The organism is Myxococcus sp. RHSTA-1-4 (assembly GCF_020037125.1).
Taxonomy (GTDB): Bacteria; Myxococcota; Myxococcia; order Myxococcales; family Myxococcaceae; genus Myxococcus.
The window spans coordinates 55,643-113,313 of the sequence record NZ_JAIQDG010000015.1; the positions used below are offsets into that span (position 1 = coordinate 55,643).

The following is a 57,671-nucleotide window of genomic DNA, read 5'->3' on the forward strand; positions in this document are numbered from 1 at the left end:
CGGCAGGTGGTGCTCTGGCTGGCGGAGCTGGGCATGACGCACGCGCAGCTCATCGCGGCCATGCCCCGGCGGGGGGAGATTCGCGCGCGGCTGGTGGCCTTCACCTTCATCTGCGTGGTGACGCCCGCGGTGCTGTCCGAGCGGCTGGCGTCGGCGCTGGGCAAGCGCCTCCTCGAACAGCTCCTGGAAGAGGACAACAGGTTCCAGGTGGACACGCTGCGCATGGATGCGCTCACCGAGGGGGGCCTGCTGGTGGTGCTCGTCTTCGGACTGGCGCTGCTCACCGCCTGGCTGGGCGGCACGCTGCTGGGCCGGCCCCTGCGCGAGCTGTCCGGCGAGGCGCGCCGCATCGCCGAGGGCGACCTGGCCAGCCCGCGCGTGGTGCCGGCCGAGGACGAAATCTGGGACGTGTCCGCGGCCTTCACCACCATGCGGGCGCACCTGGCGGACGTCATGTCCCAGCTCCAGCGCGCCGGGGCGCAGATTTCCGCCACCACGGAGGAGATTCTCTCCACCTCCGGGCGCTACGAGGCGGGCGCCACGGAGCAGGCCAGCTCGCTGGACGAGACGAGCGCCACCACGGAGGAGCTGGCGCGCTCGGCGCGGCAGATCGCCGAGAACGCGGGCTCGGTGGCGGAGATTGCCCACCGCACGCTGGGGGCCGCGGAGCAGGGGCAGCGCAGCGCGGAGGACTTCCTCGGCTCCATGGGGCGCATGCGCCAGGACAACGGGGCCATCGCCTCCGCGGTGGTACGCCTCAACAAGCGCGTGCAGCAGATTGGCAAGATTGTCGAGTTCATCAACGGCGTGGCCGACAAGTCGGACCTGCTGGCGCTCAACGCGGAGCTGGAGGGGACGAAGGCGGGCGAGGTGGGGCGGGGCTTCTCGCTGGTGGCCGCGGAGATGCGGCGCCTCGCGGAGAACGTGCTGGAGTCCACCAAGGAGATTGAAGGGCTCATCGAGGAGGTGCGCGAGGCGTCCGCCGCGGCCGTGTCCGCGACGGAGGGCGGCGTGCGCGCGGTGGAGACGGGCACCACGCTGGCCCAGCAGGTGTCCGAGTCGCTGCGGCAGATTGTCGACCTGGCCGGACAGACGTCGGACGCGGTGCGCAGCATCTCCCTGGCCACGCAGCAGCAGCAGACGGGCACGGACCAGCTCGCGGAGACGATGGCGGACATCCTCCGCATCACCCAGCAGAGCCTCAACGCCACCAAGCAGGTGAGCACGGCCAACACGGACCTGCTGGTGCTGGCGAGGGACCTGCGGGGCGTGGTGGAGCGCTTCCAGATTGGCCAGGAGCCGCTCCGGGAGGAGGACAGTTGAACCCGAGCGACCGCCTGCTCAAGCAGTTCCGGGACCTGGTGACGGTGCGCCTGGAGCGCATCAACCGGTCGCTGATGGAACTGGAGTCCGGCGCCAACGCGGAGGCCGGAAGGGGCGTGCTGCGCGAGCTGCACGGCCTCAAGGGCGAGGCCCGGATGATGGGCTTCGACGACATCAACGCGCTCGTCCATGAGATGGAGGAGCTCGTCCGCGCCACCGAGCCCCACCGCTACACGCTCACCCCCGCGTCCGCCGATGCGCTCCTCCTGGCCGCCGACGCGGTGCTCCTCCTGTCCGGGGCGCTTCCCTCGGCGGACTCGCCCCCCCGGGTGGACCAGCTCGTCGCGTCGCTCCAGTCGTGCATCCGCGCGGAGACGGAGCGCGCGCCCGCCTCGGCCTTCAAGCCCATTTCCGCCGCCACGCCCGACACGGCCTCCGTGGCTTCGGGGAGCATGGCTCGTGGTGGGGCGGCGGCACGGGGGCCGACGGCTCCGGGAGCCCCGGCGCGTGGCGAGGCGGGAACCCCGGGTGACGGAGGGCTCGCGACCTCGGGCGCGGAGGGGCTGGCGGGGGCGTCCGGAGCGCCGGCGCGAGGTGGGCCGGTGTCCTCGGGAGCGGGGCGCGCCCTGGTGGCCCCCCCGGTCCGGGGGGCGGAGGAGGCGGTGGCCTCCGGGCTGGAGGTGCCATGGGTGACCTCCCATGAGCCGGCGCGGGGTGGGGCCGTGGCCTCCGGTACGACTGGCGCGGCTCCCGCGCGCGCCGTGCCTCCGTCCGGCTCCGGTGCCCGCTCCCGGGAGTGGCCCTCCGTCCCCAGGAGCGAGGGCGAGCCTTCCGCGGGTACGGCGCGGACTGCCGCCTCCGCCACGGCCACCGCGGCGGCGAACCTGGGCCGCATGCCGGCCCCGGGAGCCGCGGCGGCACGGGGCGCCGCGGGCCCCACGGGGACGGCGCGGCAGCCGGAGGCGCGCTCGGACACGGCGGTGCGCATCGGCGTGGCCAGCCTGGACCTGCTGACCAGCGCCGTCACCAACCTCACCCAGGTGGCGCGGCGGCGCGAGCTGGCCAACGCCCGGCGCCTGGCCCTGGCGCGCGAGCTGAGCCAGCTGGCGCGCGAGGCGGAGGACCTGGGGCCCGCCGGGGCGGCGCTGGCCGCGAGGCTGGGCACGGCCAAGGAGCTGGCCGCCGCCCTCCACCGGGAGTCCAAGCTCCTGTCCAACGCGGAGCTGCGAGATTTGGGCATGGTGGTGGAGGAGGTGCAGACGCTGCGCATGCTCCCGCTGTCCGTCCTCTTCGAGCCCTACCCGCGCATGGTGCGGGACTTGTCGCGCGCGCTGGGCAAGGAGGTGGAGCTCGTCGTCGACGGCGAGGACACCCGCGCGGACCGGGCGGTGGTGGAGGCGCTGCGCGAGCCCCTCATGCACCTGGTGCGCAACGCGCTGGACCACGGGCTGGAGACGCGGGTGGACCGGGTGGCGTCCGACAAGAAGCCCCGGGGCTGCCTCACGCTGCGCGCCGCGCGGGAGGGCAGCCGCATCATCCTCCGCGTGGAGGACGACGGCATGGGGATGGACCCGGCCCAACTGCGGAAGGTGGCCGTGCGCAGGGGCTTCCTGGACGAGGCCGCCGCCAACGCCCTGTCGGACGCCGCGGCCCGCGAGCTCATCTTCCTGCCCGGCTTCACCTCGCGCGAGGTGGTGACGGACCTGTCGGGCCGGGGCGTCGGGCTGGACGCCGTGCGCACCTCCATCCAGGCCCTGGGGGGCGATGTGGGAGTGGAGTCCGCGCCCGGCTGGGGCACCATCTTCGAGCTGAGGGTGCCCGTCTCCCTCACCGTGGCGCCGCTGCTCTTCATCCAGGTGGGGGAGGAGACGCTGGCCCTGAGTGCCACCCACGTCTCCCGGGCCCTCAAGGTGGAGTCGGCGGACCTGTGCGAGGTGGCCGGGCGCCCCTCGCTGCTGGTGGAGGGCCGCGTGTTGCCGCTCGCCCCGCTGGCCACGCTGCTGGGCCTGGCGGCGGAGCGCCCCGCGCTCGAGGGCGAACTGGCGCTGGTGGTGAAGAGCCAGGGCGGGGCCGCCGCGCTGGTGGTGAACCGGGTGCTGGAGGAGCGGGTCCAGGCCATCCTCCCCCTGAAGGGGGTGCTCACCCGCTTCGCCCACCTCTCCGGCGCCACGTCCCTGGCGGATGGGCGCCTGGCCATGGTGTTGTCGGCCGCCTGGCTCACGGCCAGCGCCCACGGCACCGCGCCCCTGCGGCTGCCCCGGCTGGCGGTCCTGGAGCCCCCCTCCCGCCGCCGCCGCATCCTCGTGGTGGACGACTCCCCCCTCACCCGGGAGCTCATCTCCAACCTCCTGGAGGCGGTGGGGTATGACACTGTCATGGCGGGAGACGGGGCCGAGGCACTGGACGTGCTGGCCTCCCACCCGGTGGACCTGGCCGTCACGGACCTGGAGATGCCGGGGATGGACGGCCTGGAGCTGACCCGCCGCCTCAAGGGCCACCCCGTCCACTCCCGCCTGCCCGTCGTCATCCTCACCACGCGTGGTGGGGAGGAGGACCGGCGGCGTGGGTTGGCGGCCGGGGCGGACGGTTACATCACCAAGGGGGACCTGGTGCGCCAGGACCTGGTGGACGTGGTGGGGCGCCTGTTGGGCTGACGGGCTCCGCCCTCAACGTCCTGAGGACAGTCCCTCGCATTGGCTATACTCCCCGACTCGCGCACGGGGTATGGACAGGGCATGGGCAAGAAAGTGTCGGTGCTGGTGGTCGATGACTCACTCATCTGCCGACAGCTCATCTGCGACGCGCTGAGCAAGGACCCCGACATCGACGTCGTGGGCTCCTGCGCGGACGGCAAGCAGGCCATCGAGATGACGAAGGAGCTGCGGCCCCACGTCATCACCATGGACGTGGACATGCCCGTCATGGACGGGCTGACGGCCACCGAGCACATCATGGCCGAGTGTCCCACACCCATCCTGGTGCTGACGGCGGACCCGCGCTCGCAGGCCCCGGAGCTGACCTACCGCGCGCTGGAGCTGGGGGCGCTCGCGCTGCAGATAAAGCCCGCCATCGACGCGGGGCCGGAAGCGTGGAACCTGGTCCGGGAAATCAAGCTGCTGTCCAGTGTGCGCGTCATCCGCCACATCCGTCGGCCCCAGAAGGGGAACATCACCCCGCCCCGGGTGGCCACCTCGGTGCTGCCGGCGGTCTCCATGGGCGTGGTGGCGGTGGCGGCCAGCACGGGCGGACCGCAGGTGCTCTACCGGATGCTGTCGGAGCTGCCGGCGGACTTCCCCGCGCCCATCGTCATCGTCCAGCACATCAACGCGGCCTTCGCCGAGTCCCTGGCGGGGTGGCTGGCCAACACCAGCCGGCTGAAGGTGCGGCTGGCGCAGGACGGCGAGCCGCTGATGCCGGGGCACGTGCTCATCGCCCCGCCGGGGCAGCACCTGGTCATCCCCTTCCGGGGCCGGGTGGGGCTCAAGCCGGGCGTGGAGCGCGACGGGCACATGCCGTCCGGCACGGTGCTGCTGGAGAGCGCGGCGCGGACGTACGGGCGGCGCGCGGTGGGGCTGGTGCTGACGGGCATGGGCGCGGACGGCGCGGACGGGCTTCTGGCCATCAAACAGGCGGGAGGTCTGGCGCTGGCGCAGAACGAGGAGTCCTGCGTGGTCTTCGGCATGCCGGGCGCGGCGGTGGAGCGCAAGGCGGTGGACCACCTCATCCACGGGGACGACGTCGCGGCCACGCTGTCACGGCTGGCGCGCGGTGAGTCCCTCGCCGTGGGGCGCTGACCTCGGGTGGGGGCCACGGGGGCGCAATGGGCGGGCGTACGCGCCTTCCTCACGGCGCGTACGGGCATGGCGCTGAGCGGCCCCCAGGTCCGCCGGCTGGATGAGCGGCTGGACGCGCGCAGCCGCGGGCTGACGCCGCAGCAGTACCTCAACTTCCTCAAGTCCCCCTCCGGCGCGCTCGAGCTGGAGGAGCTCATCAACGCGGTGGTGGTCCACAAGACGGACCTCTTCCGGGACGAGGTGCAGCTCGCGGCGTTCCGCGCCGAGGTGCTCGCGCCGCTGGTGGACGGGGCGCGGCGGCCGCTGCGAGTCTGGAGCGCGGGCTGCGCCACCGGCGAGGAGGTGGCCACGCTGCTGGTGATGCTGGCGGAGCTGGGCGCGGACCCGGGCAGCACGGTGCTGGGCACGGACATCTCCGTGCAGGCGCTGCGGCGGGCCCAGACGCTGGGCTTCACGCCGGAGCAGGTCCGCCGCGTGCCTCCCGCGCTGCGCGAGCGCTACTTCGTCGAGACAGCGGCTCGCGTCGTGCTGGTGCCGGCGCTGCGGGCGCGGGCCAACTTCCAGCTCCACAACCTGATGGACACGCCGTACCCCGTGCCCGCGGGGGGTGGGGGCTTCGACGTCATCTTCTGCCGCAACGTGCTCATCTACTTCACGCCGGAGGCGTTCCAGCGGACGGTGGAGGTGCTGGCCGCGAGCCTGGCGCCGGGGGGCACGCTGGTGCTGTCCTCCTCGGAGCCGCTGCTCCGGTTGCCCCCGTCCCTGCGGGTGCTGCGTGGGGAGCAGGCGTTCTTCTATGTCCGGGCGGAGGACTCCGGGGGCGGGGGGGGGGGCCTGGCGCTCCCCGTGGAAGGGGGGCGCAAGCGTGACTCGGGCCGCTTCGCCGCCGTCAGCACGGAGGCGAAGCCCCCCGAGGCCGAGCCCACTCCCGGACGCACGCGGGACTCCGGGCGCTTCGCCGCCATCGGCGCGGGGATGGAGACTCCCACGGTCGAGCCCGCTCCCGGACGCACGCGGGACTCCGGGCGCTTCGCCGCCATCAACGCGGGGATGGGGACTCCCACGGCCGAGCCCGCTCCCGGACGCACGCGGGACTCCGGACGCTTCGCCGCCATCGGCGCGGGCACGCCCACGGCCGGGGCCATGCCCCCGACGCCCACCGGGCCCGTCGACCCCGCCTCCACGGAGGCGGACCTGCTCTTCGCGTGCGTGCTGGACGGCGCGTCCACGGGGACTCCGGACGACACGGCGGAGCGGGACTTGCGCCGCTGCCTCGCGCTGGACCCGGACCACGCCGCCGCGCGCTACCTGCTGGGCCTCCTGCTGGAACAGGGCGGCCGGCCCGCCGAGGCCGCCGCCGAGTACCGCCGCGCGCTCCAGTCCCTGGAGGCCGGCCGCGCGCGCCCCGTGCCCTTCTTCCTCAACCCCTCCCGGCTCCAGGTCGCCTGCGCCCACGCCGCCGAGCGCCTCGAGGCGGCCGGCCGGAGCCGCTGAAGGGGCAGCCGGGCGGGCTTGCCGGCTCCGGGCATGCGAGAAGTCCGGACGGGCGGGGGATTTGGCCGTAAGATGCCGGCCCCATGCGAAGGCTCGTCCTGCTCGCCCTGCTGGCACTCCCTGGCTGCTTCTACCCCGCCGACCGTGGCCGCGCCCTCGAGGCGAAGGTGGACCGGCTCGGCGCCGACACCGCCCAGATGCAGTCGCAGTTGAAGGAGGCGCGAGAGCAGCTCGCCGCCACGCTGCCCAAGATTGACGAGAAGGTCGCCGAGGTCACCAAGGCCCTCCAGGGCCTGGACACCGCCGCGCGCCGCAAGGACGCGGACATCGGCATCCAGCTCCAGAAGTCCGTGGAGGACCTGGCCCAGCTCCGTGGCCAGGTGGAGACCTACCTCCACAAAATCACCGAGCTGGAGACCGCCCTCGCCGAGCAGGACAAGAAGCTGCTCGCGCTCCAGGGCACGGAGGCGGTGAAGGAGGCCGAGGCGAAGAAGAAGGCCGAGGAGCTCCAGCGCCCCACCGACAAGAAGGAGTTCCTCGCGCTGGCCCAGGAGAAGGCCAAGGCGGGCGAGGTGCTGCTGGCGCGCCAGCTCTACACCGAGTTCCTCAAGAAGTGGTCCAAGGACCCGCTGGTGGGCGACGCCCACTACGGCCTCGGCGAGACGTACTTCAGCGAGTCCCGCTGCCGCGAGGCCCTCTTCGAGTACGGCAAGGTGGTGCAGGAGCACCCGAAGGCGTCGACCGCGCCGGACGCGTACCTGCGTTCCTCGGAGTGCTTCGCCAAGCTGAAGATGAAGGATGAGTCGCGGCTGGCGCTGGAGGAGCTCGTGAAGGGCTACCCGAAGTCCGCCGCGGCGAAGACCGCGAAGGAGCGCCTCGCCGAGCTGGACAAGGCGGCGAAGACTCCCGCGAAGAAGGGGAAGAAATGAACCTGCGTCCGACGCGGCTCGCCGCGCTCGCGCTGCTGCTCCTGCTGCCCCTGGTGGCGGGCGCGGCGCCGAAGCAGCTCGTGCTGCTCTTCACCGGAGACAATGGGGGCGAAATCGCCCCCTGTGGTTGAAGGCACAACCCGTCTGGCGGTCTGGCCAGACGAAAGATGGCGCTTGAGAAGGAGCGCGCGAAGGGCGTGCCGGTGCTCGTGCTGGATGCGGGCAATGCGCTCTTCAAGAGCCGTGACAGCGGCGAGGCGCCGGACGCGAAGGCGCGCGCGGAGCTGCTGCTGTCGCAGATGGACGCGCAGGGCACCGCGGCCATGGCCGTGGGCGCGCGCGACCTCGTGCTCGGCGTGGACTTCCTGAAGAAGGGGACGAAGAAGGCGAAGCTGAAGCTGCTGTCCGCCAACCTGGTGGACGGCGAGGGCAAGCCGTACTTCCCCGCCTCGCTGGTGACGGACGTGGGCGGCGTGAAGGTCGGCGTGGTGGGAGTGTCCCCCGCCACGGACAAGCCGCAGCCCGCGGGGCCGGCCGTGAAAGGGAAGCCTCAGCCGATGATGCAGGGCCTGCCGGTGCAGTCCGCGGTGGCGGCCGAGGCGAAGCGCCTGCGCGAGCAGGAGAAGGTGGACGTCGTCGTGCTGCTGGCGGCGGTGCCCTACGACGAGGCCTTCCGCCTGGCCGAGCGGGTGGAGGGCGTGGACTTCGTGGTGCAGTCTCACGACGGCCGCGGCGTGGGCGTGGCGCAGCGCCAGGCCTTCGCCACCGTGGTTCCGCCGGGAGACCGGGGCCGGCAGCTCGCCCGCCTGGAGCTGGCCCTCGACGGGCCCGGCCGCTTCGCGGACATCTCCGAATTGGAGCGGACGCGGCAGAGCCTGGGCATCGTGGAGACCAACCTCGCCAAGGCGAAGGAGAAGCTCGCCGCCGCGGCGGATGCCACCACCCGGCAGTCCTACGAGCAGGCGGTCGCCAGCCTGGAAGCCCGGCGGACGGCCCTCAAGCAGGTGGCGGAGGGGGGCGCAACCGGCGCCGCCCGCACGCATCTGTTGTCCTACATCCAGCTCGGGAGCGAGGTGCCGGGGGACCCGGCCGTCCAGAAGCTGGTGGAACGCATCGAGCCTCCTGGCTCGGCGGCCCACTGACCCGAGCTGGCCTTGTGCACCGGCCGGCGCGCCGTTATAAGCGCCGGCCACCCTCAGCGCCGGACCTCCCACCCGTCAGCGGGTGGGGGCAAGGCACACTGGAGAGAGACATGAAGCCCGAAGTTCACCCCGTCTATCCGCCGTCCCGCATCACCTGTGCGTGCGGCAACGTCGTGGAGACGAAGTCCACCCGCGGCTCCTTCTCGGTGGAAATCTGCTCGAACTGCCACCCCTTCTTCACGGGCAAGTACAAGCTCGTGGACACGGCCGGCCGCATCGACCGCTTCCGCAAGAAGTACGCCGCCACCCCGGCCAAGGCCGAGGCTGCCCCGGCCGCCGAGGGCGCCGCTGCCCCCGCCGCGAAGCCGGCCGCCAAGAAGGGCAAGAAGGCCGAGGCCTGATTCACGGCCCCAAGCCTGTCTTCACAGCTTGAGTCGTAACCCGTCGAGCAGGGTGCCGGAGGGCCTCCAAGAGAGGCGCTCCCGCCCTGCTCGCGGCGCTTCTACGGCCTGAAGCACGCGTCAAGTTTCAGGGTGCTACAGGCTGGAAATTAGACGTAGCAGTGAAGTGCTTGCACATTCCGCCGCGTCCACGACGAGAGTCCGACGGAGGCGAGATGTCCGCGCACGCTGCTGCCCCTGCCCTCAAGGTTGTCCGCCGCTCCCTGAGCGAGAGCGTCTACGCGAAAGGGGCGGACTACACGCTGCTGCACGGTGACAGCCTGGAGCTGATGGAGCAGTTCGAGCCCCAGACGTTCGACATGATTTTCGCGGACCCGCCGTACTTCCTCTCCAACGGCGGCACCACCTGCAAGGGTGGCAAGCGCGTCTCCGTGGCCAAGGGCAAGTGGGACGAGTCGCGCGGCGTGGAGGAGGACCACAAGTTCACCACCGCGTGGCTGGCGGCCTGCCAGCGGCTCCTGAAGCCCACCGGCACGCTGTGGGTGAGCGGCACCCAGCACGTCATCTTCAACGTGGGCTTCGCCATGCAGAAGCTCGGGTACAAGCTGCTCAACACGATTACGTGGTTCAAGCCCAACGCCAGCCCCAACCTGGCGTGCCGCTACTTCACGCACTCCACCGAGCTGCTCATCTGGGCCTCGCCGAAGTCGGGCGGCAAGCTGCAGCACACGTTCAACTACTCCCGCATGAAGGCGGAGAACGGCGGCAAGCAGATGCGCGACGCGTGGGTGCTGCCGCCCTCCGGCGACGCGGAGCTCACCGCGGACGGCGAGGGCCGGCTGTGGACCCTGACTGTCCCGCGCGGCGGCGAGGAGAAGGCCTTCGGCAGCCACCCCACGCAGAAGCCGGTGGCGCTGCTGGAGCGCATCCTCGAGGCGAGCTGCCCGCCGGACGCGCTGGTGCTGGACCCCTTCAACGGCAGCGGCACCTCCGGCGTGGCGGCCCTCAAGCTGGGCCACCGCTACGTGGGCATCGACATGGACGAGAAGTACCTCGCCCTGTCGCAGAAGCGCCTTCAGGCGGTGTCGTCCCGGTAGTCCGCCGCTCCCCGCGGCCGCTTCAGGCGCGGGAGAGGATGAGCTCCACGCCCTGCCGGGCGATGGGGTGGTAGCGCTCCGCGTACTTCTTGAAGAGCGAGCGCGCCACTCCCCGGTACTCGCGTGACGACGCGAGCACGCCGTACAGCGGCTTGAGGTACTTCATGCGGCCCACCTCACCGAGGAACGCCTCGGCGCGGCCCAGGGCCGGCTCCCACCCGCCGCGCAGCGCCGCCACCAGCCAGGACACCAGCACCTCCGAGTTGCGGCTCTTCGTGAGGCTGAAGCGCTCGTCGAGCTGCCGGAAGACGTCCCTCGGCGTGTCCGACGGCAGCCACTCCAGGTAGAGCTGCCACTCGGTGGGCGTCCAGTCCTTCACCAGGTCCGCGGAGGGCACGGTGCCGCGCGCGCGCACCAGCGCCTCCAGCCGGGCCGAGCGCGGCGAGGGCGCCCCCGGCGGCACTCCCGGCTTGTGGAGGTACGCGTCCGCGTCCACCTTCGCCAGCACCCCGGGCAGCTCCCGCTCCGCGAAGGCGGTGAACTCCTCGGTGGTGAGCGCGCGGAAGCGGTACGTCGCCAGGTAGCGGCGGAGGAACTCGTCGAAGGCGGGGCGCCCGGCGGCGTCCTCCATGGCGCGCAGGAGCAGGTAGCCCTTCTCGTACGGAATCTGGGAGAAGGCCTCGTCCGGGTCCACGCCCGACAGGTGCGTGCGCAGCGCGGTGAGGTTCGGGTGGGAGCGGAAGTGGTGCAGCGCCTCCTCCAGCGCGCGCCGGCCCAGCGCCGCGTGCAGCGCCGAGACTTCGTGCCCGGCCAGCGCCTCCAGGATGCGGCGCTCGGCGAAGACGGTGAAGCCCTCGTTGAGCCAGAAGTGCTCCGCGGACGCGTTCGTCACCAGGTTGCCCGTCCACGAGTGCGCCAGCTCGTGCGCCACCACATTCACCAGGCTCTTGTCACCGGCGATGAGCGTGGGCGTGAGGAAGGTGAGGCGCGGGTTCTCCATGCCGCCATAGGGGAAGGAGGGCGGCATGGTGAGCAAATCGAAGCGCTCCCAGTCGTACGGGCCGAAGAGGGCCTCCGCGGCGCGGAGCATGTCGTCCACGCCGGAGAACTCGTCCGCCGCCTCCTCCAGCAACTCCGGCTCCGCCCACACGCGAGAGCGCGGGCCCAGCTCCTTCGGCGCGAGGCTGCCCACGGCGAAGGCCAGCAGGTACGGAGGCACCGGCTGCGGCATCTCGTAGTGCTCCTCCGCCTCCACGCCGTGCTCCTCGCGGTGCACGAAGCTGGCCGCCATGACGGCCTTCAGCGCCTTGGGCACCCGCAGCGCCGCCCGGTACCGGATGCGGATGCGCGGCGTGTCCTGCAGCGGCACCACGCTGCGCGCGTGGATGGCCTGGCACTGGCTGTACAGGAAGGGGTGCTGCCCGCCGGCCGTCTGCGAGGGCGTCAGCCACTGGAGCGCGCTGGCGCCCGGGGACGTCCGGTAGCGCACCGTGAGTTGCCTCAGCCCGGGCGGCAGCTCCACGCGCAGCCGGCTGCCCAGAATCGGCTCCGGCGGGGCCAGCATGTAGGGCAATGGGCGACCTTGCGCGTCCACCACCCCTCGAATCTCCAAATCCCGGGTATCCAGGTCGAGCGGGCCGGCGGAGGCCTCCTTCAGCGTCAGGGTGGCCTCCGCGTGCAGGCGCTGCGTCCGGAAATCGACGCGTGCCTTCCAGTCCAGGGTTTCCGTCTCAGGCTGCGTGCTGTCGTTGTACGAGTGTGGGTCGAGGCGCGCCATGGAGGTCCGGTTTGTAGTCGGTGTCACGACCCCGTGGCGAGCCATCCGCACATCTGATTCCATTGACTTTCGAGTCAATCGCCTACATTTGTGCAGTCCTCTCCTTCCCACATAGGGAGCCTTTCAAGATGACGACGCGGATCCGCAAAGTGGCTGTGCTGGGCGCCGGAGTCATGGGCAGCGGCATTGCCGCGCACCTGGCCAACTCGGGCGTGCGCGCGCTCCTCCTGGACATCGTTCCCCCCAAGGCGAACCCGGGCGAGGACACCTCGTCCAAGTCCTTCCGCAACAAGTTCGCGACGGGCGCGCTGGCCAACATGCGCAAGCAGAAGCCCAGCCCCATCGTCTCCGAGCAGGTGCTCTCCTACATCGAGGTGGGCAACTTCGAGGACGACCTGGCCCGCATCTCCGAGTGCGACTGGGTGGTGGAGGTGGTGAAGGAGGACCTGGCCGTCAAGCAGGCCCTCTTCGAGCGGGTGGAGAAGCACATCCGCCCGGGCACCATCGTCTCCTCCAACACCTCCGGCATGTCGATTGCCGGCATGACGCAGGGCCGCGGCGCGGACTTCAAGAAGAACTTCCTCGTCACGCACTTCTTCAACCCCGTCCGCTACATGAAGCTGCTGGAGCTGGTGGCCGGCAAGGAGACGGACCCCGCGGTGCTGAAGACGCTGCACCGCTTCGGCGAGGAGGTGCTCGGCAAGGGCATCGTCTACGGCAAGGACACCACCAACTTCATCGCCAACCGCATCGGCGTGTACGGGATGATGCGGACCATCTCCGCCATGGACAAGGCGGAGCTGTCCGTCGAGGAGGTGGACAAGATTTTCGGCCCGGCCATGGGCCGTCCCAAGTCCGCCGTCTTCCGCACCGCGGACATCGTCGGCCTGGACACCTTCGTCCACGTGGCGAAGAACTGCTACGACACGCTCACCCACGACGAGGAGCGTGAGGTCTTCGCCATCCCCGGCTTCCTCCAGAAGATGGTGGAGAAGGGGATGCTGGGCGACAAGAGCGGCGGCGGCTTCTACAAGAAGCAGGGCAAGGACATCCACGCCCTGGACCTGAAGACGCTGGAGTACCGGCCGCAGGCCAAGGTGCGCTTCGAGTCGCTGGGCGCCGCCAAGGACATCGAGGACGTGCGCGAGCGCGTGGCCTCCGTGCTCAACGGCGAGGACAAGGCCGCGAAGTTCGCCGAGGGCGTCACCCTGGACGTGCTGGCCTACACCAGCCGCCGCATCCCGGAGATTGCCGACGACGTGGTCAACGTGGACCGCGGCGTGCGCTGGGGCTTCGGGTGGGATTTGGGGCCCTTCGAGGTGTGGGACGCCTACGGCGTGAAGAAGGGCGTGGAGCGGATGAAGGCGCTGGGCCTGAAGCCGGCCGCGTGGGTGGAGGAGATGCTGGCCGCGGGCCGCACGTCCTTCTACGGCGTGGAGGGCGGCAAGGACACCTACTGGGACATCCCCACGAAGTCCGTGAAGGTGGTGCCGGAGAACGCGCGCACGCAGCGCGTGGAGTACCTCAAGCGCGGCAACAAGAAGATTGCCGGCAACGACTCCGCCACCCTGTGGGACCTGGGCGACGGCGCCACGCTGCTGGAGTTCCACAGCAAGATGAACTCGCTCGATGACCAGATCATCGAGATGATGGGCACCGCGCTGGACGAGACGGAGAAGAACTTCAAGGGCCTGGTCATCGGCAACGACGGGGCCAACTTCTCCGCGGGCGCCAACATCGTGGCGCTGCTGTGGGCGGCGAAGAGCGGCGACTTCGAGTCCATCCGCAAGCTGGTGCAGACGCTGCAGTCCACCGTCCAGCGCATGCGCTACAGCCCGGTGCCGGTGGTGACGGCGCCCTTCAACCTCACCCTGGGCGGCGGCGCCGAGGTGACGATGAGCGGCAACGCCATCCAGGCCAGCGCCGAGCTGTACATGGGCCTGGTGGAGGTGGGCGTGGGCCTCATCCCCGGCGGCGGCGGCAACCTGATGCTCCTGCGCAACGTGTTCGGCCCGTACGCGGCGGACAAGGACTTCGACGCGCTGCCCTTCCTGAAGAAGGTGTTCCTGACCATCGGCACGGCGAAGGTGGCCACCAGCGCCGAGGAGGCCCGGGAGATGGGCTTCCTGTCGCAGCAGGACGGCATCACCTCCAACCGCGACTTCCTCCTATCGGACGCGAAGGCGCGGGTGCTGGGCATGGCGAACGCGGGCTTCAAGCCGCCGCGTCCCACGCGCTTCCGCCTGCCGGGCCCCAACGGCGCGGCCACCATCGACATGATGCTCTACGACATGGAGCTCAACGGCCAGGTGAGCGCGCACGACCGGAAGATCGCCCAGAAGCTGGCGCGGGTGCTCACCGGTGGTGACACCAGCCCGTCCGTCCTCGTCACCGAGGAGCGGCTGCTGGAGCTGGAGGCGGAGGCCTTCCTGAGCCTGTGCGGCGAGGAGAAGACCCAGGACCGCCTGCAGTTCATGATCGAGAAGGGCAAGCCGCTGCGGAACTGACGGCCGGCCGGTATCCATTGACCACTGAATCGAGATTCGCTGAATGCCCGGGTGCTCCCCGGGCGAGGAGACACTGAGATGCCTGGTCGAGTCGTGATTGCCAGCGCGGTGCGCACGCCCTTCACCCGCGCGCACAAGGGAGAGTTCAAGGACACGCGGCCGGACACCCTGGCCGCCATCGCCATCAAGGAGGCCGTCGCCCAGGTCCCCGGCCTGAAGCCGGAGGACATCGAGGACGTCATCCTGGGCTGCGCCATGCCGGAGGCGGAGCAGGGGATGAACGTGGCGCGCATCGCCACCCTGCTGGCCGGCCTGCCGGTCAGCGTGCCGGCGATGACCATCAACCGCTTCTGCTCGTCGGGCTCGCAGTCCATCGCCCAGATTGCGCAGGGCATCCTGTCGGGGACGATTGAAGTGGGCATCGGCGGCGGCACCGAGTCGATGACCATGGTGCCGATGGGCGGCAACAAGGCGAGCGCCAACCCGGACGTCATGGCGAAGCTGCCCGAGGTCTACACCTCCATGGGCGCCACCGCGGAGAACATCGCCTCGCGCTACAACGTCACGCGCGAGGACGCGGACAAGTTCGCCTACGAGAGCCAGCGCCGTGCCGCCACCGCGCGCGAGCAGGGCAGGTTCAAGGAGGAGATCGTCCCCGTCACCACGACGTACTACGACGAGGACGGCACGGCGAAGACGGTGACGGTGACGGTGGACACCATCCTCCGCCCGGACACCACGCTGGAGGGCCTGGCGAAGCTGCGGCCGGCCTTCAACGCCAAGGGCGTGGTGACGGCGGGCAACGCGTCGCCGCTGACGGACGGCGCGGCGGCGGCGGTGGTGATGAGCGAGGCGAAGGCGAAGGAGCTCGGCGTGAAGCCGCTGGGCTACTACGTGGACTCCACGGTGGCGGGCGTCCCCCCGGAAATCATGGGCGTGGGCCCGGTGCCGGCGGTGCGCAAGCTGCTGGCGCGCAACAAGCTCGAGGTGAAGGACATCGACGTCTTCGAGCTGAACGAGGCCTTCGCCGCGCAGGCGCTGCACTGCATCCGCGAGCTGGGCATCCCCCTGGACAAGGTGAACCCGAACGGCGGCGCCACCGCCCTGGGCCACCCGCTGGGCGTGTCCGGCGCGCGCATGACGGCCACGATTCTCCGCGAGCTGAAGCGCCGCAACGGCCGCTACGGCGTCGTCAGCATGTGCATCGGCGGCGGCATGGGCTTCGCGATGCTCGTCGAGGCGGCGAAGTAGTCAGCGCCTCGCGGTGACACCGTGAAGTGAGCGCGGGCCTCGGGGCGACTCCCCGGGGCCCGTGTCGTTTCAGGGCGCCGGAGCCTCCGGGTCGTCCACCGGCACCCCGGCGAGCCGCAGCACGCGCAGGGCATTCGTGGTGTCCACCACGCCCTGGCGCAGCTTGTAGTCGAACACCATCTTCCCGTCCTCCAGGTGGTCCCGGAAGTGGACGTTGACCACGTGAGCGCCGGGCTCGTCCGCGAGCGCCGCCAGGGACAAGTCGTGCGTCGTCACCGCGCCGCACGCCCCGGTGCCCAGCAGCAGCCGCAGCACCTCGCGTGAGGCAATCTGCCGCTCGCGCGTGTTGGTCCCCAGCAGGATTTCGTCGAGCAGGAACAGCGCCTGCCCCTTCGCCGCCTGCGCGGCGTCCAGCACGGCCTTGATGCGCTGCACCTCCGCGTAGAAGTACGACACGCCGCGCTCCAGCGAGTCCTTCACCCGCATGCTCGTGAGCACCTGGAGCGGCGACAGCCGGAACGTCTTCGCGCACACCGGCGCTCCCGCCAGCGCCAGCACCACGTTGCAGCCCAGCGCCCGCATCAGCGTCGTCTTTCCGCTCATGTTGGAGCCGGTGATGAGCAGCGCGTGGCGCGGCCCGGGCAGCGCCACGTCATTGGGCACCGGCGCGTCCAGCAGCGGGTGGCCCAGCGCGGTTGCCTCCACGCGCGGCCCCTGCGCCTCCAGCTCCGGCCAGGCGAACTCGGGCCGGTCATGCGCCAGGCCCGCCACGCACGACAGGGCCTCCAGCTCCGCGAGCGCCTCGAACCAGCGCCGGACGTCCTTCCCGTGCGCCGCGCGCCAGCGCTCCAGCGCGAACATCGCGTGGATGTCCCACAGCGTGAGCCAGTGCACCACCGGGTGGAACTGGTGCCGCTTGAACTCGATGAAGGAGAACAGCCGGCTGAAGCGCGCGAAGTGCGCGGACACGGGCTTCTCACCGGGCCGCTGCAAGCCTGACTGGAGCTGGCGCAGCAGCGGGTGCTCGAAGCGCTGGCCCTCGACGCGCTCGAAGAGGGGCGCATAACGCACGAAGCCGCGCTCGCCCACCTCCACGCCCTCGTCCATGGCCTTCAGCGTGCGCCGGGTGATGACGGCCACCCCGAGCTGCGCCGCGAGCCCCGCCCACACCGACGAGTCCGGCAGCACGCCCGTCTCGCCCAGGACGTACAGGGCCAGCGTCACCAGCGGCAGCACCACCGCCACCGGCCGCGCCCAGCGGATGGAATTCAGCGACGGCCCGGCCTCCACCCACTGGATGAACAGGGCCGGGTCCGCCTTCTCCTTCGCCACCACGCGCGAGTCCACACAGAGGTCCTGCCGGAAGTCCACGCGCGGGGCCAGCTCGCGCGCCGCGCCCTGCCGCGCCTCCACCTCCGCCACGCTGGCGGGCGCGGACAGCCACGCCGCCAGCCGCTCCTCGCCCGCGCGAGTGGCCGTCTCGTTCATGAGCTGGAAGAGGCTGCCCTGGCCGAACACGTCCAGGTCCGGGGTGTAGAGGTGGCCGCCGGAGAGGAAGCGCTCACCGCGCTCGGTGAACTCGTGCCAGCCGCGTCCGAGCCGGGCGAGTCCCCGCTCGTTGAGCAGCACGTACAGCCGCGCCCGGGCCTCGCGGCGGAAGACCTGGTGATGCAGGACGGCGAGCAGCCCGTAGACTCCCAGCACGGCGGCCGCGCCCCACCACCACACCTTGGGCAGCCGTCCCACGAAGGTGAAGCCCGCGATGCCGGCGGCGGCCAGGAAGGCCACGGTGCGCAGGTTGGCGTAGCGGGCGCTCACGCGGTCCAGCGCGGCCAGGTCCGCTTGCGCGGCGGCGTGGCGCTCGGTGTACGTGCGGTGCGGGGAGGGGCTCTCGGGAGTGGCGGACACGATGGCCGCGCATGGTGTGCGTGCACGGGGCCCAGGGCAAGCGGCACCTTCGGCCCCGTGACGGGGAGAGGACGCAAGCCCGTCAGCCCCACAGCTCGCGAGGGGGCCAGTACATCGTGCTCCCCTCGAAGCGGATGCCGGGCTCCCTGTCGCGGGCGAGCAGCAGCGGCCCATCCAGGTCCACCACCGTGGCCTCCTGGGCCACGAGCATCGCGGGCGCCATGGACAGCGAGGTGGCCACCATGCAGCCCACCATGAGCTGGAGCCCCTCCGCCCGGGCGGCCCCGGCCAGGGCCAGCGCCTCCGTCAGCCCCCCGGTCTTGTCCAGCTTGATGTTGATGGCGTCGTACCGGCCCAGGAGCGCCGCGAGCCCATGCCGGTCATGCGCGGACTCGTCGGCGCAGACGGGCACGGACCGCCGCATTCCCAGCAGCGCCCCGTCATTCCCCGCGGGCAGGGGCTGCTCCACCATCACCACGCCCAGCTCCGCGCAGGTGTCGAGCAGCGCGGGCAGCGCCTCCGGCGTCCACCCCTCGTTGGCATCCACGATGAGGCGGCTGGCCGGCGCACCCGCGCGGATGGCCCGCAGCCGCTCGATGTCCTCCACACCGCGTCCGAGCTTCACCTTGAGCAGCGGCCGGTGCGCGGCCTTCTCGGCGGCCTGCCGCATCGCCTCGGTGGTGTCGAGGCTCAGCGTGTACGCCGTGACGAGCGGCCTCGGCTCGGTCATCCCCAGCAGCTTCCAGAGGGGCTGACCGCTCCGCTTCGCCTCCAAATCCCACAGCGCGCAGTCCAGCGCGTTGCGAGCGGCCCTCGGCGCGAGCACCTCCGAGATGCCGTCACGCTCCAGTCCCGCCTCGATGCGCGGACGCGCGGCCTCCAGCGCGGCGATGACGCCTTCGAGCGTCTCGCCATAACGCGCGTAGGGGACGCACTCGCCGCGCCCCACCACGCCGTCCTCCTCCAGCGTGACGACCACGACCTCGGCCGACGTCTTCGAGCCCCGGGAGATGGTGAACTTCCCGGCGATGGGCCAGCTCTCGTGCCTGACGGTGAGCCTGCGCATGGGCGCCTACCTGCCGCCGTGGAAGCGGCGCACCAGCTCGTCGACGAGGGGGCCGACGCCGGTGCGGATGGGGTCCACGCAGGGCAGCCCGTGCTCGCGGCCCGTGCGGGCCAGCAGCTCCAGGGCCTCCTTCTCCTCCAGGTGCTCGGTGTTGATGGCCAGGCCCGTGCACTGGATGCGCGGGTGGGTGAGCTGGCCTTCGAGAATCGTGCGGTCGATGACGGCCTGGATGGAGGGGAGGGGATGCTGGACGCCGCGCATCTTCGTGCGCGTGGGCTCGTGGCAGACGATGAAGGCGTCCGGCTGCGCGCCGTGGAGCAGCCCCAGGGTGACGCCCGCGAAGGAGGGGTGGAAGAGCGAGCCCTGGCCTTCCACCAGGTCCCAGTGGTCGGCGTCGTTGGCGGGGGTGAGCCACTCGGCGGCGCCGGCGACGAAGTCCGACACCACGGCGTCGATGGCCACACCGCGTCCGGAGATGAAGATGCCCGTCTGGCCGGTGGCGCGGAAGTCCGCCTTGAGGCCGCGGGCGCGCATCTCCTTCTCCAGCGCGAGCACCGTGTACTTCTTCCCCACCGAGCAGTCCGTGCCCACCGTCAGCAGCCGCAGGCCCGGGCGCTTCGTGCCCTTGCCGGTGGCGAAGTCCATGTCGGGGATGCGCACGTCGTGCAGCTTGCGGCCGCTGCGCGCGGCGGCCGCGGCGATGGCGGGGAAGGAGGACAGCCGCTTGTGCAGGCCCGTGGCCACGTCCAGGCCCGCGTCGAGCGCCTCCACCAGCTTCCCAATCCAGTGCTCCGGCAGCACGCCGCCCGCGTTGGCCACGCCCACGATGAGCGTCTTCGCGCCCTTCGCCTTCGCCTGGGCGATGTCCAGGTCCGGCAGCCCGCAGTCGGCCTTGCAGCCCGGCAGCCGGAGCTGCCCGACGCACCAGTCGGGCCGCCAGTCGACGATGCCGTGCGCCGTCTTCGCGGCGAGCTGGTCGGGAACGTCACCCAGGAACAGCAGGTAGGGCTTTTCGATCTCCACCGTGACCTCCGCGCCCCACGTCCCGGGGCAGTGGGCCGGGCGTTTCAGCACGCTCGCGGGGGCCGGGCAAGGTCGCGATTAACTGGAAACGCTCGCTTTCAGCACCACCGTGAAGCGGCTGCCCCGCCCCAGCTCGCTCTCCAACTCCAGCTGGCCGTTATGCAGCTCCACCATGCGGCGCACCAGGGCCAGTCCCAGCCCCGAGCCCTCCTGGCGCCTGCCCAGCCCGGCGTCCAGCTGCACGAAGGGCTCGAAGATGCGCTGCCTGTCTTCCTCGGCGATGCCGAGCCCCGTGTCCCACACCGAGAAGGCCACCTCGCCCCCGGGCCGCGCCGTCACCTCCAGGCCGATGCGCCCCGTCTCCGAGGTGAACTTCTTCGCGTTGGTGAGCAGGTTGAGCAACACCTGCCGCAGCCGCCGCCGGTCCGCCCACACGCTCTGCGCCTGGCCGTCGCTCGAGTAGGAGACGGAGACGCCCTTGCGGCGGGCCTGCTCGCGCACCAGCCGCAGGCTCTCCTGGCACACCTCCTCCACCGGCACCGGCCCCAGGTCCAGCTCCAGCCGTCCCACGGTGCTCTTGGTGATGTCGAGGATGTCGTTGATGAGCGACAGCAGATGCCGGCCGCTCTCCTCGACGATGTTCAGGGCGGAGAGCTGCTCCTCCGTCACCGGGCCGAAGATGCCCTCGCTCATCGCCTCCGCCTGGCCCAGCACCGCGTTGAGCGGCGTGCGCAGCTCGTGGCTCATGTTGGCCAGGAACTCGTCCTTCATCTGCGCCAGCCGCTGCAGGTCCTCGTTGGTCCGGCGCAGGTTCTCGCGCAGCAGCTCCTGCTCCGCCTCACGCGCCTTCCGCGCGGTGATGTCCACATGGTAGCCGGTGACGCGCACGCCCTTACCCTGCCCGTCGCGCACCACCAGGCCGTAGCCGGCAATCCACCGCCAGGAGCCATCCTTGGCGCGCATGCGGAACTCATGCATGTAGCGGTCGCCGCTCGACGCGTCGTTCACGTGCCGGACCGCCAGCGCCTGGGCCTGCTCGAGGTCCTCGGGGTGCAGCAGCCGCAGCCACGTCCCGAAGCTGTTCTCCAGCTCGTGGTCCTCGTAGCCCAGGTGCGCCTTCCACGTCGGCGAGAAGTACACGGAGCCCGTGACGACGTTCCAGTCCCACAGGCCGAGATGGCCCGCGCTCACCGCCAGCTCCAGGCGCTGGTTCGTCTCATGGAGGAGCTGCGCCATGCGTCGCCGCTCGGTGATGTCCACCGAGATGGCCAGCACGAAGTCCTCTCCGTCCGGCGCCCGCAGCGGCCGCTTGCGCGTGTCGAACCACAGCTCCTTCCCATCCGCCCGCGTGAAGCTCTCCTCCACGCGCACCTCGGACTGGGTGCGGAGCACCTGCTGGTCCACCGCGTCGAAGACCTTGAGCTCGTTCTCGTCGGCGTGGATGGCGGCGTTGTGCTTGAGCACCACCTCATCCGGGGGCGCGGAGAACAGGTCCGCCGTGGCCTGGTTCACGAAGATGAAGCGGCCCCGGCGGTCCTTGACGAAGATGAGGTTGGGGTCCGCGTCGAAGATGGACAGCATGAAGGCCCGCTGTTGCTCGGCGAGGTTCCCCCTCGGCTGGACGAGCTTGCGGCTGAGGCGGCGCTCCCAGGCGGCGGGCACCTCTTCCCTGGCTCCCGACACCCCACCGCGGACGAGCAGCCCCCCGCCCTCGAGCCGGTGCCGCTCCAGGCGCCACGTCGCCGGCTCCGTTCCCTCCGCCGAGGCCGGGCGCGTCCACTCGAAGGAGTCCTCCGGAGCGGACAGCAGCCGCCCCGCCAGCTGCTCACCCAGGAGCTCCGCCAGCGCGAGGCCCCGTGGCTCCCTCCCCAGGAGCCGTTCGCTGTCCGGGGAGCAGGCCTGGACGGCGCCCGTCGCGTCGGCGAGCAGCCACAAGGGAAGTTCCGCCACCGCGGTCTTGGAGGTGCTCATGAATGGCTCCTGGAGGTGCTTGCGAGAACGTCTGGCGAGCTGGCGGGGAGCTCCATCACGATCCGCGTGCCACTCCCGGGCACGCTCTGGACGTGGATGCGCCCGCCCCAGGACTCGACCAGCTCCTTGACGACCGGCAGGCCGAGCCCCGTCCCCGAGCCAACGGGCTTGGTCGTGAAGAAGGGCTCGAAGATGCGGGAGAGCACGGACTCGGGCATGCCCGGGCCGTTGTCTCCCACCCAGGCCTCCAGGCGCCCTCCGGGCAGGACGCGGATGCCTGCCTCGATGCGAGGATCTCTCACCTCGGCCACCGCGTCCGCGGCATTGCTGAACAGGTTGAGGAACACCTGCTGGGCATGCACGCGGTTGGCGCGGATGAGACAGGCCTCCTCGGGTATCACCAGGTCCACCTGCGCGAACCGGGCCCGCCCGGTGAGGCGCAGCATGTGGCGCACCTCATCCAGCGTCCGCGTGAGGTCCACCTCCAGCAGCGAGTCCTCCGCGGGACGGGCGAGGTGGAGGATGGTGCGCGCCAGCTCGGCCACATGGCTGGACACATGGCCGAGCACCTCCCGGACGGTCAGTGGATCATCTTCGGAAGCGTCCTCGGGCGAATCCAGGTAGCCGCGCAGCACCTGGGCGATGTTGTTCAGCTCGTGGCTGACCCCGGCGGCGAAGGTGCCGAGCGTGGCCAGCCGGTCCGCCCGCAGCAACTGCTGGCGCAGCCCGTCCACCATGGCGAGCGCGTTGTCCCGCTGCGAGGCCAGCAGCTGATGGTAGGCGCGGACCTTGAGCAGGTTGGCGACACGCGCTCTCAGCTCGGCGCCGTGCACCGGCTTGTGGAGGAAGTCGTCCGCGCCCGCCTTCAGCCCGCGGACGACGTCGCCGCGCCCGTCCAGCGCGGTGATGAGGATGATGGGGATGTAGTCCGCGTCCAGGCGCGCGCGCAGCCGGCGGCACACCTCGAAGCCATCCAGACCCGGCATCATCACATCGAGCAGCACCAGGTCCGGTGTCTCCTCCTCCACCGCCGCCAGGGCCTCCTCGCCATTGGTGGCGAACCGGACATGGTAGCCCGCCGGGGACAGCAGCGCCGCGACGGTGCTGCGGCTCGCGGCGTCGTCATCGGCGATGAGAACCCGGCGTGGCAAGCCCGTCGGGCCCTGCGGGGAGGACAGCGGGAGAGAGGACTGCTCGGGCATGTATCAATTTTTTAACACATATGACTCCGAAGGTTCCAAGCCCCCGCCCGCACCGGAGCCCGTGAGAGTGAGCAGGCATATGGAGGGACCGAGCCAGCCCGCAATGCGCGTGGAGGCAGGCTCAGCGAGCGCTGGATTGCGCGGTGTCAGAACGAACTTCTGGGGTGGGTTGGGACCCGGAGTTCTCTGTTCGTCCAGGATTGCTGAGACGGAGCGTGGGGCCGTCTCGTCTCAGGGCACGAGCTCTCCCGTTGTCACCGGTGCATTGCAGGCGGCCTTCAGCGCCTGGACGTGAGTCGCGAAGGTGGCCGTGCCGTTCATGCGAGCTGCGAGGACGAGCCGCGCTGGAGGGGCACGCTGGGGGCTCGCGTGGCCGGAGCGCGGTTGACGAGCACCACGCCGGTGAACACCAGCATCAACGCGGGCCAGAACAGCACACCCAGCCGCTCGCCGAACACGATGGCCCCCGCGAGCACACCGGTCACCGCGATGACGTAGCCCACCTGGCTGAAGGCGACGCTCCCGGCGGCCCGCTGCAGCGCGGAGCCGGCGACGTTGGCGAGGACCGTGACGAGGACGAGCAGCGCCAGCAGGGCCCAGGTGGTGCCTGCCCCCATCTCCAAGGCGCGGGGAGCCCCTCGCACTCCGAGGAACAGGGGGACCAGCACGATGGACTGCATCAGCAGCGTGCCCGCCGCGGCCGCGGGCGCGCCCAGGCCCCGTGGCCAGTGGCGTGAGCGGTAGACGTTGCCGGCCGCCAGCAGGACCGGCACGCCGAGCGCGGCCACGAGCGCCAGTGCCTGTTCCCCGCCGACCGCCTGCACCCGTGGGCCCTGCACCAGCGCCACGCCGAGCATGCCCAGCCCCGTGCCGGCCATGACCGTGGGCGCTGGAAGGCGACGGTCCAGCGCGGCGTTGAAGAGCGAGGTGAACACCGGGGAGAGCGTGACCATCAGGGTGAAGACGCCCGCCGGGATTCGTGCGAGCACCCAGTTTCCCAGCACGTTGGACGCGAGCACGGCGATGAGCGCCGAGATTGCGAAGTAGCGCAGCGTGGAGGGCGCCATCGGCACGCGGCCGCCGCGCAGCAGCAGCACACCACCCAGCACGGCCGCGGCCCCGCCCACCTGGAAGAGGGAGACCGTGGCGGCCGCGAAGCCCCTGGACATCAGCACCTTGCTGACCACGTACCCGGTGGCGAGGAGGCCGCCGGAGGCGAGCGTGAGGAGGAGGCGCTGCAAGGAGGGCTTCACGGCGGCGTTCCTTTCATCGAGACGCCACCAGCGTATGGGCCCGACGGGCTCGGAGCAGCGTGCCGTTGGAGTTAGACTGTTTCCCCATGTCAACAATCCCCGCTCATCCGGTTCCGGGGCCGGACCTCGTGGGCCTCGTGGCCTTCATGCGCGTGGCCGAGCTGGGCAGCTTCGTCCGCGCGAGTGAGGCCCTCGGCCTGTCGAAGGCGGCGGTGAGCAAGCATGTCGCCGCGCTGGAGCGCCGGCTCGGCACGCGCCTGCTTCATCGGACGACGCGCCGGCTGAGCCTGACCGAGGCGGGGCAGGTCTACCTGCGCCACGCACAGGCGGCGTTCGCCGAGGCGCGCGCCGCGGAGGCCGCGGTCGCAGGGACCCAGCGCGAGCCGCACGGCCGCCTCCGGGTGACGGCGCCAATGTCCTTCGGCCTCCTGCACGTGGCCCCACGGCTGGCGTCCTTCCTCGCGCGCCATCCGCGGGTCGACGTCGACCTGCAGCTCGATGACCGGATGCGGGACCTGGTGACGGAGCGCCACGACCTGGCCATCCGCATTGGCCGGCTGGCGCGCTCCAGCCTGGTGGCGCGCCGGCTCGCGACCAGCCGCGTGGTGCTGTGCGCGGCCCCGGCCTATCTCGCGCGGCATGGCCGTCCGGAGCACCCCAACGAGCTGTGCCGTCACGCGTGCCTCCACTTCAGCCTCGCGGCGCAGGGCCGTGCCTGGGAGCTGCGGCGGCGGGACGAGGTGGTGCGCATCGCCATCAACGCCCGGCTCGAGGCGGACTCGAGCCTCGCGCTCAAGGCCGCCGCGCTCGCCGGCGCGGGAATCGTGCGCATCCCCGAGTTCGCCATTGGAGACGAGCTGCGGCAGGGCGCGTTGGAGGAGCTGCTGCCCGAATGGCGCCTGGAAAGCCTCGACGTGCAGGCGGTGATGCCCGAGCGCCGCTACGTGCCGGCCAAGGTGCGTGCCTTCATCGACTTCTTCGCACAGGCCTGGAGCGCATCCCCCGGCTGGGTCCAGAAGGCCGGGTGAGGTCCCTGTCCTACGCTGCGCACCCGAGTGCTCCCGAGGGGCGCCTTCTGCCAGGCGAGCGGTAGCTCGTCCCCGGGCGTGCGTGCGCTTCAGTCGGGACTGTTCCTGGCCTACCCGGCCACGCTAGGAATGGCGCCATGGCTGCGTTCCATGAAATGGCGGCGACCCGGCTCGCCGCGCTCATCCGGACCGGCGAGGCCTCCAGCCGTGAGGTGGTGGAAGCCCATCTGGCGCGCATCGAGGCGGTGAACGGACGTGTCAACGCGGTCACCGTCGTGCTCGCCGATGAAGCGCTGGCGGCCGCCGACCGGGCCGACCGCGTGCGCCGCTCAGGAGGGCCAATGGGCGCGCTTCATGGCGTGCCCTTCACGGTGAAGGAGAACCTGGACTGCCTGGGCACGGCCACCACGCACGGCGTTCGCGCGCTGAGCGGCGCTCTGCCATACCTGGACGCACCGGCCGTCGCGCGAATGAAGGCCGCCGGAGCCATTCCGATTGGGCGCACGAACCTGTCGGAGATGGGCCTTCGGCTGTGCACGGACAATCCGCTGCGAGGTCGCACGCGGAACCCGTGGAACCCGCGCCTCACGGCTGGAGGCTCCAGCGGGGGAGACGCGGCCGCGGTGGCAACCGGGATGACGCCGCTGGGGCTGGGGACGGACATGGGCGGTTCGCTTCGTGTTCCCGCGCACTGCTGCGGCGTGGCGGCGTTGAAGCCGACCACCGGCCGCATCCCCCACGCGGCCTCGCTGCCTCCCCATGACCACGGAATGTCGGGGCAGGCCATGCTGGCGCCGGGGCCGGTCTCCCGGTCCGTGGCGGACCTCAGGCTGTGCCTGTCTGTCATGGCGGGCCGCGACATTCGAGACCCGCGCTCCGTGGACGTGGCGCTCGTGGGCGCGCCACCGGAGGAGCGCCGGGCGGCGCTGGTCACCCGGGTGCCCGGAGCCACGATTCCACCGGAGAGCCTGGAGGCCATCCAGAGGGCAGGGGAGCTGCTGGCGGCCGCGGGCTGGACCGTCGAACACGCGGTGCCACCGGAGGTGCCGCGCGTGGGAGAGGTGTGGCACAAGCTGGTCGCCACGGACCTGTCCGCGGTGATGCCGATGGTGCAGCCTGTCGTGTCCCCGGCCCTCTTCGAGCACGTGATGCGCATGTGCCGGACGGCGAAGCTCCACGAGAGCCCGAACAATCGCATCCACGAGGAGCGGTCGCGCCTGATGCGGGCATGGTCCGGGTTCCTGGCGGAGTACCCCGTCATGGTCGGGCCGAACCTGACCGTCGCGCCATGGCCGGTGGACGCCGACCTGGACCCCGAGGCCGGCATCGAGTTCCTGAAGCAGGCGACGTGGTGCGTGCTCCCCGGCAACGCGCTGGGCCTGCCCGTGGTTGCCCTCCCCATGGGCCTCTCCGGTGGCCTGCCGACCAGCATCCAGGTTTATGCGGACCTGTGGCGGGAGGACCTGTGTCTGGACGCGGCGGAAGTCATCGAGCAGGGGTCGCGCATGCCCCTGCCCGTCGAGCCGTGAGGGACGCCGGGCCCGTCACGGGCCGTACACCGCGTCCCGCACGTCCGTCGTGAACCGGCCGGTCATGCCCTCGAACGTGGTGTTGGTCAGGGCCACCACCGTGAGGCCCTTCGCCCGGTCGATGAACCAGTTGTGGCCATAGGCGCCGCCCCACTGCATGGTGCCGGCCGACTGGGGGCTGCGGGCGGACGCCGGGTCGACCAGCACCGCGCCCGCATAGCCGAATCCCCAGCCCGGCCCCTGGGTCTGCGCCTCGGGGCCCACGTGGGCCTTGAACATGGACGCGACGGTGTCCGGCCGCAGGAGGCCGCCATTGCCGCGCAGCGCCTCGAGCAGCGCGAGGACGTCATCGGCCGTACCCGCCATGCCAGCGCCGCCGGATGGATGGGCCCGGGCGTCGAGCAGGCGGCCGGGGACGAAGCGGACCTGCGCGCCGTTGAACGCCACCGAGTGCTCGGCGCCCATGCGCTGAGGGCGCGGCTCTCCGTCGCCATAGGGCGTCGCGAGCCGGCGCCGGTCCACCACCGAGAACGCGGTGTCCTTCATGCCCAGCGGCGCGGTGACCAGCTCCTTCACCGCGTCGGGCAGCGGCTTGCCGGCTGCCCTGGCCACCACGGCTCCCAGCACGTCGGTCGCCATCGAGTAGCCCCAGCGCGTCCCCGGCGGGGACGACAGCGGCGCCGCGGCGAGGCGGCGCAGGTTCTCTTCGAGGCTGAGGTCCGGGCGGTCCAGGCCGCTCGACACGCCCAGCCGGTGGTAGGGGCCGTCGGCAGGCTCCAGGAAGTCGTACGTCAGGCCCGCCGTGTGGGTCAGCAACTGGTGGAGGGTGATGGCCGGCGAGGTGCCGTCGGGCCCCTTGGGCTGGAACCCGGGCAGCCACCGCGTCACCGGGTCATCGAGGCGAAGCCGGCCCTGCTCCACGAGCCGCATGGCGGCCGTGGCGACGAACGGCTTGGTGACCGAGGCGAGCAGGAAGATGGCGTCCTGCCGCATCGGCGTGCGTGCCTCCCGGTCGGCGAAGCCCGCGGCGCGGCGGTAGACGACCTGGCCGTCGCGTGCCACGAGGACCACGGCGCCGACGATGCGCTGCTCGGCGATGGCGCGCTCGATGGCGGCATCCAGGCGCGCGGCCAGCGCCGCCTCCGTGGAGGCCGGCCCCGCGGCACGGGCCGCCGGGGTGTGGGTGGGAGGAGTGCCCGCGGCGGCAGCGGGGCTGGCCGCCGAAACGGCGATACCAGAGGCGAGGGTCAGGGTCTTGAGCTTCACGGCGGGAGGTCCTTTCGGGTGACGACCGGGATTCGCTGGCTCAAACTACGAATCGGAATTGCCAACCGGAAGGCACATGATTTCGGAGCACTTCATACCTGGAGTCGTGAATCGCCATGAGGAACATGCAGGGACTGATTTCCTTCGTCGAGACGGCGCTGGGCGGAAGCTTCACGGCGGCCGCGGCGAAGCTGGGCGTCACCCCCGCGGCCGTGGGCAAGAACGTGATGCGGTTGGAGCAGGAGCTGGGCGTGCGCCTCTTCAACCGGACCACGCGCCGGCTGCGGCTCACCGCGGAGGGCGAGGCATTCTTCGCCGAAGCCGGTGATGCCCTGCGGCGCCTCGACGAGGCGGTGGACACCATCCGCGGCGCCGCGGTGGAGCCGGCCGGGCGCGTGCGCATCTCCAGCGGCATCTCCTTCGGCCGCCGCTTCGTGTTGCCCCTGCTGCCACGACTGGCGCAGCGTTACCCGCGGCTGCACGTGGAGCTCAGCCTCGACAACCGGATGGTCGACCTGGTCGCCGAGGGCTACGACATCGCGGTGCGTGGCGGCGTGATGAACGACTCCAGCCTCGTGGTGCGCCGCATCTGCGACCTCCAAAGCGTGCTGGTGGCCTCACCCGCGTACCTGCGCAAGCACGGCGTTCCCGCCACGCCCGCAGACCTCGCCTCCCATCGCCTGCTCGGCCTGCGCTTCGTCTCGGGGGAGGTGGCGCCCTGGCGCTTCCGCAAGCCGTCGGGCCGCGGCTTCTTCGACTGGGATCCGCCGGCCCAGGTGTGGACCTCGGACCCCGACTCCTTCGTCGAGCTGGCCGCCGCCGGCGAAGGCATCTGCCAGGCGGCGCTGCTGCATGCCGCGCCGCTCCTGCGCGCCGGCCAGCTGCGCCTCGTGCTGCATGGCCAGTATGACCCCGGGCAGCGCCAGATGGTGCTGTGCTACCCGCACCGGCAGCTGCTCAGCAAACGGGTACGCGTGGTGGCCGATGCGCTGTGGGAAGGCCTGTCGGCGCAGCCGGACCTGGGGCTCGAGCCGAAGGCGATACCGCGCGCGTGGTGCGCGGAAGCGGGCTGATGCCGGGGGCCCTCGAATGTCAGACCCGGCACGTATGGTTCTCCTCGTCGCCACACACGAGGGGGCCACACGATGGGCACGTCAGTCATTGATAACCGCGTCGAGATCGTCTTCAGCTTCGATACCACCGGCAGCATGTATCCGTGTCTCGCGCAGGTGCGGAAGAAGCTGCGGGGCACCGTGTCCCGGCTGATGAAGGAGATTCCCGGCATCCGCATCGGCATCATCGCGCACGGGGACTACTGCGATGCGGGCTCCACCTATGTGACGAAGGTGCTGGACCTGACGGACGACGAGAACGCCGTCGTGCGCTTCGTGGAGCGGGTGGGGCAGACGGGCGGCGGTGACGCGCCGGAGTGCTACGAGCTGGTGCTGCGCGAGGCGCAATCCCTCTCATGGACGGCGGGGTACACGCGCGCGTTCGTCCTGATTGGCGATGACGTGCCGCACGCGCCGAACCAGAACCCCAAGAAGCTGGACTGGCGCAAGGAGGTGGACGCGTTGGGGAAGATGGGCGTGCCGGTGTACGGGGTGCAGGCGCTGGCGCGCCGCCACGCGACGGCCTTCTACAAGGAGCTGGCGGAGAAGTCGGGCGGCTTCCACCTGAGCCTGGACCAGTTCGCCCACGTCACCGACATGCTGCTGGCCATCTGCTACAAGCAGTCGTCGGACGCGCAGCTCCAGGCCTACGAGGCGGAGGTGGTGAAGGAGGGCCGCATGAGCCGCGGTCTGAATGCCATCTTCAGCACGATGCTCAAGCGCGTGACGCCGTCCATCTTCGGGGAGGCGGACCTGCGCGCCGTGCCGCCGGGCCGGTTCCAGGTGCTGGACGTGGACCGTGCCATGCCCATCAAGGAGTTCGTGCAGGAGAACGGCCTGAGCTTCAAGACGGGCCGCGGCTTCTACGAGTTCACCAAGACGGAGACCATCCAGGGCCACAAGGAGGTGGTGCTGATGGACCGGAAGACGGGCGACCTCTACAGCGGCGAGCGGGCCCGGGAGATGCTCGGGCTGCCGCCGGGCGAGACGGTGCGCATCCGTCCCGCCAGCCTGGAGAAGTACGTCGTCTTCGTGCAGAGCACTTCGGCCAACCGCAAGCTGATGGGCGGCTCGAAGTTCCTCTACGAGGTGGAGGACTGGGACGGTGGGAAGGCCGCCGCGGCGTAGCCGCCTCTTGAGGGCCGCCCTACCGCGGCCAGAAGAGCGCATACGAGAGAGTCCGCCACCTCAGGCACTCGCTGCATCCTTCGGCTCGGCTGGCGCGGACGGCGCTCGGGCGCCGACCATCCAGCAGGCAGCGGTAAAACGGACTTCCGCTCCGTGCACATAGGGCTCAAAAGCGGCGCGGACCGTTTCGATGACCTGGGTTCGAGTCCGGTCGTCCGCCTCGTGAAGAATCAGGCCGAGGGGACCGAGCCGGGTCAGGTAACGGACCAATCCCTTCTCGGGCAGGGTGCAGGCAACATCGATTGGCCGGATGTCGATCTCGTCCCAGCCGCTTTCCTCCAGGATGCGGTGGACCCGGCGCTGGTCCGCGAAGGCGAACTGCCCCGGCGCGTCCGGCCGGCGGGCAGGGAGGTTCGGCAGGAGCGGCGCCGCGGCGCGCTCGGCCGTTGTCATGAACGGGTTTTCCGAAGGACTCCGCCAGGCGACGAACCGCAACTCGGCGTCGTCCCTGGCGGCACGCCTCAGGTTCGCAAAGGCCCGGACGAAGTCGCCGAAGAACATGACGCCGAAGCGCGAAATGACCATGTCGAAGCTTGCGGGCTCGAAGGCGTGGTCTTGCGCGTTGGCGTGGATGAAGCTCGCCGGCGTGTCCTCCCGTTCGGCGCGGGCCCGGGCGGCGGTGAGCATCGGCTCCGAAATGTCGATGCCGACGCAACGGCCCTTCTCGCCGAGCAACCGCGCGACGGCGAGCGTTGTGCTGCCCGTACCGCAGCCGACGTCGAGCACCCGGTGCCCGGAGCCGGCGGAGACCGCTTCGACGAGCAGGTCTTCCAGCGGCTTGAACATCTGGTCGAGCACCTGCTGGGTCTCGACCCAGGCGCGTCCGGAGTGGCCATTCCAAAGCTTCGTCTGCTCGTCATCGGTCTGGTGCGCGACACTCATGGTCGTCTCCTTGGGCGTGCCTTCAAGAGTCGAAAGCCGTACTGTGCCAGTTCAAGTCAACTTGAGGTCAAGCGCGTGAGAGACCTGGACATCACTGAGGTGGCGCGGCGGTCCGGCGTTCCTGCCTCGACGCTGCGGTTCTATGAGGAAAAGGGGCTGATCTCCTCAATCGGCAGGCGGGGCCTGCGCCGTCTGTTCGAGCCAGGCGTGCTGGAACGGCTGGCCCTGATCTCGCTGGGGCGCGCCGCCGGCTTCTCGCTCGAGGAGATCGCGCTGATGTTCGCGCCGGACGGGCGGCCGCGCATCGACCGGAAGAAACTCGCGGCCAAGGCGGAGGAGCTGGACAGGACGATCCGCAGACTCAGCTCCATGCGCGACAGCCTACGGCACGCCGCTGCCTGCCCCGCGCCGAGCCACATGGAATGCCCCACCTTCCGCCGCATCCTGCGGGCCGCCGCGTCTGGAACGATTGGAGCGCGAAGGAAGAGGGTTCCGCAGCCACCGCGGAGCTAACGCGCCGAACAGGTGAGCGCCATGGCGCTCCATGCTCCCTTGGCGACCGTTAGCGGGCCGGCTGAGCAGCGGGCGGCGCCTCGCCAGCTTCCGCCTTCTCAAACACACTGACGGACGAGCAGTACCCCGGGCCGATGGCGGGTGAGCGGACCGTGGGAACCTTCGTGGCGAACTGCGCGCACGAGGGAAAGAAGGCCGTGATGAAGCGTGTCGTCGTCGATCACTTCGGCGGGCCCGAGGTCGTGAGGGTGGTGGAGGAGGACAGTCCCCGACCGGGTCCGGGCGAGGTTCGCGTCAGGGTGCTGGCCGCCGGCGTGTCGTTCACCGATGCCCAGCTGCGCGCCGGCGCGTATCTCGGCGGGCCGAGGCCGCCGTTCACGCCCGGCTACGAGCTCGTCGGCGTCGTAGAGGAAGTCGGCCCGGGCTGCTCGAGGCTGCGGGAGGGAGACCGCGTCGGCGCGCTGACGGTGTGGGGCGCCGACGCGGAGCGCGTCTGTGTGCCGGAGAAGTACGCCGTCGAAGTGCCCGAGGACCTCGACCCGGCCGAGGTCGTGAGCCTCGTCTTCCCCTACATGACCGCCTACCAACTGCTTCACCGCGCGGCGATGGTGAAGCGCGGGGAGACGGTGCTCGTGCATGGCGCGGCCGGCAGGGTGGGCACCGCGCTCCTCGAGCTCGGCGCGCTGGCCGGACTTCGCCTCTATGGCACCGCATCCGCTCGCGACCGCGCCGCGGTCGAGCGGCTGGGCGCGGTGGCGATCGACTACCGCAATGAGGACTTCCTGGCGCGGGTGCGTGAGCTGACCGGCGACGGTGTGGACGTCGCGCTCGACGGGATTGGTGGCGCGGTGTCGCTTCGCTCCTTCCGCGCGCTGCGGCCCGGCGGAAGGCTTGTCGTGTTCGGCCGCTATGCCACGGTCTCGCACGGGCGCAAGAACTGGCGAGCGGTGCTCGAGTGGTACGTGGCGACCGCGGCCGTCGCGCTCTGGGGCCTGCTCTCGCCCCGCCGGCGGGTGCTCGCCTACCGGATCCAGAAGCTGCGCATCCGCCACCAGGATTGGTTCCGGGAGGACCTCCTCGCGCTGCTCGAGCTGCTCCGTCGTGGCGAGATCCACCCGGTCGTGGCCGAGCGCCTGCCGCTGGCCGACGCTCGCCGCGCTCACGAGATGCTCGAGCGCTCGGCGGCGAAGGGAAAACTCGTGCTCGTGCCATGAGGCTTGTCTACTGACCACCCTCGGGGCTGATGAGGTTCAGGATGTTCCCGTCCGGGTCCTTGAACCAGGCGACCTTCATCCCGGGCGAGACGTGGATATCGCCCTCCAGCCGCGTGCCGGGCATGTCGTAGTGCTCGAAGGTGACGCCCTTGGACTGGAGCTCCTTCACCGCCTCCTCGATGTTGCCCACCGTCCAGGTGACCGCCGTGGCCTGGTTGGTGCCCGCGTAGTCCGAGCGGTAGACGTTCACGGTCGAGTTTCCGCTCCGGTACACGACCACCTCGCTGTCCTCCTCGTGGACGGGCTTCAACCCGAGCGTCTCCTCGTAGAACTTCCTCGCCCTGCCCAGGTCCTTCACCGCGAGGTTGGCGACCGCGTCCTGCGCGGCGATCGGCTCGTCCGTCGGCGCCCTCGAGACGCGGTCACGGCCGAAGGGATCTCCGACAAGGGATTCGGTGTGCAGCGCGCACCGCCATCTTCCGTCCCGGCGCACCCACGTCGACGCGTCCGCGGCCTCGAGGGTCAGCGGTCTTCCCTCGACCTTCATCTCCTCCTTCACCTTGTAGGCGACGACCGCCACGTCGGGGCTGAGGAAGCGCACCGCGGGCTCGCCGAGGAGCTCGTACCGGTGCAGCCGCCATCGCTCGCTCTTCATCATCTTCGCGAACTGGTCGCGGTCGATGCTCGCGTATCCCTGTGCCCCTGTGACGACGCAGCGCTCGTCCGTCATCTCCATCGCCGCGTCGACATCCTGCTCCTGGATGGCCCGCCAGTAGGCGTGCTCGAGGTTGATGATCTCCCGCTCGCTCTGTGCCTGTTCCATGCTCTCCTCCCCGGACCTGTCACGATTGGCACGGGCAGCTCCGTAGGGAGGAGACCGTCGAGCGGGCCCACGCAGTCAGGCTGCCGTCGATGCCCCCGAAGAGCACCGAGCCGGTGAGGACCGGCGCGGTCGCACGACCGCCCTCTCAGGAGGGGCGCGGCAGAGGGCCTGGGCCTCCGGGCACCTGCTGCCCGGGACTCCCACTCTGTGTTCGGCAGTGGATGGCGGCTCCACTTCCTCGTGAGACCGCATCGACTTGTGGGCATCGCGAGTTGAATGGGAGGAGGACCATCCTTAGCTCGCACCCGTGCGTTTCTGGGTGCCATGGCTGCTGCTCTGTGTGAGCTGCGGCGTCTTCGAGTTCCATCCCTACGAGCTTCGCGGGACGGACCGGGACCGCCATGTCCACTCGCTCGAACGGCTGCGGCGCGACGCACCGGAGGGGCCGTTCCGCTTCGCCGTCATCGGCGACATGCAGCTCTTCCTGGACGAGTCGGCCGCGGCCGTGAAGGACCTCCAGCGGCGGGACGTCGCCTTCGTGGTGCAGCTCGGGGATTTGACCGAGTTCGGTTCCGCGCAGGAGTACGAGTGGGCGGCCGGGCTGCTCGATGAGCTGCCGGTGCCGTTCTTCGCGGTGATTGGCAACCATGACGTGCTGGGCACCGGGGCGGACATCTACCGCCGGACCTTCGGGCCGGCCTTCTTCACCTTCGAGTACGCCGGGAGCCGCTTCGTCCTCTTCGACTCCAACTCGCGCGAGTACGGCTTCCCGGGCAACGTGCCGGACCTGGAGGCGTTGCGGGAGGCGCTCGCGCCGGAGCCGGGCCTCACCCACACCTTCACCTTCTCCCATGTTCCGCCGGGACATGGAGACTTCGATGCCGCCCTGACGCAGCCGCTGGAGCAGCTGCAGGCGGAGCGCGGCGTCTCCATCTCCTTCCACGCGCACATCCACGACTTCGACAGCAACGTGCGGCAGGGCGTTCGCTACTTCATCACGGACTCGCTCGACCACCGCAACTACCTGCTGGTCACCGTGCAGGGCGAGGCCGTCCAGGTCGAGCGGGTCTTCTACTGATGCAGGCCGTCTGGCACGCGCGGGCGCTCGTCCTGACGCTCCTCCTGATTCCCGTCGAGGCGCTCACGGAGCCGCCTCGGGAGGGGCCACCGTGGTACGTGCCGGACCACGCGTCGCTCCAGCTCGCGGGCTCCATCGGCCTGCTCTCCGCGGGGCCCGGCTGGGCCTTCCTTGACGAGGCGGTGGAGGCCGGGCTGCTCCTGGGCTGGGCGCCGCCGTTGGTGGCCGGAGAGGACTTCCTCACGCTCACGCTGAAGGGGCAGTGGCACCCGTTCCGTGTCGAATGGAGGGGCTGGAGCCTGCGGCCCCTCACGGTGGGAATGCTGTTCAGCTACACCTTCGGCGACGCGTACTTCGTGCGCCTGCCGGACCGCTACCCCGACGGCTACTACTGGTTCAAGACGGGGCTGCGGCCCGCGCTGCTGGTGGGGGGCGGCGCGGGGCGGCCGGTGCCCGCGCTGGGGTTGAGGCTCCTCGAGGGCTACTTCGAGCTGGTCGCCACCGACTACCGCACCATCCACTTCGTCCAGGACCCCGGCACCGTGCGGACGGGGCTCTTCTCGCTGGCGCTGGGGGCGAGGTTCCGCTTTTGAAGCGGAGGCCTCAGGGCGCGGAGGGGCTCGCGGCGGCGGGGGCGACGATGGCCCCGGGCACGGGCGTGTCCTTGTCCCCGCGAAGCCGGCGCAGGATGCGAGGCGCCTCCGCGGCGAAGCGGGCCTGGGCGTCGGGCAGGGGGCGGTCCCTCACGTCGGTGATTTCCGTGCCGGGGAGTCCCGCGCCGAAGCGCACCTTCAACTCCTGTCCGATGAGCGCGTACCGGGGCTCCCAGCCGATGGTGGTGAGCAGGTAGCGCTTCGGGTCCGGCCGCGTCATGGGAATGCCGTCGCCCAGGTGCGCCGGGTCATGCGTGTCGCCGAGCAGGTCGAACAGGGTGGACACCACGTCGATGTGGCCGGTGACGGCGTCCACCTCACCCGGGGCGAGCCGCTCGTCGAAGATGAGCATGGGGACGTGGAGCTGGTACTCCGTCACGTCGCTGGCATGGCCGACGCGGCCGTGCTCGCGGAACTCCTCGCCGTGGTCTCCGGTGAAGATGACGAGCGGCCGCCCGCCGCGCACGGCCTCGATGCGGGACAGCAGCGCCTCCACCTTGGTGTCCACCTCGTAGGCGGCGTTCCACGCCCGGGCCTTGAGGTGCTCCGCGGGCACGCGCGCCGTGGCGAGGCCGCCCGTGCCGTCCCAGGCCGGTGAGAACACCGCCGAGCGGGGAGGGTAGTCGTAGTCGAAGTGCGTGCCGGCGAAGAACAGGAAGAGGAAGAGCGGCGTGTCCGCCGGCGCCGTCTCCACCACCGCGAGCGCGTCCTTCACCATGGCCTCGTCCCGCTCGTGGCTCCGGCCGGAGTAGTCGGTGCGGAGGCCTCCCTGCACGTCGCGGAAGACGGTGTCCTTCAGGCCCATCCAGTCCACGGAGGACGCGGCGAAGAAGGCCTGGTGGTAGCCGTTGCGCCGCAGCGCGGGGAAGAGGAGCGGCGTGCGCCCGGCGCCCACCACCGCGTCGCGCCGCTGGGCCTCCAGCCCGAAGAAGAGGCTGAAGAGGGAGTAGTCCGTGGAGCTCGCCGCGCTGTGGTGGAGCAGGAAGCGCGTCCCGTCCCCGGCCCGCCGCCACAGGTTTGGCATCACGTCCTCGCGGAAGAAGTCGTCGCGCAGGCTCTCCGCGAGGATGAGGACGATGTCGGGGCGCCGCGTGAAGCGCACGGCGGCCGGGTCGATGGTCGCCGCGGGCACGCCGGCCTCGGGGCTCACGCCCAGGCGCAGGCCGGCGGCGGGTGGATGGCCGGTGAGGCGCGTCAGCAGCGTGTTCATCCGCACCGGCGCCTGCAAGGGCAGGGTGGTGGCGGCATGCTGCACGGCGCCACCGTGGGAGAAGATGAGGTACGCACTCAGCAGCCGCTCCCCGGTGCACAGCGCGATGATGGCGAACACCGTCAGGAGCACCCGGCGCGGGAAGTGGAGCCGCCGCATGAAGCGGACCCCGGCCCACACGTCCAGCCCCAGCAGCGCCGCCGTCCCCGCCGCGACGAGCAGGACCTCCGTCGAGGAGAGCCCCGTCTCCGCCAGCGCGCGGGGCTGGAGCGCCACCGCCAGCACCAGCCCGTTGATGTGGAATCCCAGGGACGACAGGACGAGCGAGTCCACTCCGAACATCGCCACGGCCAGGGCCGTCACCACCGCCACGGCCGGCACATAGCGGCGGCCGAGCAGCGCCAGCGGCAGCGCCACGAGAAAGGTGAGCAGCCCGAGGAACAGCGCCTGGACGACTCCGCCCGCGAGCACCAGCGGGCGCAGGGCCGGGGCCAGCCGCTCCACCGAGGAGAGCAGGGCGCTTCCGAAGAAGCCGAGCGAGAGCAGTCCGTGCAGCACGCACCAGAGCAGCGCGGGACCCATGAAGGGCCGGGCCTCGTCCAGCCGGCGGCGGAGCCCTGCCGCGGCGGGAGGGGCGTGGGGCGTTTGAGACATCGCGCCTCCTGCTAGCCCGCCGTCGGCGGATGTTCAAGGAGTGACGGAAGCCCGGCCGCTCGTCCACCCAGGGGGCGTGAGCCGGGCTTCCAGCCCGCGCCACGAGCCCGGCCATCCGCCGTGGGTGTCACACGGGCCGTCCGGTTCCCGGCCTCCACGGCCGCGTGGACGGGCCCGGGACTGGAGGCGCGCCGCACATCGGAGCCGGCTTCATGGCACAAGGCCGATGTCGCCCGGAGACGCTGGTGCGAGGATGGGCACATGCCCCCGCGCAAGCTCGTCCGGCACCTGGTGTGGTTGGAGTCCTTCGCCGCCGCGGTGGAGGCCGGCAGCATCGAGGCCGCCGCCGAGCACCTGGGCGTGGCGCGCTCCGTGGTGAGCGAGCACATCCGCGCCCTGGAGGTGGCCGTGGCGGAGGGGGCTCCGCTGCTGGAGCGTGGCCCCGGCCGCCGCCTGCAGCTCACCGCCCGGGGCGAGCGCCTCTTCGCGGGCACCCAGACGCCGCTGCACCAGCTGGACATGAAGCGGCTGGTGGACCTGGCCAGCGCCGAGCCCGTGGTGCGCCTGGGCCTCAATCCCACCCTCTCCCTGTCGCTGCTGGGGAACGTCGCTCGAGAGGCCGCCGCTTCCGGCCTCAAGCTGGTGCTGAGCTTCGGGGGGCCCCATGAATTGACGCGGCAGGTCAAGACACGGCAGCTGGACCTCGCCCTGGACTTCACGCCGCTCCCTCCCCACGAGGGCGTGGAGGCCGAGTCCCTGTTGCGCATGCCCTTCGTGGTGCTCGCGGGGCCCGACAACGCGCTGGTCCACACCGCCGCCTCCCGCCGGACGCTGCACGTGAAGGAGCTGGAGGGGCAGCCCTTCGTGGACTGGCTGCGGGACGACCCCTACGGAGGGGCCAACAGCGCGCGCTTCGCCACCCATGGGGTGACGGTGGTGGAGGTGGCCCGCGCGGAGAGCTTCCTTCTCATGTACGAGCTGCTGCGCGCCTTCAAGGCCTGCGCGATTGCCCCGGACCTGCGCCTGATGCACCCCTTCCCGGAGGACATCCGCGCCTGGCCGCTTCGCGAGGAGGAGCCCCAGGCCGTGGAGGTGGTCGCCCTCTGGCCCTCCGGCTCGCTCAGCCCCGGCGCCCGCACGCTCCTCGATGGGCTGCGCCATCTCCCCGGCGCTCGTCGATAAAACGACGAAGCCGTCGAATTCTGCCGGATTTCCGTTTCGGTCCAGAAGCGCTATCTTTGGATGGTAGAAGATTCTGCCAGGAGTGCACAAGGATGACTCCCACGGAACGGACCATCGCCCGCCTGCCCGCCCACCTGCGTCGCTACGTGGTGAGCCAGGACTACGCCGCGTACACGGCTCGGGACCAGGCCGTGTGGCGCAACATCCTGGGCAAGCTGCGGGGCCACCTTTCGGACAAGGCCCACCCCGTCTACCTGGAGGGCCTGGAGGCGACGGGCATCGGCTCGGAGTCCATCCCCAGCCTGGACGAGATGAACGAGAAGCTGTCCCGCCTGGGCTGGGCCTGCGTGGGCGTGCGCGGCTTCATCCCGCCGGCGGTCTTCACGGAGCTGCAGGCGCTGGGCGTGCTGGCCATCGCCGCGGACATCCGCACGCACGAGCACATCGAGTACACGCCGGCGCCGGACATCGTCCACGAGAGCGCGGGCCACGCGCCCATCATCGCCAACCGCCGCTACGCGCAGTACCTCAAGGAGTGCGGGCTGGTGGGCTTCAAGTCCATTGCCAGCGTGGAGGACCAGGCCGTCTTCGAGGCCATCCGCAACCTGTCCGTGGTGAAGGAGGACCCGGACGCCACCGAGGACGAGATTGCCCACGCGCAGGCGCGGCTGGAGGCGGCCAGTGCCAGCCGCCGCTTCGTCAGCGAGAGCACGCGGGCCAGCCGCCTGTACTGGTGGACGGCGGAGTACGGCCTCATCGGAGACCTGGAGCACCCGCGCATCTACGGCGCGGGGCTGCTGTCCAGCATCGGCGAGGCGCAGCACTGCCTCACGTCCGCGGTGAAGAAGCTGCCCCTGTCCGTGGCCTGCGCCGACATGGAATACGACATCACCCGCATGCAGCCGCAGCTCTTCGTGGCGCGCGACTTCGAGCACCTGTTCGAGGTGCTGCGCGAGTTCGAGTCCACGCTGGCGTGGAAGCGGGGCGGGGACTTCGGGCTGGCGGAGGCGCAGCGTGCCCGCACCGTCAACCACCTGGTGCTCGCGGACGGGCGCGAGGTGACGGGCCGGGTGATGGAGATGATGGCCGCGCCGCGGCCCCTGGCCACGGGCCTCACCACCGCGCTGGTGTGTCTGGAGGGCCCCATCCTTTCCTCGCGCGGAGGGAAGGCGGGCGAGGGCAGGCCGTGGAATGGCCCGGCCCTGGTCGCCTTCGGACAGGGGACGCTGCCGGAGCGTGGGCCCTTCAAGCTGGCGCTGGAGAGCGGGCTGCAGCTCGAGGGCTTCGCCGCGGGCGGTGGCGAGGTGCTGGCGCTGCGGGGCCGGCTGGCCGGACGCGAGCTGGACTTGCCCGCGGTGGCGAAGCTGTTCGTCAGCACGCACCTGCCCGCGGTGGCGGGCGGGCCCGCGGACCCGGAGACGTGGGACCGGTGGTTCGGCGAGCTGAGCGCCTTCTCGGAGGGGGACGGCGAGGCGAAGGCGCGCTCGCGCAAGGCCATGTCGCTGCACCCGTCGCTGGCCGCCCTCTACCGCGAGGTCCGGCAGATGCGCGAGACGCGCACCGTGAAGCCCGAGCGGCTGGCGCAGATCGCCGCCGCGGCCACGGACTTCCCGGACGACTGGCTGCTGCGCACCGAGGTGGACGAGCTGCGCGCGCCGCGCGCGTGAAGCCCTCCTGGCTCCATGGCTGAAGCCACCGGACGCCCTCTGCTCCTCGCGGGCAGGGGGCGTCCACGTTTCGCGCGACGCGCAAGGGCGGCCCGCCCGGCGCCCCGAGCCCGGACGGAGAGCGCTGCCGCTTCGCGCCGGGCGCGAGGCCCGGTCCTCTCCGGCACGCGTCGCGCCACGGGGCGTGGCCGCGCGGGGCAACGCGGGGAGCGGGCTGCGCGGTGCGCCGCTGAAAACGCCACGGGCCCGGCCACGCGGAAGCACGCGCGGACAGGCCCGAGGTCCGGCATCCGCTCCCGCGTGTCACCGCGAGGAGCGAGCGGCTCACTTCTCCTTGGAGGCAATCTTCCGCAGCGCCTTCTGGTCGCGCACGCAGAGGATGCGGCCGACGTTTCCGAGCACGCCCTCGCGCTTCATCTCGTTGATGAGCGTGGACACGAAGGAGCGCGAGGCGCCGACGAGGTCCGCGAGGTCCTGCTGGGTAATCCCGCGCAGGTCCGTCTCACCACCGTGCGGGCAGCGCTCGCCGTGCGCCTCCACCAGGGTGAGCAGGGTGTCCGCGAGGCGGGCCGGGACCTCCTTGAAGGTCAGCCCCAGCACGCGCTTGCGCAGCGAGCGAACGCGCTCGGCGTAGGCGCGCACCACGTCCACCGCCAGGGCCGGACGGGCCTCGAGCTGCGCGCGGAAGTCACGGCCCTCGATGCTCCACACCTCGGCCTCACCCGCGGCGACCGCCATCTCCTCGATGGGCGTGCCCTCGGGGCGGAACAGCTCGCCGAACAGGTCTCCCGGGCGGAGGATGGACACCACGGAGCGGGTGCTGTTCTTGCCAATGCGCATCAGGCGCACGCGGCCGGACTTCAGCAGGTACACGCGGTCCGTGTTGTCGCCGGGGCGGTAGATGGTGGAGTTGTGCGGGAAGGACTCGACCTTGAAGTACCCCTTGAAGTCGATGGCCTCCTGCCCGGGGATGAGCTTGTTGGCGGTGACCATCATGCCGGAGCTGGTCGTCTGCAGCGGCGCCACGACGTTGGAGCCGATGGGGCCGAGGGGGCGGTTGAATCCGTGCATGGCAATCACTCCGTGAAAGGCAGAAGGAAACGTGGGGAAGACCGGCCGCCTGCTGCAGCGGCGAACGGGAGTTTCCTTTTCCAAGTTACGTGCCAGCCGGGAATGAAGTGCCACCGGGGGAACACATTCAGTAATGCCGGGTACTTAGCGCTACAGGCCCGCAGCAGTCCCGCGCGTATGTCCAAAAGGCAAAACAGAACGTTCAAACAGTCTGATCAAGTTGAACGGAACGTTCAATCCGGCCACCGGAGTGTCGCGGCCGTGACAATGTTCAGGAGGCGTCCTTCACGGGGAAGGTGTGCACCTGAGGGCCCTGTCCCTGTGTGAGACCGTACTTCTGGAGCTTGCGCTCCAGGGTGGGGCGGCTGATTCCAAGAATCTGGCAGGTGCGCCCCTTGTGCCCCTTGGTGACGCTCATCGCACGGGCGATGAGCATGCGCTCGGCCTCCTCCAGGGTGGGGATGAGGCTCACATCATCCACGGGAGGAGGGGCGAACATGGCGCCCGGAGGGGCGGGGCGGCCGGGCTCGGGGGCGGGCGCCGTGTCCAGCGCGGGCAGGTCGTCGCCGCGCAGCACGTCGCCCGGAGCGAGCACCACGGCGCGGGTGAGCACGTTCTCCAGCTCGCGCACGTTGCCGCGCCAGGGCAGCCGGGTGAGGCGCTCCATGACCTCGGGCGGCACGCGGGTGACGCGCTTGTGGACCTTCTCGTTGATGCGCTCGAGCAGGTGCTTCACCAGCAGGGGGATGTCCTCGCGCCGCTCGCGCAGCGGGGGAATCAGGAGGGTAATCACCTTGAGGCGCTGGTGGAGGTCCTCGCGGAAGCGGCCCTGCTCCACCTCCTCGGCGAGGTTGCGGTGGGTGGCGGCGATGACACGCGCGCGCAGCTTGATGCGCTTGACGCCGCCCACGCGCTCGAACTCGCGCTCCTGCAGGACGCGCAGCAGCTTGGCCTGGAGCATCAGCGACATGTCGCCAATCTCGTCCAGGAACACGGTGCCGTCCTCGGCCAGCTCGAACTTGCCGGGCTTGCCGGCGGTGGCGCCGGTGAAGGCGCCCTTCTCGTGGCCGAACAGCTCGCTCTCCAGCAGCGTGTCGACGATGGCGGAGCAGTTGATGCCGATGAAGGGCCGGGGCTCGTCGTAGGAGTAGTTGTGGATGACGCGGGCGATGAGCTCCTTGCCGGTGCCGCTCTCGCCCGTAATCAGCACGGTGGCCGCGCTGCCCGTGACTTTTCCAATCTCCTTCACGAGCTGCTGCATGGAGGCGCTGGTGCCGACGATGTCGCCCAGGCGGGCGGCGGCATTCTCGCGGTTGACCTCGTCCGCGCGGCGCGAGAGCTGGCGGTACTCCAGCGCGCGCTCCACCACCAGGTCCAGGGCGGCCGGGTCCGGGAAGGGCTTGTGGATGTAGTCGAAGGCCCCGGCCTTCATGGCCCGGATGGTGGTCTCCATGTCGTGGTAGGCGGTGACGAGGATGATGCGCGCGTCCCCGCACAGCCCCTTCATCTCCTCGATGATTTCCAGGCCCGTGCGGTCCGGGAGCATCATGTCGAGGATGACCACGCTGGGCATGGCCTCCTGGGCGGCCCGGAGGCCCGCGGCCGCGCTGGTGGCGGTCGCCACCTGATAGCGGGGCTGGCCGTCGTGCTCTATCTCCTCGAAGTGCATCTTCAGCGTTTCGAGGAGCGAGACGTCGTCATCGACGATGAGAAGGGTCTCCATGGCGTCTCAAGTGGCGAACGTCAGCGTGAAGACCATGCCCGGCTCCGAGCTGCCCTCGGCGGCCAGGTCTCCCCCCTGGCCCATCATCACCCGGCGCAGGGCGGCGAGGGACAGGCCGGCGCCCCGGGCCAGCCGCGAGCCGAAGGGCTCGAAGAGGGTGCCGCGCTCCTCCGGGGGCAGGGCGGCGGCGGGGTCCTTGAGCACCATCAGCACCTGGCCGGCGGGGCCCCGGCGCAGGGCCACCTCCACGGCGCTGTCCTCGGGCTGGCCCATGGCCACGTTGAGGAGCACCTGCGCCAGCACGGGCCTCAGCCGGTTGGGGTCCACCCGCACGCGCGGCAGGTCCGGCTCCTCGTCCACGCGCACCTCGATGCGCCGCTCGGCCAGCTCCGGCGCCACCATGCTGGTGGCCTCCTGCAGCACGGAGCGCAGCGGGTGGGCATCCAGGTTCGGCGTGGTGTCGCGGCCGTACTCGGACAGCAGCCAGAGCATCCGCTCCATGGTGCGGATCTCCCGGTTGGCGATGGTGAGCCGGCGCCTGTCGCGGTCCGACAGCCCGGTGTTCCGGGCGAGCGTCTGCACCGCCATCTTCACGGAGGACAGCGGGTTGCGAATCTCGTGGCTGAGCGAAGAGGACAGCCGGGAGATCTGCACCGGCGGCGCGCCCTCCAGCACGGCGTTCAGGTCCAGCACGCCGGCACAGGCCGCTCCGGCGTCCATGCCCAGCGCCAGTCGCAGGGGCGTGGGGTCCTCGCCGCCGAGCTGCGCGGAGACGAACTCCACGGCGCGGCGGTCCTCGCGGGCGCGAGCATCCAGCTCACGGGCGCGCTCGGGCGTCACGCCGAGCACCGTATGGAGCGGGCGCTCCAGCAGCTCCGCCGCGGGACGGCGCAGGATGGTGGCTGCATCGCCCTCGACGCGAGTCACCCGCAGGTTCGGAGACCAGGCGAGCAACATGGCTTGCATGAGGTGGGCGTTCATTTGGTAGGCCTGAAACATACCGAGTAAGGTCGCGTGCTGTCCCCATGTCCCGTACGGCACGTTTTCCGAAGAACCTTGTGGCCTCCCTCCTCTTCCTGTCGGGGGCCACGGCGCTGGTCTACGAACTCGTCTGGTCCAAGTATCTCGGGAATGTCCTGGGGAACAGCGGACAGGCGCATGCCGTGGTGCTCGCCACCTTCATGGGGGGGCTGGCGCTTGGGGCATCTGTCTTCGGGCGGACAGCTGACCGGGTAAAGAATCCCCTGGCCCTTTACGGGCTCCTCGAATTGGGCGTGGGCCTCTACGCCCTGGCCTTCCCGCATGTGCTGGAGGCCCTGGGGGCGCTCTGGCTGGCGGTGGCGCCCTCCGTACCGGAGGGGTGGCGGGTGGGGCCGCGCCTGCTGGTGGCCTCGGTCTCCCTGGTGGTGCCCACGCTGCTGATGGGCGGCACGCTGCCCGCGCTGGTGCGGCACTTCGCGTCCAGTCTCTCCGGGGTGCGGCGTGAGCTGGCGCGGCTGTACGCCGTCAACAGCCTGGGCGCGGCGGTGGGGGTGTTCATCGCCGGCACGAAGCTGGTGCCCGCGGTGGGCCTGTCCGCGTCGGCGAAGATGGCGGCGGCGCTCAACATCCTGCTCGCGCTGGCGGCGCTGGCCCTGGCGCGCGGCTTCCCACCCGCGCTGGCCCCCGGACAGGCGGCGCCGGCCGCGGAGGGAGAGGAGGAGGTGGCCTACCCGCGCGTGGCGGTGCGGGCGGCGCTCATCGGCGTGCTGCTGTCCGGCTTCACCTCCATGCTGTACCAGGTGACGTGGATCCGCCTGCTGTCCATCGTCCTGGGCGCGTCCACGTATGCCTTCACCCTCATCCTCACCGCGTTCATCCTCGGCATCGGCCTGGGCAGCTTCTGGCTGATGACGCGCGGGGGGAAGGTGGACTCGCTGCGGCTGTTCGGCCGACTCCAGCTCCTGCTGGTGGCGAGCGTCTGCGTGGCGTTGCCGCTCTACGTCCGGCTGCCATACCAGTTCCGCTCGGTGCACTGGATGCTGTCGCGCACGGTGGACGCGTGGCCGCTGTTCCAGGTCATCACCTTCGGCTTCTGCTGCGTGGTGCTGCTGGTGCCCACCTTCTTCATGGGGGCGGCCTTCCCGGCGGCGGCGCGCGTGGCCACGGCGAAGGTGTCCGAGGTGGGCCGGCAGCTGGGCGGCGTGTACCTGTGGAACACGGTGGGGACGATTACCGGCTCCGCGCTGGGCGGGCTGGTGCTGATGCCGTGGTGGGGCATGGAGGGCAACTTCGTGGCGGGCGTGGTGGGCAACCTCGCCGCCGCGGGGCTGGCCTATGCCGCGGCGGCTCCCTCGGCTCCGGAGCCGGCGCGGAGCGGGTTCGCGCCGCGCGCGCTGTGGCCGGTGGGCGCGGCGGCGGCGCTGGCGGCGGTGGTGCTGGGCGGCATGCACGGCTGGCCGGTGGAGCTGTCCTCCATCGCCTCCATCCGCCTGCGCAAGCCGGCGGAGAGCTACGCCGCGCTGCTGGAGGAGACGAAGCGCGACCTGCGCCCCATCTTCTACCGCGACGACACCTTCGCCACGGTGCTGGTGGGCGAGGTGGAGAAGGACCGGCTGCGCTTCATGAAGCTCAACGGCAAGGTGGACGCCTCCAACGGCAGCGACGTGGAGACGCAGGTGGTGGCAGGCCACCTGGGCGCGCTGCTCCACCCGCGCGAGCCGAAGAACGTGCTCCTGGTGGGCGCGGGCGCGGCCATCACCGCGGGCAGCGTGCTGGCGCACCCCGTGGAGCGGCTGGACCTGGTGGAAATCGCCCCCGCGGTCATCGACGCGGCGCGGCTGTTCAAGGAAGACAACCGCAACGCGGTGGATGACCCGCGCACGCACGTGCACATCGAGGACGCCAAGACGTTCATGGCGCTGGCGCCGCGCAAGTACGACCTGGTGGTGAGCGTGCCCTCCAACCCGTGGGTGGCGGGCGTGTCCGGCCTCTTCACGAAGGATTTCTTCCAGACGGTGGACCGGCACCTGACGGACGACGGCGTGCTGGTGCAGTGGATCCACACTTACGAGAGCAGCGAGGAGCTCATCAAGCTGGTCATCCGCACGCTGCGCGACACCTTCCCGCACGCCACCACGTGGCTGGGGCCGCACGACCTGGTCCTCGTGGCCAGCCGCAAGCCGCTGGACGTCGACGCCCGGCGGCTGGCCGAGCGCATGGCGCGGCCCGAGGTGAAGGCGGACCTGGCGCGGGTGGAGATTCGCGACGCCTTCGCGCTCCTGTCCAAGCAGGTGCACAGCGAGGCGGGACAGCTCGACTTCGCCGGCCCCGGCCCCATCAACACCGACGACCAGAACCTGCTGGAGTACGCGTCGCCCATCGCCTTCTTCGTGTCCAACCTGGACGTGCGCGTGAAGGATGAGCGGCGCGCTCCGGACGGGGGCTCGCGCCTGCTCATCCACCCGTACCTGCGCGAGCACCCGCCCACGGCGGAGCAGGTGGCCGCGCTGCACCGCAACGTGGAGCGCTACCACGCGCTGAATGATCCACTGGTGCGCGGGGTGGCCACGCTCTGGCACCAGCTGGCGCCGGAGAGCCAGGAGGCGGCGGTGGCGCTGGCGAAGGCCGCGCTGGCCCAGCAGGAGGTGACGCTGGCCGCCTCGCTCCTGGAGCCCCGGGTGGCGCGGGGGGAGCGCGAGCCGGACCTGATGGCCGCGTACCTGTGGCTGGTGACGTCACGGGCCTGGGCGGCGCGCACGGTGTGGACGCCCGTGGAGACCTCCCAGGCCCTGGCGCTGGGGCGCGAGGTGGCGGCGGCGCATCCCAGCCACGCGGACCTGGCCAAGGCCCTGCGCTCCCTCTGCAACACCCTCCCGGCCTCCGAATGCGAGCCCTCCGCGAGCCCCGTCGCGGCCCCGGCGGGGCCCTGAAACAGGGATCCAGGATGTCACGTATTGGTTAAATTACTGGAATCACTGAAGATTCCGATCATCCTCCCGATGACGGATGGAGCGGCGAGCGGGATCCATCCTAGGGTGCACGTAACCCTCAGAAGTCAGGGTTCGTTCTACCGCTCGAAAACCCCCAGGAGATTTCCATGAAGGCGCTCCCGAAGAAGAACCTGCGCAAGGCCCGTGGTCAGGGCATGACCGAGTACATCATCATCGTGGCCCTCATCGCGATCGCCGCCATCGGCGTCATCACGCTGTTCGGCGACAACATCCGTAAGCTGTTCGGCGCCTCGGCCGCCGCGCTGGCCGGTAACCCCAGCGTCGAGAACGACGGCCTCGAGTCCAACGAGAAGCTGAACAAGAAGACGATGAAGACGTTCGGCCAGAACAACGCCTACTGAGTCTTCCCCATCGGAGGAGTCAACCCGTGGCGTTCGTCAGGGGCTGACTCCTCCGGGCCGTTCGTGTTCCGCCAGCGCGAGCCTTGCCGTGGTCGAGGGCGTCCTTCGCGCGCCCGGTGCCCGGCCCGGACTCCTGGACTCCCGAGATGAGCGTCTCCGTTCCGGCCGACCTCCTCACGCTGCGCCGGCGGCTCTGGTTGTATCGGCTCCTCTCGCTGGTGCTGGCCCTGGCGTTGGCGGTGCTGCTCGTGGCCGTGCGGCTGGCCATGGTGGGCCTGGGAGACCCGGAGGTGGAGGTCTTCGACGTGCCGGCCCGCTTCGAGGCGCTGGCGCGGGAGAACCCCGACTCGGCCGACATCTCCCAGACGTACTTCACCGAGGACACCGCCTCCGTGCACATGCACGTGATGGGGCGCGGGCAGACGTGTCCGCTGCACATCCACCGCCGCACGCACGAGGCCACCATCATCGTCACCGGGCAGGCCGAGGTCCGGCAGTCCTGGGGGGACGGTGACGGGCTCGCGCACCGGATGGGCGTGCATGGCCCCGGGGAGTTGATTGCCTCACCGCCCTTCACCGGGCACGCGTGGTTCAACCGCGCCACGGACCGGATGCTGGGCAACCTCGTCTTCGCGTGGCCGCCCTTCGACGGGAATCTCTACGTGGAGGGCGAGGACGCGCGCATGACGAAGGGCACCGCGCCCTTCGTCCACGTGCCGGCGGCGGCGCTCGCGTCCTTCCGCGAGGACGTGCGCGAGCAGAAGTTGCCCGCGCTGGATGGGCGCATGTCGAGCGTGCTGCTCGCGAAGGGGACACACGCGCTGGTGGCGACTCGCGAGGCGCCGGTGGTCGTCTACGTGGCGGAGGGTGAGGGAGCCATCGAAGCTCCGGACGAGCGGCCGGTGAAGCCGGGCCAGCTCTGGGTGCTGCGCCGGGACGCGAAGCTGCGCGCGGCGGAGGGCCGCCCCCTGGCGCTGTATGTCTTTCGCCCGGGGGCCTGAGCCTCACGCGGCGCCGTCAGGGCCTCGTCGTCGCGGCGGGCCGCTCGCGGACCCAGAGGACGTAGTCGCCGTCACGGGCCTGCTCGCGCCAGCCACCGCGCGCGCGCAGGTTGTCGAGCAGGATGTTGCCCGGGTTCTCCACCTTCCACAGGAGGTAGTCCGGGTCGTACTTCGCCAGGGCCTCCTCCCAGCCCGGCTCGCCCCAGACGAGCTTGTCGTAGTCCTGGTGGATGGCCAGGGGGAACGGGTCATTGCGGCTGTCGATGAAGACCTTGTAGTCCGGCCCGGCGAAGAACGAGACGAGCCCGCCGATGACGAACGGGTTGAGCACCCGGCCCGGTGGCAGGCCGCGCAGCGCGTCCAGTGCTCCGAGCGGGATGTGCGCGCGCTTCACGCCCTGCTCGACGGGTGTCGGGTTCATCACATGGGTGGTGGCCAGCGCGGCCAGCACCAGGGCGGGCCATGGGGTGCCTCGGGCCCGGGCGCTCCAGTGGGCCAGCGCGCCATCGAGTCTCTTCACCGTTCGCCGCCACGCCGGGCCCGCCTCGGCCACCGGGGACCGGGTGGCGTGCTCCAGCAAGGCGAGCGCCAGGAGCACGGCGGCGAAAGGTGCATGCCGCTGGACCTTGATGGCGGCGATGCCGAGCACCGCCGCGGGCAGGAGGATGGCCACCTTGCGCGAGGGCGCCCCGCCCACGGCGAACAGCGTCGCACCAGCCAGGGCGAGGTAGGCCCAGCTCCACGACAGGTTCAGGTCGAGCGGCCGCCACTCGTTGATGCCCTGGGTGGACTCCAGCACGGAGTGGTGCAGGGGATAGAGGTAGATGGCGGGGCCATCCGGGCCCAGTCCGGCCGCGAGGAAGGCGGCCACGCTGAAGGCCACGGCGCGAACGGCGCGGCGCCGGGACTCCGGCCCGGGCGCGTCCAGCACGGAGCCCACCGCGATGGCGCCGAGCAGGGCAGGGCCCAGGGGCCAGCTGCCGTGGAGGTTGGCCCAGGCCGCGCCCAGGAAGGGGAACACCCAGAGGATGCGGTTGTTGCCCGCGCGCCAGGACTGGACGCACAGCACCGCGACGGTGAAGAGCAGGTGGCCCACGTGGAAGGGGCGCTCCTGGGGCCACGTGGGGGCCTGCACCAGGAGGACGGTGCCCAGCACGGCCAGGGCGAGCAGCCCGCGATGCCCGGACGCGGCCCGGCCCAGGGCCTTCCACAGCAGCAGCACGTTGGCGGACACGAGCGCGGCGACGAGCAGCGCGGGCCCTCCGGCGCCGAGCCACCGAATCAGCAGCACGCACAGCACCCCGAAGCCCCACTCGTGAGGCACCCAGCCCGCCGTGCCCGTGACGCTGAAGGGGTCCACCCGAGTGAAGCCATGCTCCAGGACGAAGCGTCCCCCGGCGAGGTGGAAGAACAGGTCGAAGTGCTTGAGCGGCGACATCCCCAGCCGCGCGGCGAGCACCAGCGCGAGGAGGGCCGCCGGCCCGGGGAGGAGGAGGGACCGCATCCGCATGAGGGCCGCAGCCTAGCGCTCCTCCGCGGCGGCGCTAAGGCCAGGTTGCAGGCCGCCTGCTCGAAGTCCGCCGGCGGGTACGCGTGCGCGGCTCGATGCCCTCATTCCAAACGAACCCGTATGCCTCCCCGGGCCGTGCTAAGACAGGCAGGTTCATGGAAGGCCGCCTGCTGCTGAAGAACTGCGCCGTGTTCCGCGCGGATGGTCGGGTCCGCACCGGCATGGCCGTGGTGGTGGAGGGGAACACCATCCGCCGCGTGGCGCCGGATGCCCAGGTGCCCGTGTTGCCGGGTGACTGGGAGGTGGCGTGCCGGGGCCGGCTCGTCGCGCCGGGGCTGGTGGACTGCCACTCGCACCTCGTCAATGGCCAGCTACTGCCGCCCAGCGGGAACTTCCTCCTGCAGTCTCCACGCGAGCGGCTGGAACGGATGATGCGGGTGGCCCGGCTCCTGACCGACGAGGACGTGGAGGCCCTCACCCGCTTCGGCGCGGCCCGCGCCCTGCGCGACGGCGTCACCCTGGTGGTGGACCACCTGTCCTGCCAGGACGTGGCCGGCGGGCTCGCCGCCCAGGCCCGCGCCGCCGAGAGCGTGGGCCTGCGGCTGGTGGTCAGCCACTCCACCCACAGCCTGGACGGAGCCGCCCAGGCGGAGACGTGGCTGGAGGCCAACGCCGACTTCACCCGCCGCCACCGCGAGCACCCCCTGGTGCGCGGAGCGCTGGGCTTCCATGCCTCGTACACCTGCGACCACGCGCTGCTCACCCGGGTGTCCCGGCTGAGCCGGGAGCTGGACGCGCCCACCGTCTTCCACCTCGCGGAGAGCGAGGACGACCTCACCACCACCTACGCCCGTCACAACCAGCGCGTGGTGCCCCGGCTGGACGCGCTGGGGCTGCTCGGCCCGCGTGCCATCGCCGGTTATGCGCGCGCGCTGGACAGCTCCGAGGCGGCGCGCCTGGAGGAGAGCGGCACCTTCGTCGCGCTCGCGGCCCGGGGCGTGCGCACGCTCGAGCGCGGCGTGGACCCCATGGAGGCCGTGCTGTCCCGCATCCATCTGCTGGGCCTGGGCACGGGCGGCCACGGGACGCTCCAGGACGAGCTGCTCGCCGCGACGGTGGGCGTGCTGCGCATCTCCCGCGCCGGCCGCCTGCCGGACGTGGACGGCACCCTGGCCCATCTGCTCATCAACGGCCCGGCGGAGCTGTGCACCCGGCTGTTCGGCCTGCCCTCGGGCAACGTGGAGGAGGGCAGCATCGCGGACCTCGTCGTCTACGACACCGTGCCCCCGGCGGACCCGGAGACGGGCTACTCGCCGCACCTGCTCGGGCAGCTCTCCCGCTCGCCGGTGTCATGGACGGTGGTCAACGGCCGCGTCTGCGTGCGCGAGGGGCAGTTGCTGGGCCAGGACTACGTGGAGCTGTCCCGCGCCGCGACGGATGCGCTCCACCGCGTGTGGACCCGCGCACGGCTGGGGAGCTGAGGGACGACACGTGGCCGCCCTGCCTTCCTCCCTGGTGGACCTCCTGCGCGCCTCGCGTGAGCGGCGTGGTCCCCTGCTGTCGGATGCCCGCACCACCGCCTTCCGCGTGCTCAACGGCGAGGCGGACGGCGTGCCGGAAGTGACGGCGGATGCCTTCGGCGGGCTATACGTCATCAGCCTGTACCGCGACCTCACCCCCGCCGAGGAGGCGACGCTCCTGGACGCCGCGGTGGCCGCATGGGCGCCGCGGAGCCTCTACCTCAAGCGCCGCCCCCGTGAGGCGCGCGTGCTGGCCAACGTGGCGAAGGAGGCGCTCGCGCCGGAGACCGCCGCCCGGGGCGAGCCGGTGGAGTCCCTCACCGCCCTGGAGAATGGCCTGTCGTTCCTCATCCGCCCCGGGCAGGGGCTGTCGGTGGGCCTCTACCTGGACATGCGCGACACCCGCGTGTGGCTGAAGGACGAGGTGCGCGGCCGCACCGTGCTCAACCTCTTCGCCTACACCTGCGCCTTCGGCGTGGTGGCCACCGCGGGGGGCGCGAAGCGGGCGCTCAACATCGACGCCAGCCGCCGGGTGCTGGACTGGGGCGAGGAGAACGCGCGCCTCAACGGCCAGTCCGTGGACCGCTACGACTACGTGGCCGGGGACGTGTTCGACTGGCTCAAGCGCCTGGCGAAGAAGGGCGAGGCGTTCGACGTCGTCGTGGCGGACCCGCCGTCCTTCTCCACCACCCGCACCGCGCGCTTCTCCGCCGCCCGCGACTACGCGAAGCTGGCCGAGGCCGCCGCGCGCGTGGTGGCCCCCGGTGGCCGGCTGGTGGCCTGCTGCAACCACGCGGGCCTGCCCTCCCGCCGCTTCGAGGCGATGGTGGCCGAGGGCCTCGCCCTCGCCGGCCGGCAGGGGAGGGCGGTGCGCTCGCTCGGCCCCTCGCCGCTCGACTTCCCGTCCCCCCCCGGACAGGAGCCGGCCCTCAAGGTGCACGTGGTCGAACTTCGTTAGCGTGGCCGACCCCGGCACGGGTAAGGTCTCCAGGGCCATGGCTCCCGCAGCTCAGCAGCGCGACACCGCCCGCTTCGGCAAGTACCGGCTCATCGACCGCATCGCCGTGGGCGGCATGGCGGAGATATTCCTCGCCCACCAGCAGCACGAGGACGGCCGCGAGTCGCCGGTTGTCATCAAGCGCATCCGCCCTCACCTGTCCAAGCACGCGGCCTTCGTGAAGATGTTCCTCAACGAGGCCCGGCTCGCCGCCCAGCTCAACCACCCCAACGTCGTGCAGATTCACGACCTGGGAAAGATTGCCGAGAGCTACTTCATCGCCATGGAGTACGTGGCGGGGCGGGACATGCGCCGCGTGGTGCCCAAGGCGGAGGCGCTCGGGATTCCCTTCCCGCTGGTGTACGCGGTGAAGATTGCCTCCTGCGTCTGCGCGGGGCTGCACCACGCGCACACCAAGGTGGACCTGTACGGAAACCCGCTCAACATCGTCCACCGCGACGTGTCGCCGGAGAACGTCATCGTCGCCTTCGACGGCTCGGTGAAGATTCTCGACTTCGGCATCGCCAAGGCCGCCAACCAGGTGGGCCAGACGCGCACCGGGGAAATCAAGGGCAAGCTCAGCTACATGAGCCCGGAGCAGTGCCTGGGCAAGCCGCTGGACTGCCGCAGCGACATCTTCTCCCTGGGCGCGGTGCTCTACGAGTGGCTCACCGGCTTCAAGCTCTTCACCGGCGAGTCCGAGGTGGCGGTGATGCGCAGCATCACCGAGGGGAAGATCTACGCGCCCTCGTACTTCCGGGAGGACCTGCCGGAGCGGCTCGAGGTCATCCTGATGAAGGCCCTGGAGCGGGACAGGGACAAGCGCTACCAGACGGCCGCGCAGATGCAGAAGGACCTGGACGCCTTCCTGGACGCGTACGACTTCACGCCCACGTCGCTGCACCTGTCCAACTTCCTCAAGCAGCTCTTCGAGGAGGAATTGCAGGCGGAGCAGCGGCGCATGGCGGTGCGTGCCGCGTCCGCGCCCACGTCGGAGGAGGCGCTGGAGCTGTCCGAGGTCGTCGCCGCGCTCGACACCGAGCGGGGCATCCCCGCGCCGCCGCCCGTCGCGCCCCAGGCGGCGCCCCCGGAGGCCACGGCCGGCGAGCGCACCGAGCCGCGCATGGTGGCCGTGCCGCTCAGCCCGGCCGCGTACGATGCGCTGCAGGCGATGGCCCGCCGCAATGACATCTCCCCGGGCCGGCTGGTGGCGGAAATGCTCGAGGCCTGGCTGAAGTACCGCTGACATGCCGCGACTGAAGCTGACGCTCGAATACGAGGGGACGCGCTACGTGGGCTGGCAGGTGCAGCCCAACGGCCCGTCCATCCAGGCGGCGCTGGAGGACGGGCTGGCCCGGCTGCTGGGCGAGCGGGTTTCGGTGGCCTCCGCGGGGCGCACCGATGCGGGCGTCCATGCCACCGGACAGGTGGCCTGCTTCGACACCTCGCGGGTGCTGCCCATGAAGGCGTACCTCATGGGCCTCAACGGCATGCTGCCGGAGGACCTCGCGGTGGTGGACGCGGTGGAGGTTTCGGCGGACTTCGACCCGCGCCGCTGGTCCCGGGGCAAGCGCTACCGGTACCGGCTGAGCAACCGCCGCACGCGCTCGCCGCTGCGCCGGACGACACACTGGGAAGTGTTCGCCCCCCTGGACGTGGACGCCATGCGGCGGGCGGCGGCGCACCTGCTGGGGCGGCATGACTACTCCGCCTTCCGGGCGTCGGACTGCCAGGCGAAGCACGCGGTGCGCGAGGTGCGCCGGCTGGCGGTGGAGGGCGAGGCGGGGGACGCGGTGTCCTTCGTGGTGGAGGGCACGGCGTTCCTGAAGCACATGGTGCGCAACCTGGTGGGGACGCTGGTGGAGGTGGGGAAGGGGCGCAGGCCAGAGGCGTGGGTGGCGGAGGTGCTGGCCTCGCGGGACAGGAAGCGGGCCGGGCCCACCGCGCCCCCACAGGGGCTGGTGCTGGAGGAGGTCTTCTACGGGGAAGGGCCGCCCCCTCGCGCGCCAGGGGGCGCGCCGGACGCGGAGGAGGAAGAGACCTGAAGTGAGGTAGGCTCGCCCGCCGTGAGCTCCAAGACGAGTGCCCTCGAGCCGCTGCGCGTCCGCATCCGCCGCTTCCAGTTCGTCATGGGACTGGGGTTCGTCGCGCTTATCGGAGGCTCGTTCATCGGCGGGTCGCTGCGAATGCGCCTGAGCGTGCGGCTGAGCGCGCTGCCCTTCGAGGTGTTGGCGGTGGTGCTGGATTCGGCAATCGTCAACTTCTGGCTGCTCGCGGCGCTGCCGCTCATCTGTCACGGCGCCGCGCGGGTGGTGGAGCTGCGGCCCTGGTCCACGGCGCTGGGGGCGGCCATGACGGGCTCGGCGTTCCTCCTGGCCATCAGCACCGTCCAGAGCGGACTGGCTGGCCTGTGGCCGGGTGGGCTGCGGCCGGTGCTGAACGTGGTGGCCTTCGTCGTGGGCGTGGTGCTCAGCGCCCGGGCGGTGACGCTGGGCCGGGCCGCGGCGGCGCGGCAGGTCGACAAGGCCCGGGAGAAGGCGCAGGATCGCAAGTCGGAGTACGACGAGTTCCTCCGCGCCGCGGAGGCCGGCGGGGCCCGTCTGGAGCAGCGTGAGGCCGCGGCCCAGTCCCAGGCTTCCGGGCCGGAGTCCTCTCCGAGCGCCCCGGACACGGGCAAGAACACGGCTGCCTGAGCCGGCGAGGTCCGGCTTCGCGTCTCGTCGTACGCCAGGCCCGTCTCACGGGAAGTGGCTTTCGTTCGCTTTCTCGCAGCGCGCCAGCCCCCTGGGCTCGTTCCGATATCCTCCGGCTTCGCGGACGTTCCATGGCTCATCGCTGGACGAGAAGAGAGGAAGCGATGATGCGCCGCTCTCTGGCCTGTCTCGTTGTGCTTGCCGCCGGCTGCGCGAGGAACGCGCGCCCCACGGAGGCGTCGCCCGCCGCGCCGGCCGAGCGGAAGGTCGAGCGGGTCGCCCCCCGCTACGAGCACATCTTCATGTTGCCCGTTGAACGGGCGCTCGCGGAGACCACGAAGCTCCTGCAGGAGAACGGCTGGGTGCTCAAGCCCATGGAGGACCCGAAGTACCTCCTGACCGAGTGGAGGTCGATATCGCCGGAGTGGGCGAGGTCATCCTGGGGGTGGAAGAGCGACGGCGACCATGTGCGCTACCTGGTCGCGGGCGAACCACTGGCCGAGCGGCAGTCCGTGGTGCGCATCTTCCGGATGAGGCGGACCTCCTTCGCCAACGATGCGGAGATTCGGTACGACGGACAGACCGGCGAGCTGATCTGGAAGCACCTGGAGACGCAGCAGCTCGAGCAGAGTCTCCGGCAGAAGGGGCGGCCCGTGACGCTCGCCACCCGGGAGGAGGACACCGCTCCGTGGGTGGAGCTGGAGGGCATGGTGCACGGGGAGCGGGACCTGGAGCTGGAGCACCAGCTCACGCTGCGGCTGGAGTCGCGTCCGTCGCTGGAGACGCTCACCGGCACCCTGCGCCTGACGCGCGATGACACCTTCGCGAGGGACCCGTCCTTCTACCTCAAGCGCTGGCGGCAGGAGGTGCAGGAGCCCTGTGAGCGGAAGGTCTCTGGCTTCCAGCCGCTGCTGCGCCCCGGGTTGATGGTGCTCATCGGCGAGCAGCTCGGCACCTGGGAGGTTCCCACCACCGTGGGGGACATGGCCTGCGAGGCCGCCGGGACGGGGATGGGCGTCACCGTGGGACTCGCCATCTCCCACAAGGAGCAGGAGCGCATCGACCGCTACCTGGCGAGCGCGGGAGCCCCGCCGGACCAGGACGCGCTGCTGAGTGGCGACTTCTGGCGCAAGCTGGAGCAGGACGGACGCGGGAGCCGGGCGGTGATGGACCTCATCGACCGGCTGCGGGCGCTGCGTGCCGCCGGGCGCAAGGTGTCCGTGGTGGCCATCGACACGGACACGAACCATGGCAGCGCACGCGACGCCCGCATGGCGCGCTTCGTGCTCAACGCGCGCTCGGCGCGGCCCAACGACGTCTTCCTCGTGCTCGCCGGCAACGCGCACACGCGGCTGGTGGCCGAGGCCGCGTGGAGCGAGGACTTCGTCCCCATGTCGAAGCACCTGGTGGAGGCGCACCCGGGCCTGAAGGTCCTGGAGGTGGGCTATGCCACGGGCCGGCGGTGGGGCTGCGACCTGGACGCGAAGGGGGAGCTGGAGTGCGACGTCATGGGCATCACCCCGGGCCCGAGGGTGGAGCTGGCGCCGACGGCCCCGGTTCCCGCCGTCCGCATGCTGCCGGAGCTGGATGCCGACGGGGGCTTCCACGGCTTCCTGGACGTGGGGGCGCTGAATGCGTCGCTGCCCGCCATCGCCCTGCGCGGGCACGAGCCGCCCTCGCGCCCCGCCGGGCCTCCCGGGAAGCCGGGTCCGGGCCCGGCGCAGGTGGTGTTCAAGATTGCCACCCCGGACTCCGGCCGGCCTCCTGGGACGCGGGGACCTCCGGACTCCGCGGGGGACACGCCGTCTGGGAAGGAGTCGGAGCCCCCGGCAGCCCCGGCGCCGCCCTGAGCCCGGGGCCGGTTCCGCTCAGGCGCTGGCGGTTCCCAAGGCGGCGGGGGCCTCTTCCTGCGAGGGCGTGTGGCTCTCGGCGGCGTCCGTCTGGGCGATGCGCTCGTCCAGCTCCGCCGCGAGCCGCTCGAAGGCTTCCTTCTTGCGGAACTCGACGGGGAAGGCCGCCTCGAGGGCATGCACCGCGCCCAGTGTCAGCCCCGCCACCAGGGCCCACCTGGGGCCCGCGCTACGGGTAGCAGGCCGCCTGGCGCAGGGCGGTGTCCTCGGGCAGGCCGAGGGCCACGTTGAAGTTCTGCACGGCCTGGCCGGCCATGCCCTTCACCAGGTTGTCCAGCGCGGCCATGACGGCCACCGAGCGGCCCTTGGTGGCGACGGAGATGTCACAGAAGTTGCTGCCCGCCACCGCGGCGATGCGCGGCGTGCCCTCGACGATGCGGACGAACTTCGAGCCCTCGTAGTAGCGGCGGTACTTCTCCGTCAGCGACGCCGTCACCACCGCGCCGCCGTGCTCCGGCCACTCGAACTGCACGGTGGCGAAGATGCCGCGCACCATGGGCGCCGAGTGCGGCACGAAGGCCAGCCGGTGCCGCTGCGCGCCGTGCGCCACCAGCATGACCTCCACCTCGGCCTCGTGCTGGTGCTCCAGCGGCTTGTACGCCCGGAAGTCATGCGCGCGCGTGGGGTGGTGCGTGCCCTCGCCCGGCAGCGAGCCGGAGCCGGACGAGCCCGTCACGCCCGTCACCGCCAGCAGCCCCAGCCCCGGCGTGGAGGCGATGGGCAAGAGCGCGAGCTGCACCGCGGTGGCGAAGCACCCCGGGTTGGCGATGCGCTTC

At 71.2% G+C, this 57,671-nt stretch carries 47 protein-coding genes (2 of these 47 running past the window's edge); 30 read left to right on the forward strand and 17 right to left on the reverse strand.

Annotated features, from left to right (window positions below):
• The 9 genes from K8638_RS20865 to K8638_RS20900 form a co-directional block, all read left to right on the forward strand.
• Window positions 1-1,323, forward strand: partial view of a methyl-accepting chemotaxis protein gene (locus tag K8638_RS20865; protein ID WP_223756322.1) — the 3' portion only. The gene continues 489 nt to the left of window position 1, outside the view; only the last 1,323 of its 1,812 coding nucleotides appear in the window; the start codon falls outside the window, past its left edge; the stop codon is at window positions 1,321-1,323.
• Entirely contained in the window at window positions 1,320-3,977 is a 2,658-nt protein-coding gene (locus tag K8638_RS20870) for a response regulator (protein ID WP_223756323.1), read from the forward strand. Before K8638_RS20865 ends, K8638_RS20870 begins: the two co-directional genes overlap by 4 nt.
• Window positions 3,978-4,058: 81 nt before the next feature.
• Window positions 4,059-5,117: a chemotaxis-specific protein-glutamate methyltransferase CheB gene (cheB, locus tag K8638_RS20875; RefSeq protein WP_223756324.1), complete on the forward strand. Its 1,059-nt coding sequence runs from the start codon at window positions 4,059-4,061 to the stop codon at window positions 5,115-5,117.
• Between the two features lie 66 nt (window positions 5,118-5,183).
• Window positions 5,184-6,611, forward strand: coding sequence for a protein-glutamate O-methyltransferase CheR (locus K8638_RS20880; protein ID WP_223756325.1), 1,428 nt, complete (start codon window positions 5,184-5,186; stop codon window positions 6,609-6,611).
• An 83-nt stretch (window positions 6,612-6,694) separates the two neighbouring features.
• Window positions 6,695-7,540: a tetratricopeptide repeat protein gene (locus K8638_RS20885; RefSeq protein WP_223756326.1), complete on the forward strand. Its 846-nt coding sequence runs from the start codon at window positions 6,695-6,697 to the stop codon at window positions 7,538-7,540.
• Entirely contained in the window at window positions 7,537-7,671 is a 135-nt protein-coding gene (locus K8638_RS44590; protein ID WP_255662841.1) for a hypothetical protein, read from the forward strand. The genes K8638_RS20885 and K8638_RS44590 overlap by 4 nt, the downstream gene beginning before the upstream one ends.
• 72 nt (window positions 7,672-7,743) lie before the next feature.
• Entirely contained in the window at window positions 7,744-8,682 is a 939-nt protein-coding gene (locus tag K8638_RS20890) for a 5'-nucleotidase (RefSeq protein ID WP_370644071.1), read from the forward strand.
• A gap of 110 nt (window positions 8,683-8,792) precedes the next feature.
• On the forward strand, window positions 8,793-9,083 hold the full coding sequence (rpmE, locus tag K8638_RS20895) for a 50S ribosomal protein L31 (protein ID WP_223756328.1): 291 nt from the start codon (window positions 8,793-8,795) through the stop codon (window positions 9,081-9,083).
• 215 nt (window positions 9,084-9,298) lie between these two features.
• Complete coding sequence (locus K8638_RS20900; RefSeq protein WP_223756329.1) at window positions 9,299-10,180, forward strand: site-specific DNA-methyltransferase; 882 nt, start codon at window positions 9,299-9,301, stop codon at window positions 10,178-10,180.
• A gap of 22 nt (window positions 10,181-10,202) precedes the next feature.
• Here the strand turns inward: K8638_RS20900 and K8638_RS20905 are convergent, their stop codons facing one another.
• Window positions 10,203-11,957 (reverse strand): M1 family metallopeptidase, encoded by a 1,755-nt coding sequence (locus tag K8638_RS20905; RefSeq protein ID WP_223756330.1) that lies wholly within the window; start codon window positions 11,955-11,957, stop codon window positions 10,203-10,205.
• Between the two features lie 128 nt (window positions 11,958-12,085).
• Here K8638_RS20905 and K8638_RS20910 point away from each other — a divergent pair, with 128 nt between their 5' ends.
• A complete protein-coding gene (locus tag K8638_RS20910; protein WP_223756331.1) occupies window positions 12,086-14,464 on the forward strand; it encodes a 3-hydroxyacyl-CoA dehydrogenase/enoyl-CoA hydratase family protein in 2,379 nt (792 codons plus the stop codon).
• A 78-nt stretch (window positions 14,465-14,542) separates the two neighbouring features.
• Entirely contained in the window at window positions 14,543-15,715 is a 1,173-nt protein-coding gene (locus tag K8638_RS20915) for a thiolase family protein (protein ID WP_223756332.1), read from the forward strand.
• A 69-nt stretch (window positions 15,716-15,784) separates the two neighbouring features.
• Here the strand turns inward: K8638_RS20915 and K8638_RS20920 are convergent, their stop codons facing one another.
• From K8638_RS20920 to K8638_RS20945, 6 genes are all read right to left on the reverse strand, one after another.
• The gene (locus tag K8638_RS20920) at window positions 15,785-17,623 is read right to left on the reverse strand and encodes a DNA mismatch repair protein MutS (protein ID WP_223756333.1); all 1,839 of its coding nucleotides are present in this window, start codon (window positions 17,621-17,623) and stop codon (window positions 15,785-15,787) included.
• A gap of 82 nt (window positions 17,624-17,705) precedes the next feature.
• Window positions 17,706-18,689 (reverse strand): N-acetyl-D-Glu racemase DgcA, encoded by a 984-nt coding sequence (gene dgcA, locus K8638_RS20925; RefSeq protein WP_223756334.1) that lies wholly within the window; start codon window positions 18,687-18,689, stop codon window positions 17,706-17,708.
• A gap of 6 nt (window positions 18,690-18,695) precedes the next feature.
• Window positions 18,696-19,712, reverse strand: a complete 1,017-nt coding sequence (gene dgcN, locus K8638_RS20930; RefSeq protein ID WP_223756335.1) for an N-acetyltransferase DgcN — start codon at window positions 19,710-19,712, stop codon at window positions 18,696-18,698.
• A 78-nt stretch (window positions 19,713-19,790) separates the two neighbouring features.
• Window positions 19,791-21,683: an ATP-binding protein gene (locus tag K8638_RS20935; RefSeq protein WP_223756336.1), complete on the reverse strand. Its 1,893-nt coding sequence runs from the start codon at window positions 21,681-21,683 to the stop codon at window positions 19,791-19,793.
• Entirely contained in the window at window positions 21,680-22,834 is a 1,155-nt protein-coding gene (locus K8638_RS20940; RefSeq protein WP_223756337.1) for a sensor histidine kinase, read from the reverse strand. Before K8638_RS20940 ends, K8638_RS20935 begins: the two co-directional genes overlap by 4 nt.
• 368 nt (window positions 22,835-23,202) lie before the next feature.
• Window positions 23,203-24,138, reverse strand: a complete 936-nt coding sequence (locus K8638_RS20945) for a DMT family transporter (RefSeq protein WP_223756338.1) — start codon at window positions 24,136-24,138, stop codon at window positions 23,203-23,205.
• Window positions 24,139-24,224: 86 nt separating this feature from the next.
• On the opposite strand from K8638_RS20945, the gene K8638_RS20950 reads away from it, so the two are divergent.
• Together K8638_RS20950 and K8638_RS20955 are read left to right on the forward strand one after the other, a co-directional pair.
• Window positions 24,225-25,166: a LysR family transcriptional regulator gene (locus tag K8638_RS20950; RefSeq protein WP_223756339.1), complete on the forward strand. Its 942-nt coding sequence runs from the start codon at window positions 24,225-24,227 to the stop codon at window positions 25,164-25,166.
• A 137-nt stretch (window positions 25,167-25,303) separates the two neighbouring features.
• Window positions 25,304-26,695 (forward strand): amidase, encoded by a 1,392-nt coding sequence (locus K8638_RS20955; RefSeq protein WP_223756340.1) that lies wholly within the window; start codon window positions 25,304-25,306, stop codon window positions 26,693-26,695.
• A 15-nt stretch (window positions 26,696-26,710) separates the two neighbouring features.
• Here K8638_RS20955 and K8638_RS20960 read toward each other — a convergent pair whose 3' ends face one another.
• Window positions 26,711-27,961, reverse strand: a complete 1,251-nt coding sequence (locus K8638_RS20960; RefSeq protein ID WP_223756341.1) for a serine hydrolase domain-containing protein — start codon at window positions 27,959-27,961, stop codon at window positions 26,711-26,713.
• A 116-nt stretch (window positions 27,962-28,077) separates the two neighbouring features.
• Between K8638_RS20960 and K8638_RS20965 the strand changes: the two genes are divergently transcribed.
• Window positions 28,078-29,034, forward strand: a complete 957-nt coding sequence (locus K8638_RS20965) for a LysR family transcriptional regulator (RefSeq protein ID WP_223756342.1) — start codon at window positions 28,078-28,080, stop codon at window positions 29,032-29,034.
• Window positions 29,035-29,106: 72 nt separating this feature from the next.
• Complete coding sequence (locus K8638_RS20970) at window positions 29,107-30,201, forward strand: vWA domain-containing protein (protein ID WP_223756343.1); 1,095 nt, start codon at window positions 29,107-29,109, stop codon at window positions 30,199-30,201.
• Window positions 30,202-30,261: 60 nt separating this feature from the next.
• On the opposite strand, the gene K8638_RS20975 is transcribed toward K8638_RS20970, so the two are convergent.
• Window positions 30,262-31,143, reverse strand: a complete 882-nt coding sequence (locus K8638_RS20975) for a class I SAM-dependent methyltransferase (protein WP_223756344.1) — start codon at window positions 31,141-31,143, stop codon at window positions 30,262-30,264.
• A 75-nt stretch (window positions 31,144-31,218) separates the two neighbouring features.
• On the opposite strand from K8638_RS20975, the gene K8638_RS20980 reads away from it, so the two are divergent.
• Both K8638_RS20980 and K8638_RS20985 read left to right on the forward strand, forming a co-directional pair.
• Window positions 31,219-31,656, forward strand: coding sequence for a helix-turn-helix domain-containing protein (locus tag K8638_RS20980; protein WP_223756345.1), 438 nt, complete (start codon window positions 31,219-31,221; stop codon window positions 31,654-31,656).
• Between the two features lie 152 nt (window positions 31,657-31,808).
• Entirely contained in the window at window positions 31,809-32,870 is a 1,062-nt protein-coding gene (locus K8638_RS20985; RefSeq protein WP_223756346.1) for a medium chain dehydrogenase/reductase family protein, read from the forward strand.
• Window positions 32,871-32,877: 7 nt separating this feature from the next.
• Here K8638_RS20985 and K8638_RS20990 read toward each other — a convergent pair whose 3' ends face one another.
• Window positions 32,878-33,693, reverse strand: a complete 816-nt coding sequence (locus K8638_RS20990; RefSeq protein ID WP_223756347.1) for a DUF4440 domain-containing protein — start codon at window positions 33,691-33,693, stop codon at window positions 32,878-32,880.
• A 307-nt stretch (window positions 33,694-34,000) separates the two neighbouring features.
• On the opposite strand from K8638_RS20990, the gene K8638_RS20995 reads away from it, so the two are divergent.
• Together K8638_RS20995 and K8638_RS21000 are read left to right on the forward strand one after the other, a co-directional pair.
• Window positions 34,001-34,771 carry a metallophosphoesterase gene (locus tag K8638_RS20995; RefSeq protein WP_223756348.1) on the forward strand — a complete coding sequence of 257 codons (771 nt, stop codon included), beginning with the start codon at window positions 34,001-34,003 and terminating at the stop codon, window positions 34,769-34,771.
• Complete coding sequence (locus K8638_RS21000; RefSeq protein ID WP_223756349.1) at window positions 34,771-35,364, forward strand: hypothetical protein; 594 nt, start codon at window positions 34,771-34,773, stop codon at window positions 35,362-35,364. The genes K8638_RS20995 and K8638_RS21000 overlap by 1 nt, the downstream gene beginning before the upstream one ends.
• A gap of 10 nt (window positions 35,365-35,374) precedes the next feature.
• On the opposite strand, the gene K8638_RS21005 is transcribed toward K8638_RS21000, so the two are convergent.
• Window positions 35,375-37,288: a sulfatase-like hydrolase/transferase gene (locus tag K8638_RS21005; protein WP_223756350.1), complete on the reverse strand. Its 1,914-nt coding sequence runs from the start codon at window positions 37,286-37,288 to the stop codon at window positions 35,375-35,377.
• 261 nt (window positions 37,289-37,549) lie between these two features.
• On the opposite strand from K8638_RS21005, the gene K8638_RS21010 reads away from it, so the two are divergent.
• Window positions 37,550-38,470 carry a LysR family transcriptional regulator gene (locus tag K8638_RS21010; protein WP_223756351.1) on the forward strand — a complete coding sequence of 307 codons (921 nt, stop codon included), beginning with the start codon at window positions 37,550-37,552 and terminating at the stop codon, window positions 38,468-38,470.
• Between the two features lie 92 nt (window positions 38,471-38,562).
• Window positions 38,563-40,137 carry an aromatic amino acid hydroxylase gene (locus tag K8638_RS21015; protein WP_223756352.1) on the forward strand — a complete coding sequence of 525 codons (1,575 nt, stop codon included), beginning with the start codon at window positions 38,563-38,565 and terminating at the stop codon, window positions 40,135-40,137.
• A gap of 324 nt (window positions 40,138-40,461) precedes the next feature.
• On the opposite strand, the gene mrpC is transcribed toward K8638_RS21015, so the two are convergent.
• From mrpC to K8638_RS21030, 3 genes are all read right to left on the reverse strand, one after another.
• On the reverse strand, window positions 40,462-41,208 hold the full coding sequence (gene mrpC / locus K8638_RS21020) for a Crp/Fnr family transcriptional regulator MrpC (RefSeq protein WP_163999786.1): 747 nt from the start codon (window positions 41,206-41,208) through the stop codon (window positions 40,462-40,464).
• A gap of 271 nt (window positions 41,209-41,479) precedes the next feature.
• Window positions 41,480-42,931, reverse strand: coding sequence for a sigma-54 dependent transcriptional regulator (locus K8638_RS21025; RefSeq protein ID WP_223756353.1), 1,452 nt, complete (start codon window positions 42,929-42,931; stop codon window positions 41,480-41,482).
• 6 nt (window positions 42,932-42,937) lie between these two features.
• Complete coding sequence (locus K8638_RS21030; protein ID WP_223756354.1) at window positions 42,938-43,912, reverse strand: sensor histidine kinase KdpD; 975 nt, start codon at window positions 43,910-43,912, stop codon at window positions 42,938-42,940.
• A gap of 44 nt (window positions 43,913-43,956) precedes the next feature.
• On the opposite strand from K8638_RS21030, the gene K8638_RS21035 reads away from it, so the two are divergent.
• From K8638_RS21035 to K8638_RS21045, 3 genes are all read left to right on the forward strand, one after another.
• Complete coding sequence (locus K8638_RS21035; protein WP_370644062.1) at window positions 43,957-46,842, forward strand: fused MFS/spermidine synthase; 2,886 nt, start codon at window positions 43,957-43,959, stop codon at window positions 46,840-46,842.
• Window positions 46,843-47,009: 167 nt separating this feature from the next.
• Window positions 47,010-47,264, forward strand: coding sequence for a hypothetical protein (locus tag K8638_RS21040; protein WP_223756356.1), 255 nt, complete (start codon window positions 47,010-47,012; stop codon window positions 47,262-47,264).
• Window positions 47,265-47,410: 146 nt separating this feature from the next.
• Complete coding sequence (locus tag K8638_RS21045) at window positions 47,411-48,265, forward strand: cupin domain-containing protein (protein WP_223756357.1); 855 nt, start codon at window positions 47,411-47,413, stop codon at window positions 48,263-48,265.
• Between the two features lie 16 nt (window positions 48,266-48,281).
• Here K8638_RS21045 and K8638_RS21050 read toward each other — a convergent pair whose 3' ends face one another.
• Window positions 48,282-49,769 carry a hypothetical protein gene (locus K8638_RS21050; protein WP_223756358.1) on the reverse strand — a complete coding sequence of 496 codons (1,488 nt, stop codon included), beginning with the start codon at window positions 49,767-49,769 and terminating at the stop codon, window positions 48,282-48,284.
• A 161-nt stretch (window positions 49,770-49,930) separates the two neighbouring features.
• Here K8638_RS21050 and K8638_RS21055 point away from each other — a divergent pair, with 161 nt between their 5' ends.
• The 6 genes from K8638_RS21055 (at window position 49,931) to K8638_RS21080 (ending at window position 56,835) form a co-directional block, all read left to right on the forward strand.
• Complete coding sequence (locus K8638_RS21055) at window positions 49,931-51,256, forward strand: amidohydrolase family protein (protein WP_223756359.1); 1,326 nt, start codon at window positions 49,931-49,933, stop codon at window positions 51,254-51,256.
• A gap of 10 nt (window positions 51,257-51,266) precedes the next feature.
• Entirely contained in the window at window positions 51,267-52,253 is a 987-nt protein-coding gene (locus K8638_RS21060) for a class I SAM-dependent rRNA methyltransferase (protein WP_223756360.1), read from the forward strand.
• 37 nt (window positions 52,254-52,290) lie between these two features.
• Window positions 52,291-53,538 (forward strand): serine/threonine-protein kinase, encoded by a 1,248-nt coding sequence (locus K8638_RS21065; RefSeq protein WP_223756361.1) that lies wholly within the window; start codon window positions 52,291-52,293, stop codon window positions 53,536-53,538.
• A gap of 1 nt (window position 53,539) precedes the next feature.
• Window positions 53,540-54,337: a tRNA pseudouridine(38-40) synthase TruA gene (gene truA / locus K8638_RS21070; RefSeq protein ID WP_223756362.1), complete on the forward strand. Its 798-nt coding sequence runs from the start codon at window positions 53,540-53,542 to the stop codon at window positions 54,335-54,337.
• Between the two features lie 21 nt (window positions 54,338-54,358).
• Window positions 54,359-54,985, forward strand: a complete 627-nt coding sequence (locus K8638_RS21075) for a hypothetical protein (RefSeq protein WP_223756363.1) — start codon at window positions 54,359-54,361, stop codon at window positions 54,983-54,985.
• A 164-nt stretch (window positions 54,986-55,149) separates the two neighbouring features.
• Window positions 55,150-56,835: a hypothetical protein gene (locus K8638_RS21080; RefSeq protein ID WP_223756364.1), complete on the forward strand. Its 1,686-nt coding sequence runs from the start codon at window positions 55,150-55,152 to the stop codon at window positions 56,833-56,835.
• Window positions 56,836-56,853: 18 nt separating this feature from the next.
• Here K8638_RS21080 and K8638_RS21085 read toward each other — a convergent pair whose 3' ends face one another.
• Together K8638_RS21085 and argC are read right to left on the reverse strand one after the other, a co-directional pair.
• Window positions 56,854-57,042 (reverse strand): hypothetical protein, encoded by a 189-nt coding sequence (locus K8638_RS21085; protein ID WP_223756365.1) that lies wholly within the window; start codon window positions 57,040-57,042, stop codon window positions 56,854-56,856.
• A 22-nt stretch (window positions 57,043-57,064) separates the two neighbouring features.
• Window positions 57,065-57,671: the 3' portion of an N-acetyl-gamma-glutamyl-phosphate reductase gene (gene argC, locus K8638_RS21090; RefSeq protein WP_223756366.1), read on the reverse strand. 461 nt of this gene lie beyond the right edge of the window; the window shows 607 of its 1,068 coding nt (coding positions 462-1,068); its start codon lies off the right edge, out of view; it ends in the stop codon at window positions 57,065-57,067.

Coding starts and splice junctions, on each gene's coding strand:
- K8638_RS20935 (WP_223756336.1), bottom strand. CDS start 21,683: ATGAGCACCTCCAAGACCGCGGTGGCGGAACTTCCCTTGTGGCTGCTC.
- K8638_RS20900 (WP_223756329.1), top strand. CDS start 9,299: ATGTCCGCGCACGCTGCTGCCCCTGCCCTCAAGGTTGTCCGCCGCTCC.
- K8638_RS44590 (WP_255662841.1), top strand. CDS start 7,537: ATGAACCTGCGTCCGACGCGGCTCGCCGCGCTCGCGCTGCTGCTCCTG.
- K8638_RS21010 (WP_223756351.1), top strand. CDS start 37,550: ATGCCCCCGCGCAAGCTCGTCCGGCACCTGGTGTGGTTGGAGTCCTTC.
- K8638_RS21045 (WP_223756357.1), top strand. CDS start 47,411: ATGAGCGTCTCCGTTCCGGCCGACCTCCTCACGCTGCGCCGGCGGCTC.
- truA (WP_223756362.1), top strand. CDS start 53,540: ATGCCGCGACTGAAGCTGACGCTCGAATACGAGGGGACGCGCTACGTG.
- K8638_RS21050 (WP_223756358.1), bottom strand. CDS start 49,769: ATGCGGTCCCTCCTCCTCCCCGGGCCGGCGGCCCTCCTCGCGCTGGTG.
- K8638_RS20905 (WP_223756330.1), bottom strand. CDS start 11,957: ATGGCGCGCCTCGACCCACACTCGTACAACGACAGCACGCAGCCTGAG.
- K8638_RS21080 (WP_223756364.1), top strand. CDS start 55,150: ATGATGCGCCGCTCTCTGGCCTGTCTCGTTGTGCTTGCCGCCGGCTGC.
- K8638_RS21015 (WP_223756352.1), top strand. CDS start 38,563: ATGACTCCCACGGAACGGACCATCGCCCGCCTGCCCGCCCACCTGCGT.
- K8638_RS21065 (WP_223756361.1), top strand. CDS start 52,291: ATGGCTCCCGCAGCTCAGCAGCGCGACACCGCCCGCTTCGGCAAGTAC.
- K8638_RS20955 (WP_223756340.1), top strand. CDS start 25,304: ATGGCTGCGTTCCATGAAATGGCGGCGACCCGGCTCGCCGCGCTCATC.
- rpmE (WP_223756328.1), top strand. CDS start 8,793: ATGAAGCCCGAAGTTCACCCCGTCTATCCGCCGTCCCGCATCACCTGT.
- K8638_RS20970 (WP_223756343.1), top strand. CDS start 29,107: ATGGGCACGTCAGTCATTGATAACCGCGTCGAGATCGTCTTCAGCTTC.
- K8638_RS20975 (WP_223756344.1), bottom strand. CDS start 31,143: ATGAGTGTCGCGCACCAGACCGATGACGAGCAGACGAAGCTTTGGAAT.
- K8638_RS21030 (WP_223756354.1), bottom strand. CDS start 43,912: ATGAACGCCCACCTCATGCAAGCCATGTTGCTCGCCTGGTCTCCGAAC.
- cheB (WP_223756324.1), top strand. CDS start 4,059: ATGGGCAAGAAAGTGTCGGTGCTGGTGGTCGATGACTCACTCATCTGC.
- dgcA (WP_223756334.1), bottom strand. CDS start 18,689: ATGCGCAGGCTCACCGTCAGGCACGAGAGCTGGCCCATCGCCGGGAAG.
- K8638_RS21035 (WP_370644062.1), top strand. CDS start 43,957: ATGTCCCGTACGGCACGTTTTCCGAAGAACCTTGTGGCCTCCCTCCTC.
- K8638_RS21040 (WP_223756356.1), top strand. CDS start 47,010: ATGAAGGCGCTCCCGAAGAAGAACCTGCGCAAGGCCCGTGGTCAGGGC.
- K8638_RS20880 (WP_223756325.1), top strand. CDS start 5,184: ATGGCGCTGAGCGGCCCCCAGGTCCGCCGGCTGGATGAGCGGCTGGAC.
- K8638_RS20915 (WP_223756332.1), top strand. CDS start 14,543: ATGCCTGGTCGAGTCGTGATTGCCAGCGCGGTGCGCACGCCCTTCACC.
- K8638_RS20950 (WP_223756339.1), top strand. CDS start 24,225: ATGTCAACAATCCCCGCTCATCCGGTTCCGGGGCCGGACCTCGTGGGC.
- mrpC (WP_163999786.1), bottom strand. CDS start 41,208: ATGCACGGATTCAACCGCCCCCTCGGCCCCATCGGCTCCAACGTCGTG.
- K8638_RS20910 (WP_223756331.1), top strand. CDS start 12,086: ATGACGACGCGGATCCGCAAAGTGGCTGTGCTGGGCGCCGGAGTCATG.
- K8638_RS21025 (WP_223756353.1), bottom strand. CDS start 42,931: ATGGAGACCCTTCTCATCGTCGATGACGACGTCTCGCTCCTCGAAACG.
- K8638_RS20990 (WP_223756347.1), bottom strand. CDS start 33,693: ATGGAACAGGCACAGAGCGAGCGGGAGATCATCAACCTCGAGCACGCC.
- K8638_RS20885 (WP_223756326.1), top strand. CDS start 6,695: ATGCGAAGGCTCGTCCTGCTCGCCCTGCTGGCACTCCCTGGCTGCTTC.
- K8638_RS21005 (WP_223756350.1), bottom strand. CDS start 37,288: ATGTCTCAAACGCCCCACGCCCCTCCCGCCGCGGCAGGGCTCCGCCGC.
- K8638_RS21000 (WP_223756349.1), top strand. CDS start 34,771: ATGCAGGCCGTCTGGCACGCGCGGGCGCTCGTCCTGACGCTCCTCCTG.
- K8638_RS21055 (WP_223756359.1), top strand. CDS start 49,931: ATGGAAGGCCGCCTGCTGCTGAAGAACTGCGCCGTGTTCCGCGCGGAT.
- K8638_RS20965 (WP_223756342.1), top strand. CDS start 28,078: ATGAGGAACATGCAGGGACTGATTTCCTTCGTCGAGACGGCGCTGGGC.